Raw genomic sequence first — 50828 nt, 5'->3', positions numbered from 1 at the left:
ACTTCAAACAATTTCAGTGTTCTTGGCTCAATTCCGCGTGCCCCATCCAATACCATGATAGCACTATCAACAGCTGTGAGAGTGCGATACGTATCATCCGCAAAGTCCTCATGTCCTGGAGTATCTAGGAGATTAAAAATATGATTTTCATATTCAAACGTCATCACCGAAGTCACAACGGAAATACCACGATCACGCTCAATATTCATCCAATCAGAACGGGTTTGAATACGATCTTTTTTGGCTTTTACTTCTCCTGCAAGTTGAATAGCACCACCAAACAATAAAAGCTTTTCTGTTAATGTTGTTTTCCCCGCATCTGGGTGAGCAATAATTGCAAATGTACGGCGTCGCTTTACTTCCTGCACTCTTCGTTCCATTATTCCTCCACAGGACGTGCAAGTGTTTCAGCAATCAGTGCACGCATTTCATTAATCCCATAAAGCGCTATAAATGATCCCCATCGTGGACCTCGCTCTTGTCCAAGAAGGACTTCATACAACATTTGAAAAAAAACATTAGAAACACCAGGCCCACCTTCAGGGCTTTTTTTGCTATGATCTTGATAGCGTTCCGTTAACCTTGCAACATCAAGAAGCATATTTTGTAATATGTTGCCATCAACAGTTTCAGGTAAATGAGCTAATTTTTCATCAATTTGTGCTAATGTTGCTCGTTCGCTATCATCTGGTATACGAAATTTCTTGTTTGGTTTAACAAAAACATCAAAATATTTAATGGCAAACTTCACCAATTGATCAAGTTCTGGATAAGTTTGTGCATTTGCTTCTTTAGCGTAACGAGAAATAAAACCCCAAAGAACTTCTGCATTCTCTGCATTTGAAGCACTTACCAAATTTAAAAGCATCGCAAAGGATACAGGCAAATCAACCTGCGGTGGACAACCATTATGAATATGCCATACAGGATTACTGAGCCGTTCTTGCCATTTTTGACGACCATAAGCAGAAAGATGAGCATAATATTCATCTACAGCTTTAGGAATAACATCAAAATAAAGCCTTTTTGCTGTTTTAGGTTTTGAAAACATATAAAGCCCTAAACTCTCTGTTGGGGCATAAGTAAGCCATTCATCAATGGTTAAGCCATTTCCCTTGGATTTGGAAATTTTCTGCCCTTTCTCATCTAAAAAGAGCTCATAGTTGAATCCTTCTGGGGGGGTTCCACCTAATACTTTACAAATTTTAGAAGAAAGATTTGTGGAATCGATAAGGTCTTTTCCGGCCATTTCATAATCAATGCTAAGTGCTGTCCAACGCATTGCCCAATCTACCTTCCACTGACACTTAACTTTGCCCCCCGTAACCTCTGTTTCTATGGTTTCTCCTGTTTCAGGTTCAATATAAGTGACAGTCCCTTTTTCAACATTACGCGCAATCATCGGTACCTGTAATACTTTTCCAGAAAAGGGAGAAATCGGTAGAAAGAGTGAATAGGTCGCTTGCCGTTCTTCACCTAATGTTGGTAAAATAATTGCCATAACCTTGTCATAACAGGCAAGGATTTTCAAAAGTGTTTCATCAAAACGACCGGAATTGTAATAATCCGTAGCACTTGCAAATTCATAATCAAAACCAAAACGATCAAGGAAAGCCCGTAACCGCGCATTATTTGCCGCTCCAAAAGAAGGATAATCATCTCCAAAAGGGTCGGGTACACGGCTCAACGGTTGACCAAGATAATGTTCCATCCTCTCGCGATCAGGCACATTCTCAGGAACCTTGCGCAAACCATCCATATCATCAGAAAAACAAAGTAATTTTGTTTTTACTTTATTCTCCGTGAGAATATGAAATGCATGACGCACCATGGTTGTACGTGCAACTTCCCCAAAAGTTCCAATATGCGGTAAACCAGAAGGGCCATAACCTGTTTCAAATATCACACTGTCTGGATAACCCGTTTTTTCATACCGTTTGATAATCTTACGTGCTTCTTCAAATGGCCAAGTTCTCGATTGAGAAGCTGCATCTTTTAATTCAGGCGTAAGGTTGAGGGTATCACACTGATCACGCATCATTATTTATCCTAAAAATTACACTCTTTCAAAATAGGGTGTATGGTTCTTGAATTTATTCGTCAATAATAGCAAGCAAAAAGATGAAAATTTCTTTATACTCTTAAGTCACTATACAAAAACCGCCCTCGTTATAAATATATTTTGTTCTGATAAAAATCAAAAACATTCAATATTATAAAGCAAAATTGACCTGTTTTGATTATCGAAGCCTTCATTGCTATTATTATCATGGGTTTTGCTTATTATATTTATTAGCGCAGAAGATAAGCTTCTAGTATTGAACGAAAGAACGGTAAAAACCAACAGAAAAATGCTTAAACTAGGCATTTCATACAAAAGCACTAATCCATATTACACTTGTCACCGTAATTTTCTATTTCTTTTCTTTATCACCTTGATGACGCATTGCTAATGTACGCAAACGTAGAGCATTTAATTTAATAAAACCAGTTGCATCTCTTTGATCATAAACACCTTGATCATCCTCGAAAGTTACTAACTCACTGGAATAAAGTGATTTTTTACTTTGGCGCCCTTCAATAATTACATTCCCCTTATAAAGCTTTAACGTGACTTCACCTTCAACATGTTCTTGAGATAAATCAATAGCTGCCTGCAACATCTTACGTTCCGGCGAAAACCAAAATCCATAATAAATGAGTTCTGCATAACGTGGCATCAATTCATCTTTTAAATGAGCTGCGCCACGATCTAACGTTAAAGATTCTATAGCTCTGTGAGCCGTCAAAAGAATGGTTCCACCTGGTGTTTCATAAATACCCCGTGATTTCATACCCACAAAGCGATTTTCTACCAAATCTAACCGACCAATACCATTATCGCGCCCATAATGATTTAACTCTGCAAGTAAAGTTGCAGGTGATAAATTTTTTCCATTGATTGAAACAGCATCGCCTTTTTTAAAGCCAAGAGTAATTCTGGTTGCTTGATCTGGAGCATCTTCCGGCGAAAGAGTACGCATATGGACATATTCAGGAGCAGGAAGTGCTGGATCTTCTAAAATCTTTCCTTCTGATGAAGAATGCAATAAATTTGCATCCACTGAAAAAGGCGCTTCACCTTGCTTATCCTTTTCTACAGGAATTTGATGAATACGAGCAAATTCAAAGAGATCTGTCCGACTCTTAAAATCCCAATCACGCCATGGAGCAATAATCTTTATATCAGGATTAAGCGCATAAGCGGAAAGCTCAAAGCGTACCTGATCATTGCCTTTTCCTGTTGCTCCATGAGCAATGGCATCTGCCCCTGTTTCCTCAGCAATTTCAATAAGGCGTTTTGAAATAAGTGGACGTGCAATTGATGTTCCTAAAAGATAAGTCCCCTCATAAACGGTATTGGCTCGAAACATCGGAAACACAAAATCACGCACAAATTCTTCGCGCAAATCTTCAATGTAGATCTCTTTAACACCTAGCATTTCAGCTTTACGACGAGCAAGTTCTAGCTCTTCCCCCTGCCCCAAATCTGCTGTAAAAGTTACAACTTCAACACCTAGCGCACTTTGCAACCATTTAAGAATAATTGACGTATCCAATCCACCTGAATAAGCCAAAACAACTTTTCTAATATTTTGCCACTTTTTCATTTTAACGTTCTATATGAGCTACTTTTTTATTTCTACCCAAAAATCAAAACGATGCAAGAAATATAAAAATAAATTCTTTTTAAGCAACATTAAAAAGACGCAAAAAGCGTAAATAAAGGTGCCTCAAAGTATAAATAGTGAACACTGCTTAAAAATAAAAGGAGATTTACGTGTCATTTCTACCGGAGTGGTCTATTGTTGTACAATTTGCTTTAGCATCGTTGATTTTAGCACTTATTCCAGGACCAGATATGATGCTTTCTGTAGGACGAACCATTACACAAAGCAAAAAAGCTGGAATTATGTGCGCCTTGGGTAGTGCAACAGGGTTTGCCATTCAGGTTACCGCTGTAGCACTTGGCTTATCAGCGCTTATTTTTGCTGCACCACATACTTTTGTTCTTCTGAAAATTGTTGGCGCCTTTTATCTTTTATGGTTTTCCTTTCAAGCTTTACGGAGAAACCCCACTTTTTCCTTTGAACAGACATCTTCTAAATCTCAAAGCGCTAAACGTAACTATCTTGCTGGTATTGGAATTAATCTTCTCAATCCTAAAGTTATACTCTTTAACGCGACATTCTTACCACAATTTATCAATGCGAATGATCCTATGGCAACACAAAAATTGCTCTTTTTAGGACTCTCTTATATTCCTATTTCTTTCCCCATTACAATTGCAATCGTTTTTACAGCGCATAAACTTACCAAAACTCTCAAAAAGAACCCTCTTTATATTCGCTTTCTCGACTGGCTTATTGCTGGTACTTTTACCAGCTTTGCCCTCCATCTCCTTGTGGTTACAAAACATTGATTTATACGTGTAATGTATCGCTTTTAATTTAAATAAAAAAAACAAATATTATAAGATTTTTTCATTTCAAACCTGTTTGTTTTGGATAAAACAATACCTTTCCTTTGTACATCACAAGAGAAGCTGGAGTTTTCGTATGGATAAAAACTATCTAAGAAAAGAATAAAAACACCTCTTATAAACCATCTCAAGTACTAAAAGCTGTTACAACATTGGGAGCTGAAAAATAGAATGGTGGTACCAATTTACACCTTTATTAAACATAAAGGTGTAGGAGTACAATACATTTACAGAAGCTTTTTGTTATACTCCTCACAAGCATTATCGTGATATGAAGAGTGTACTAAGAGATACTTAAAAAACATATCAATGGATAACTCAATGGTATTTATATTTTAGATCCTCTGTTTTGCTTGTGATGCGTGATCTTATTTAAGAAAATAATAAACAAAAGCATGAGGCAGTGCACAATCTCCACTTTTTAAAAGATATTACCGTAGATGCTTTTAAAAGACATAAAACCGAATTAACGAGTATGATAATAAGGTAGAAATTAGTTATAATCCTTAAGACCTCATATTCCCTCTAAATTAGGTTTCCTTCTTATTTCAGAGATTATGTAAACAGACTATAGACAATCTCTTACCCCATTTAGCATATAAACGCTGAAACTGTTCGTCTAGCACTTATCCATCTTAATCTCTGTCTCACATATGCCATCGCATGAAGTTTGGATATTAAATTACAAACAAAAAAGTATAGGCCTCGATATCGCTGAAAATTGCGTTACCTAATGACCAATGGCATTTTCAAGTCGTAAACGTTCAGATTTACGTAAGCGCTCTGAAGCTGATTTAAGCTGTCCACATGCAGCTAAAATATCGCGTCCACGCGGTATCCGAATAGGAGAAGCATAGCCCGCTTGATTAACGACATCAGCAAAACGCTCGATTTGCTCCCAATCAGAACATTGATAATTACTCCCTGGCCACGGATTAAAAGGGATTAAATTAATCTTAGCAGGAATCCCTTTCAATAACTGAATCAATCGCTTAGCATCATCTAAACTATCATTGATATCTTTCAGCATAACATATTCAAATGTGATTCGTTTTGCATTGGAAAGACCAGGATAATTACGGCAAGCCTCCATTAGTAAAGCAAGCGGATATTTTTTATTAATGGGAACAAGCATATCCCTTAGTGTATCGTGTACTGCGTGGAGTGAAATTGCTAACATAACACCAATTTCTTCTCCAGTTCGGATAATTCCAGGAACAACTCCACTAGTTGAAAGCGTAATTCGACGTTTTGATAAAGAAAGTCCATCGCCATCAGAGGCAATCAATAAAGCTTTTTTAACAGCTTCAAAATTATAAAGAGGTTCTCCCATTCCCATCATAACAATATTGGTAATTTTTCGTCCTTCAATGGGAACAATTGCTCCATCAGGGGTATTCTTATCAGGAAAATCACCCAAACAATCACGTGCAACCAATAATTGTGCCAAAATTTCTTCTGCGGTCAGATTACGAACAAGCGTCTGCGTTCCCGTATGGCAAAAAGAGCAGGTTAACGTACACCCTACTTGCGATGAAAGACATAAAGTACCACGTCCTTCTTCAGGGATATAAACCGTTTCAATTTCAACAGGCCTTCCAGCTCCACGTGCAGGAAAACGTAAGAGCCATTTACGCGTACCATCTTTTGATATTTGTTCTCCAACAATTTCTGGGCGCGCAATGGAGAAATGACACTTAAGTGTTTCTTGCATTGCTTTAGAAATATTCAGCATCTCATCAAAATTTGAAACACCACGCACATAAAGCCAATGCCAAAGCTGACGCACACGCATACGCGTTTGATGCTCTGGTACACCAACTGTCTTTAAAGCTTGCATCATTTCATCTTGCGACAAACCAATTAAAGAGAGCTTAGAACTCTCCTTCACGACCACATTATCTGTTTTTCGTGCAAAACATGAACCAACTGGTCTAAGGTCATAAGAAATGGCCATTGCTTTCCAATTCACATCACTATTTTAGAGTTATCGAAACCTTAATGGCACTTTTGAGCTGCATTTAATGCAGCAGTGACCCCTTTTAAGGAATAAGTATAAGTGGTATGCGTTCCTCGTTTTGATATCGCTTGCACTGTCATATTGCTTCCAGCACGCATAGCAGAAACAAGCTGCTTTTCTAGCTCTGATGACGCCAGCCAAGCTGAGGAATCTTTCGTGAAAAAATCAAAGTCCTTACCTCCAATGGTCACTGTCACTCTCGACCCTTCTTGAAGGGTATAACCAGCCATAAACTGCGGTTCAAACGAAATAGGTGAATGAGAACGCTTGGTAACCAAGAAAAAGTTATCACCATGATTAACTGTCGTTGGAAGAGCCTTCAAAGGTACCGATAACACATAGCAAATCGTATTTTTGGGCGATTTATAAGAATAGGCTCCCCACGCTTCAAATTGATTTAAACGGCTTGGCGTTTGTGCATATGCCACTCCCGCTGTAACAAGAACCATTACAGATGCAGCAATAACAGTCTTTTCAAACATCTTCATTTAGCTCACTTCTTTAGTCTCTAACAAGATTTTCTTCATTGGAAAAATTCAACAAAAACTCCCCGACATTCATGTGTTATTGTCCTAATTCCTTCAATAAGCGAAATATTTTCAAACTAATCAAAATAGATTTCTACGTTTCATTATGACCTTTTAATCGTTACCAAAAAATAAACTTCTTATTCAATAACCACATTAAAAAATAACATCTTCATTTTACGCTACTTATTTCGTTTTTGTATAAAAAACGATTTCTTTAAGCTATAGAACTTCAAAACGAGATGAAAATATACCATCACACTATTAAGAAATAAACCATACTCTTTATATCACAAGCAATCTGATGCAAAATTTTGAAAATACACCCCGGACTCCCCGCAAAAAAGCTTAATCGCCTTACGAATATCACTTCTCGACTTTATGCATTCAATACATTTATGTTCGCAAAATACTCCACCTTTTACTCATTATAGTGCATTCATATTTCGTATTCAATATCGTCCCGATAACACTTTTTCTCAACCTTCAAAAGACCTTGTAAAAATAATAAAATATTATCAAGGTATTAATAATAAAACATAAAGAATTTAGATTCTATCTCAATAATCACATACAACTTTGTTTCTTTTGATCTTATTTCCCTATATATTTCATCTCCAATTATTAATTTCTAAAATGATTTTAGTAACTTATAATAGCTTAATCGTATTATTTTAATGTATTAGACGATATTTTTCTTTCTGTTATAAAAAACTTCTTAAGAATTCTTTGGGAAAGTCTCCTTATCTTATTTCTAAGTAATTTATAAAAAGAAATATAAAACTTTTTTCTATAGCAGTTCTAACATTACCATTTTTTAAACAATATTTTAATCAATTAAAGACACTTAAATAAATCTTCCTATGCATAAAAACTCTTTCACCCAACCTAAAGGTATAATTTTCATTCTTACCGTACAAAATTGTTCTTTAGCATGAGCTCTATACAACAGCAGACATCTAAATCATATCTATAAAATAGTTGATCTCTCCACTTGTGAAGAAGAAAGCTGGCATCATAACACTATTTTCCAGCTCCCAATGTTTTACTGCAACCCTCAATACTTGAGACGATTCATAAGAAGCATTTTTACCCCTTTCTTGTACAGTTTTTATCCACACGCTAATTCCGTTTACAACGTGCAAGGAAATGGTTTTGATTGATTCAACATAAACAAGTTTGGAATGAGAGAATTTTACAATATTCGGATCTCTCATCCAACATGCGAAATAGTGAATTATATTTAAAATTAATATCTTGCTATACTGAAGATACAATATATCTCTTATTTCTTCTTGAGCATTAAAATATTATCCCTAAACACTCAAACTCAACTTACAAAAAAATTCAATGCACAAATAAACTTTTCTGTTGATTTCTTTCCCGCTTTCAAAGGACGAAGATTCTTAATCCAATCTGGACTGAAAAAGTTTGGATTCTTGTCGAGCGATCTCCTCTTTTCTTCCCACTCATGTGATTCACTTAACTAAAGGCTCTACAGACAAGTCCTGTTTTAAAATATTTACCACGCACTCTAAAAGCACTTAATATATTAAGAAAACTTACAGAATTTATCTCACCATATCTCAAATGATAGTGTTTTTACAGTATAACAGGATAAAAGAATCCACGAACATAATAATTAGATGCTTTAATATACGAGAACAAGAAAGGAAAAGCCCTTCGTTTTTGTTGGTTGCTCTTTAAAAAGAAGGTTCAATTAGAAGTAATTTTCTTAAATCTCATGACATAACCTTTTGTTATTAGTCTTAAGATGCAAATTATATTATTTCCTACGCTCTGTAGTGCATACCTCGCAATTTATACGCTCATAATAACTTTTAAGCTGCATTTGATTCTGAAGTTTGAATCAATAAAGCATAAAGCGCATTGGCATTATGCGTACTGCGCAACTTTTGTACAACATCAGTGTGACGCAAAACACGTGCGATCTGTGATAAAGCTTTTAAGTGATCTGCACCAGCATTTTCAGGTGCTAAAAGGAGAAAAACGAGATCTATAGGTTCGTCGTCAAGAGCTTCAAAATCAACAGGACTTTCAAGACGTGCAAATATACCAATGATCCGATTAATATCAGGTAATTTTCCATGAGGAATCGCAATACCTCCACCCAAACCCGTTGAACCAAGCTTCTCGCGTTGTAAAACAACATCAAAAATCACATGCTCACTAAGACCTGTTAGCTTGGAAGCTTTTTCGGCTAAAATTTGCAGAACCTGTTTTTTCGAATTAGCCTTAAGAGCCGGAATGATCGCTTCCGGTGCTATTAACTCACTCAAATTCATACTTTAATTTTCCTCTTACACGCTAAAATGCTCATCAATAAACCTATAAACGCTATAGATACTTAATGTTCTTTCACTTTTCGCAACATCGCATGTGTTTTTACTTTTCAATTTATAATGGGTGATGGCTCAATACATCTCATATCACTTCTAAAACAATAATAAATAGTATTCGGATCATCATTAACGGCATGAGAAACCAAACAAATGAAGTTGTTCATAAAGTTAATTTCCTTACGACTCTAGAAAAGGCCATTATTCATAAACTTATTAAACTTGTCATAAGAGTTGATGTATAATCCGCCATCAGAGTTTTTCTTTCTTTAAACAATGAGCCCTTAAATTAAGATGAAAAGCATACTGAGCAAAATAGACCTTTACTTTGAAAATTACTGTATAGCTTGAACATCGACTTATAACAAGAATATAAAGATTTTTAGAAATTTAATGATTATTTTAAAAGATTTATAGATTTAGCCTGATATCTGTAGCCAAGCTCCTATTTTCAAATAGGCGATATAAACCAATAAAATACGACAACTCCTATTGAATAACCGCAATATATAAACCGGTGCTCCCATCAAAATACCTAAAACAGCATCATCGATATATTATTTGATTCGACAGAGAAAAATATGATAAATATCTCTTACCTTTCAATAACACACGCATTTATTGAGAGCTTCGTTTATCACTCATTATCACGTTAATCTAGTGATATCTTTTCTATGATATAATTATGAGTAAGCTAAACTTATAAAACAACAAACTAACCTCTAATGATGAAGCCTTTTTCACCACTCAATAACAACATTAAGGTTATAGTCATAAAAGAAGTTTTGGCATAAATAAGGAAATTTTCAGTAATAATGTTTGGTTAAACTTAAATGGAAACTCGTGAAAGCTGTAAAATCAAAGAGAAAACTGATTTCCCAAATAAATTCTGCGTACATCAACGTTGTTGATAATATCGTTAGGACAACCGTGAACTAACACCCGCCCTGTATGAATAATATAAGCGCGATCGACAAGCCCTAATGTCTCACGCACATTATGATCCGTTATTAAAACACCAATGCCACGCCTCGTTAAATGACGAATAAGTTGTTGAATATCGAAAATAGCGATAGGATCAATTCCTGCAAATGGTTCATCAAGTAACATAAAATGGGGACGAGAAGCTAAAGCGCGCGCAATTTCAAGTCTCCGACGTTCACCTCCAGATAACGAAAGTGCAGACATTTTACGTAAATGATCAATTTTAAATTCATGTAAAAGGCTATCTAACTCTTCACGTTGTTTAAGGCGATCTTTTTCAACGACCTCTAAAACAGCTTTAATGTTATTTTCTACTGAAAGACCACGAAAAATAGACGCTTCCTGTGGAAGATATCCAATACCTAAACGCGCACGTCGATACATCGGAAGATGCGTAATATCAAATCCATCAATTTTAATGGATCCTCCATCAGATTTTATAAGCCCTGTCACCATATAAAAACAAGTTGTTTTACCTGCCCCATTGGGCCCTAAAATGCCAACGGCTTCTCCCGTACGAATGCCAAAAGAAACACCATTAACAGTTCGTCTTCCTCGATAAACTTTAATCAAATTACTGGCAATCAAGGTCCCTTTTAAGGGATTTTTTGAAGCTTCACTTTCAAGATTATACCTATCGGTCTGTTTTTTTCTTTTGATTCCAAACATGAAATCTTAATGGCCATTCTTTTGATTTTGTTTTAAAATAATAGAAACACGACCTTTTTTCTTAGGCGTCTCACAACCTTCTAAAAAAGCCTTTCCGCTTTCCATATTTGCCGTTAGTTTGCACCCCGTTGCCACATTGTCACCATCAGTTAACACAACATGATTCCCTGTCAAACTCATCATTTTTGACTTTCCATCAAAAACACCTTTATCACCCGTAGCAACTTGCGTAGCAATTTTTATATAAACTTTTCCTAAAGCTTCCATTTTTTGTATACTCGACGAACCAAATAAAGAAACAGATGATGCCTTTGTATCTTCCTTGTTTTTATCAATTTCTTTATATGCTTTATCGTAGTAAACAACTAATTCTGCCGTTTTTAAAAGACGTTCACCTTGTACCACTGAAACATCACCCTTAAAAAGCGCTATCCCTTCTTTATCACGTATTTCCAAAGAATCTGCATGAAGTTCTACCGGTTCTTTATCGCTTGATAGACTTATTCCAAAATGAGCCACTTCAGCATATCCTAAAACTGCTCCTTCTCCTAACATTCCCATGCTAAAAGCTAACATCACACCTATCCATCTTTTGTACGATTTCATTATTTCAATTCTTCTGTTTGTATATACACATACTTCTCTTTATAAATATCCTTTAAAGATTTGTATTGATATTGCGTTATTGCTTTTGAAGCACTAAATGCACACCACCATGGAAATATATGTTTTTTCCTTTTTCTCGAATTTGTAAGGCGTTTGCGGCAAGATTCAAACCGGCTTGCTGAATATTAACACGTTGATCTGTTTTTAACTGTCCCTCGGATAAGTTAATACTAGCTGACATAAATCGTACCATCATCCCATCATTCGTCGTAATCGTGAATGGCTTATCCAACTGTAAAAAACCATTAATGTTATCGTAAACCCCCCCTTGTGCGACGAGAAAAACCTGTCGTTGTTGGCCCATAAATGCTCTAGCTGTAATGTTTTGCAACCCAATCATTCCAGCGTGTGTATGGTCTTGAAATGCCTTTTCTGCTTTAAGCCAATAAGGTTCATGAGCACGCGTATACCCTTCTAATTTTGGATTGAGCATCGTCAAATTCATCACGCCACTTTCTCCATTATTCAAAGGCATAGAATCAGAAGTAACGGGAACCAAGAAAAACGTAAACCAGCAAAAAACCAGCGCTGAAATCAACGCTAAGAGAGGTAAAAAAATTTTTAATATGCTAATGCGACGCGAATGACGGGATGCTTTTTTTAAAACATCTCCAAAAGATGATTGCGTTGAAAAGGCTTCATAATGATTGTGTACGGACATACTCTCCTGATCTCTTAAATCCTCCGCATTTTTAATCTGTATACCCTTTATAGAAGGTATTTTCAAATTTTGTTTCTTGCAATTTGTTTTTTCTTGATTTTATTTTGCTTTTATCCGTTTATATATTGTAATATGCATGGAGTGCACAATTACAAAATTTTTTTGTGTGAAAGTGAGGCTATTGTGGTAAAATCAGAGCTTGTACAAATTATCGCTCGTCATAACCCGCATCTTTTTCAACGGGATGTGGAGAATATTGTAAACGCTATTTTTGAGGAAATTGCAACAGCACTTGCAAATGGCAATCGCGTTGAACTTCGTGGATTTGGAGCTTTTTCTGTAAAAAGCCGTTCAGCCCGTAATGGACGTAATCCACGAACAGGTGAAGCCGTTTCTGTTGAAGAAAAGTGGATTCCTTTTTTTAAAACTGGCAAGGATTTACGCGACCGTCTTAATCAGTGAGAAACTTATGATAATTAAACGTATTCTTCTAACAAGTATCGGTGTGATTCTCGCAGCGGTTTTGATTGTTTTTATCGTGGCTAATCGTCAAATGGTTCCGTTAACCCTTGATCCTTTTCGAGCAAATCCTGAAAGTTTTACTTATCATGCTCCCCTCTTTATATGGCTCTTTATTTTCTTTAGTTTTGGTATTTTATTAGGAAATCTGATCAGTTGGTTTTCCTATCACAAATACAAAAAAGCTCTCAAAAAAAGTAAAGCCGAGATTGAAAAATTGAAAACATCTATCACAAATCTGGTGTAATGGTATTTAAATGAAATCTTTTCTCTTTAGTATTTTATATTCAGTACAGAGTTAAAAGTGCTCTTTTTCTTTTTTTATACATGTTTTAATTGACTTTAGCTTTTTTGCACTTTTACGAAACATTTAAGAGCTTTATAATATATTTTTATACCTCATATACCGTGATACAAAACATGCCCGCACAATGCTTTCAATTCTCCCATAACAATAGATATCCGCAGGAAAAGCTGCCCCTTATTTTAGAAACGGGTATAAGCGAAAACTATGCTCTCATTGATTCTGGTCATGGACAAAAATTAGAACGTTATGGAGCTTACCGCATTATTCGACCAGAAGGTCAAGCACTATGGAAACCCGCTTTACCACAAAAACAATGGGCTGATGTTGATGCTATTTTCACAGGAAACCTTGATGAAGAAGGGGTTGGGCGTTGGCATTTTCCTAAAAAGCCACTTGATGAAACATGGGCTCTTGCTTGGAATGGATTGTCTTTTCTAGGCCGTTTTACTTCCTTTCGTCATGTAGGGGTTTTTCCTGAACAAGATGCCCATTGGCGCTCTATGGAAGAACAAATTGTTAAAGCCGAACGCCCTATAAAATTGTTGAATCTTTTTGGCTATACAGGTATTGCCTCTTTGATTGGAGCACGAGCGGGTGCGAATGTTACCCATGTTGATGCTTCTAAAAAAGCCATTGCGTGGGCAAAAGCTAATCAAGAAAGAGCAGGATTACCAGATCATTCTATTCGCTGGATTTGCGATGATGCTATGAAATTTGTCGAGCGTGAACTGCGTCGTAAAAAAAGCTATGATATGATTCTTCTTGATCCCCCTGCTTATGGGCGTGGACCCCATGGTGAAATTTGGCAACTGTTTGATCATTTACCCGCCATGATCACAAATTGTCGTAAACTTCTCTCTGATAAACCGCTCTCTGTTGTCCTTACAGCTTATTCTATTCGTGCTTCCTTCTTTGCACTTCATGCTTTAATGCGTGATGCATTTGTAAATCTTGGTGGTACGGTCGAATCAGGAGAACTCATTTTGCGTGAAGAAGTTGCAGGACGTGCTCTTTCTACTTCTCTTTTTAGCCGTTGGATTGCTTGAATATGTGTAGACCCAAAACTGGTAGAGTGAAAGAAATTACCTCTCTTAGCAACCCCATCATAAAAAATCTTAAAGCACTTAGCCAAAAGAAAAACCGTAATAGAGAAGGTCTTTTCATGGCAGAAGGATTGAAATTGGTCATTGATGCTCTCAATCTTGGCTGGACAATACAGACGCTTATTTTTTCTAAAAGTGAAATCGGTAATGCTACTATCGAAAATACTGCCGCACGTGCTGTAGCCAACGGTGGTTTTGTTATTAAAGCCTCACAAAAGGTTATGGAATCACTTACCCGACGCGATAATCCACAAACAGTTATTGGTATTTTCAAGCAAAAATGGCACTCTTTTGAAATGATAAAAGGGCAGATTAAAGATGTTTACATCGCGCTTGATCGTGTACGTGATCCTGGAAACCTTGGTACCATTATTCGAACCGCTGATGCTGTAGGTGCTAAAGGTGTTATTTTAATTGGCGAGACAACAGACCCTTTCTCGCCTGAAACAGTCCGTGCAACCATGGGATCTATTTTCTCTGTACCACTTTATCGTTTTGATGAAAACGGCTTTTTAAACTGGTCTTCTCACTTTAAAGGCATGATCGTTGGCACGCATCTCAAAGGATCTCTGGATTATCGGACACTTGATTTCAAAAATGGTCCTGTTATCCTTTTAATGGGGAATGAAAAACAGGGATTATCAGATCTTCTTACGAATCGGTGTGATAAACTTACGCGTATTCCACAAAGCGGACGAGCAGACTCGCTTAATCTAGCTGTAGCAACAGCTGTTATGCTTTATGAAATCCGTCGCCCCTATTTAATACTGGAACCATGTGAGGAAAAACATGATTCGTAAATCACTCCCTTTTCTTCTCTTGGGCTTGGCTTTTACAGTAGTACTTGATCAAGCTGTCAAATACTGGGTTATGCACAATATGCCTTTAGGAACAGAAATTTCGCTTATTCCTTTTCTTTCCCTTTATCATGTGCGCAATTCTGGCATTGCATTTTCGTTTTTTTCTTCCTTTTCTCAGTGGGGAATCATCGCCATCACGATCATTGTGATTATCTTTCTTCTATGGTTATGGAAAAATACTGAATATAATAAGTCTTTAATGCGCTTTGGCCTTATTCTTATTATTGGGGGAGCCATCGGCAATCTCATTGATCGTATTCGCTTTCATCATGTCACTGATTATATACTTTTTCATATTGATGATATTTTTTATTTTGCTATTTTCAACCTTGCAGATAGTTTTATCACTCTCGGTGTTATTGCCATCCTTATTGAAGAATTGCGTACTTGGATGAAAGCAAGGCGTCATTCCAATAGTACATCTTCTCATTGATATGTTCAGTGCCTTAGAAAACAGAGATTATTGACCGTCACAAGTCTGATTACGCATTGATTTCTCTTAATCAATTCTTGTTGCTCGTCATTTCACGTGTTTCTCTTCATGGGACTATAAGATCTTACTTTCTTTTCAACTTTACATTTCTACACTTAGTTAGTGCAAAAGAAATGAACTCAAATAGAATCAATATTTTTTATCCATGTGTCCTACATCACAATTTTTGAGGAGACATTTCACAGCATTTGAAGTTCTGTTTATTTGATTTGAACAATTGATTTTCGTACGTTTTTTAGTTTTTACAGATATCGATTTTACAGAGCCTTTCTTAAGTGCTTCGTTTAAAAACTCTCCTTTTTTATTTTATATATTGTTTAATAAAAAACATTTTTTCAACTATTTTCAATGGTGTCTTGTTAAAGCAACATATTGATTATAAATATAAATTACCGTTTTTCATATTGAATAAAAGCCCTTACTATCCTAAATCTCTTTTATTTGGAATCTGTTCATGTTGAATCCATTAAAACAATGTCTCTTGCAAGACACAAGTCAATAATCTTGATTGATTTAATATGAACAGATTTTCAACCAGAGAATCTTGCGATATTCGGAGTATCATTTAGCATTCAAAAAGACAATTTATCATTATACATCAATATATTATATAAAAATCCAATTCAATAGCTCTTATAACCGTGCAAAACAGATGCAATATTGGAGGTTGAAAATAGTGTGATGATACTTGCCGCTCTTCTCATAAACGCAAAAATAGTGAATATTTTATAAGGGATTGTATTACATAGTTTCTGTGAAAATAGAAAAGCTTTTAAGTATAGTCTTTTTATCTTGCAAAAATATGGCAAAAAATGGAAATATTTTTTATTAAAATGAACTATTTCCTTACCAATTTGTAAGGTTCCTTCTTCATATAAATCTCTTGTAATTTTTAAATAAATCTCCATAATAAGAGCATATATGCTGGAATTCTGTCAGTGATTCTTAAGGGTTTTTGTATTTGCCCAATTAAGGCTTATACCAAGCTTATCTGTGTAATGACAGAGACACCTTTAAAGCCCTATACCTGACAGAACATATGCTAAAGGATTTTATATTATGGCTAATTTTAAAGATTTACGTTCGGCACCTGCTTCTCATGCCGATGCATCAATTGATCAGGGATTACGCGACTATATGTTGGGTGTCTACAATGCAATGGCCATTGGTTTGCTTATTACAGCTGCTGCCGCTTATGCAATTGTATCATTAGCAACGACAACAGATATGAGCCAAGCAGCAGCTCAAATCAATAGCAGTGTTTATCTAACACCATTTGGAGTAACATTTTATACATCGCCATTCTCTTATATTGTTATGTTTGCACCACTCATAGCAGTCTTATTTCTCAGTTTTAAAATTAATACATTGAGCACAAATGCTGCTCGTAGTCTCTTTTTTGGTTATGCTGCTCTGGTTGGTCTTTCACTGTCTTCAATCGTTTTGCGCTATACGACAGAAAGTGTTGTGCAAACCTTTGTCATTTCCGCCGCAACTTTTGGAGCTCTTTCACTTTATGGATACACAACAAAGCGTGATCTCACAGCAATCGGTTCATTCTTATTCATTGGATTGATCGGCTTGTTGCTTTCCATGATTGTGAACATTTTTCTTGGATCAAGCGCTTTGCAGTTTGCTATCTCTGTGATTGGTGTTTTTATCTTTGCTGGTTTAACAGCCTACGATACCCAGAGCATTAAGTTGATGTATTATGAAGGAGATGAAAGCGATACCAGAGGACGTAAAGTTATTATGGGCGCGCTGAATCTTTATCTTGATTTCATCAATATGTTTGTCTTCTTGCTACAGTTTCTTGGCTCAAACCGTGATTGATTGCAAAAATCATTACTTAATTAAAGAACCTTGTTTCTAAAAGAAACAAGGTTCTTTTGTTTTTAGTGTAAATCTTTACCCTCTGCTTCTTAGAAACTATTCTTTTCGCAAAATGACAAAAATCCCTTATAAGCAAAAATTCCCTTGGTTTACCGGTTTTATCCAACAAAAACTCCATAGCTCCTTTTTAAATACAATTCACAGCCGCTCTCATCATCAATCAAACATCGTCAATCAAAATAGTAATTATGATCTGACCGTTGCTTCCTATAATGTGCATAAATGTGTAGGTGTTGATAAAGTTTTTAATCCTACAAGAATTGTCCGTGTTATTACTGAATTACAAGTTGATATCCTTGCTCTTCAAGAAGCAGATAAACGTTTTGGGGAACGCATCGGTTTGATTAATCTTCAGCTATTAAAAGCTGAAACCGGTTTGATTCCTGTACCTCTTAATACTATGTCACCTCATGGCCATGGTTGGCATGGGAATGCTCTTTTTTTGCGAAAGGGATATGTACGTGATACTTTACAAGTCACTCTTCCTAGTATTGAACCACGTGGGGCTGTAATTGTAGAGTTGGAAATGGCAGCAGGCCCTATTCGTATTATTGCGGCTCATTTTGGCTTATTACGTTACTCTCGTAAACAACAAACAAAAATGCTCCTTGAAATTTTCCAAAAACGCCCCCTTATGCCTACACTCCTCATAGGAGATTTTAATGAATGGCGAATGGGAAAAGGCTCATCTTTAAATCATTTTTCTCCCTATTTTGATAGCACTTTTGAAGTTGTACCAAGCTTTCCCTCTCGTTTTCCTTTGTTAGCCCTTGATAGAGTTTTTTCTTTTCCCCACCAATTGGTAACAAGTATTGAAAATCATTATTCACCACTTGCACGCATTGCTTCAGATCATTTGCCTATCAAAGCCTATCTTAATCTTTCCAACGCAATCAATATTCTTAAAAATAAATAAAAAAATTAATGTGCCTCATCCCAATTTTGAGCCGTCATAACTTTTACTTCAAGCGGTACAGATAAAGATAGAACCGGTATTGTAGCATTTTCCATAACATTTTTAACAACAGTCATGGTTTTTTTACTTTCTTCTTCTGGTACTTCAAAAATCAGTTCATCATGAACTTGCAGCAACATTTTTGCTGATAGTTTTTCTGCTTTTAAAGCATCTTCCATATGTATCATAGCGCGGCGAATAATATCGGCCGCAGAACCTTGAATTGGAGCATTGATAGCTGCCCGCTCATTAAGAGAACGAATTTTTACATTCTTTGCTTTTATTTCTGGATAATGGATACGACGTCCAAAAATTGTTTCTACATAACCATTTTCACGTGCAAAGATTTTGGTCTTCTCCATATAATCTTTAATTCCTGGAAATCTTTCAAAATACAGTTGAATATAACGACCCGCTTCTTGGCGTGAAATTCCCAATTGATTGGCTAATCCAAAAGCTGAAATACCATAAATAATACCAAAATTAATCGCTTTTGCACGCCGTCGTATATCTGAATGCATTCCTTCTATCGCAACACCAAACATTTGTGATGCCGTTATAGCGTGAATATCATGCCCTTTAGCAAAAGCTTCTTTTAATGCTTTTATATCCGCAATATGTGCAAGAATGCGCAACTCAATCTGACTATAATCAGCAGAAAGTAACACATATCCTTTGGGAGCAATAAAAGCTGTTCGAATTTTACGTCCTTCAGCAGTTCGCACTGGAATATTTTGCAAATTTGGCTCTGATGATGATAACCGACCAGTTGATGTTATTGCCAAAGAATAATTCGTGTGAACTCGCCCTGTTTTTGAAAAAATATAAGAAGGCAAGGCATCTGTATAGGTAGATTTTAGCTTTGAAAGTTGACGCCACTCAATAATTTTACGCGGTAAAATATGACCTTCAGCAGCCAACTCTTCTAAGGTCTGTGCAGAAGTTGACCATTGTCCACCCTTTGTTTTAGCGCCTCCAGGCAATCCCATTTTGCCAAAAAGGATATCCCCTAATTGCTTTGGCGAAGCAAGATTAAACTTTTCATCAGCTTGTTTGTAAATTTCCTCTTCTAGAATCAAAGCAGCTTGTGCCAACTCTCCTGAAAGACGCAATAAAATCTGCCGATCAATAAGAATCCCCCGTTCTTCCATTCTTGCAAGAACTTCTACAAGAGGTCTATCAAGACGCTCATAAATTTTTGTCATTCCACGAGCAACAAGTTGCGGTTTCAATACTTGCCAAAGACGTAGCTTTATATCAGCATCTTCCGCCGCATAAAGGGTTGCTTGTTTTAAATCTACTTGTGCAAAAGAAGTAATTTTTTTCCCGTTATGCGTTAAATCTTTATAGGCAATTGGTTTATGCTCAAGCCAACGTTCAGACAAATCATCCATATTATGGGTTAACATTCCAGCATCAAAAGCATATGATAAAAGCATGGTGTCGTCAAAAGAGCTTATCATAATGTCGTATTGCTTCATCACCAACCAATCATATTTTATATTATGACCAATTTTTAACACCGCTGAATCTTCTAATATCGGTTTTAAAAGTGCTAAAGCTTTTCGAGCCCCAATCTGTGAAGCAATGCGCCCGCCCCTCAAAAGGTCCTCTTCTCCTTCATCAAAATGTTCAAGAGGTATATAAGCTGCTTTTTCCGGCTGTAATGCGAGTGAAAAACCAACAAGCTTTGCTTGCATCGGATCAAGAGATGTTGTTTTAGTATCAAAAGCGAAAAAACCCTGCTCTTGTGCTTGTGATAACCAGTCTTTTAAAATTTCCTCATCAAGAATTGTTGTATAAGCATCTCTTGTAATTTTTTGAGTCAGCGCTTGATCTTTACGTTCTTGTGCAAAAACTTGTGGAGAATTTTCAGAAAAATTATGAAGGGATGCGCGCTCAGTATTCTTGATATCAGAATCATGCCTGATATCAGAATCATTCCTGGGGCTTAGTTTTTCCCATTCAACATTTATATCAAGTGCGTCAATAACAGCTGCATCGCATGTTGTTGCCTCTGCCACGCGACGCGTTAATGTTGAAAACTCCATCGCTTTCAAAAAAGCAATTAAACGTGGACCATCTTGTGGCTCCAAAATAAAATCATCTAAATCATTATCTATAGGAACATCTGTTTTAAGCCTGACAAGTTCACGAGATATTTTAACTTGTTCTCTATAAGCTTGAATGTTTTCACGTCGTTTTGTTTGTTTAATTTCTGTTACGTTTTGCAATAGAAGATCAAGAGAACCAAATTCATTTAACAACTGAGCTGCAGTTTTTGGACCAATGCCTGGAATACCCGGTACATTATCCGTTGAATCTCCAATTAATGCTTGTAAATCAATCATTTTTTCAGGCGCAACACCCCATTTTTCTATAACTTCTGAAATACCTATATGCTTATCTTTCATTCCATCATACAAAGATACATGCGTATTTACGAGTTGCATAAGATCCTTATCGGAAGAAATAATGGTTGTTTTTGCCCCAACCTTTGTTGCCAACTTTGCATAGGTAGCAATTAAATCATCCGCTTCAAAGCCTTCCTTTTCAATACAAGGCAAATTAAAAGCCTTCGTTGCTTGGCGTATTAGCGCGAATTGAGGAATTAGATCTTCAGGAGGTTCAACGCGATTCGCTTTATATTCAGGATAAATTTGTTTCCGAAAAGTATCAGATGAATAATCAAAAATAACAGCAAAATGTGTTGGAACAACACCCGTAGCTGTATTACGAGCATCACAAAGTAATTTCCATAACATATTGCAAAAACCAGCTACTGCTCCTACAGGAAGTCCATCCTTTTTACGTTTTAAAGGCGGCAAAGCATAATAAGCACGAAAAATATAGCCTGATCCGTCAACCAAAAAAAGATGATCTGTTGCTTTCATGACAATTTTTTCTCCATTTCAGCTAAAAAAGCAAATTAACCTTATATATTTTTTCACTTTGCCTCTAAAAAGCCATTTTTTCTCTTCATAAGACGTGAAGTCGTTGCACTTTATATTAAGTACCTAGAGCTTTTCTTTGCTGTTACAGGATTAATAGCTTTCATTTTGCTCCTCCTATGATAGCTGAGGTACGATGTAGCGACAGGGTCGTTGTGGTGTTCCCCTCCCCACAACGACCGTTTTTTTTTGACATCGATATTCTTTAATTTCAATCGTGACTCTTTTAGATAAAAGATGATGTTATTCATGAATTTTGAAGTTATTCCACAGAGCTTTTTCACCCATTTTGTAGATAAAATCAGCGTGTAACTTTTTTTCTTGCATACTCAATCTTGAAGGTAAAGCCTGCGGGCGAATTTTAACGGCATAAGATGTATCTTTATCGTTCTGGATATGTTCATCAATACCCCTTCTGTTATCAAAACCCAATACACCTTGCTTTCCACCGATGAGCTCAATATAAACATCGGCTAGAATCTCTGCATCAAGCAAAGCACCATGAAGAACACGATGGCTGTTATCAATTCCAAAACGTTTGCATAAAATATCAAGAGAATTAGGACCCATAGGAAATTTACGCCGCGCCATAGCCAATGTATCAAGAATATTATCAACACTGATAAGCGGTTTGTTGACGCGTTTTAATTCTGCATTAATAAAACCAATATCAAAACTCGCATTATGCGCAATCATTGTCGCGTCTTTGATAAATTCCAAAAATTCATCAACAATATCACTAAAACTTTTCTCGTTTTTCAAGCGTTCATTGGTTAATCCGTGAATTGCTACAACTTCATCAGGAATAATAACGCCTTCAGGGTTTAAATAAACATGAAATTGGCGTCCTGTGAGATAACGATCAACCATTTCTACACAACCAATTTCGATTATGCGATCTTTCTCTTTATCTAAACCTGTTGTTTCTGTATCAAAAATAATTTCACGCATAATTTTAATTCTTTAGCAATTTTTTTATCACATCAAAAACCTGTTGACGTGTATTCTCTAAATCTTTCCCTGTATCAATAATAAAATCAGCGCGTTCTCGTTTTTTTTCATCTGGCATTTGTTGAGCGTTGATAAAGGCAAATTTTTTCTCATTCATACCTTGGCGAATCATTACACGTTCTTTTTGTATTTCTGGTGGAGCAGAAACAACAATAACGCTATCCACACGACTTTCACCATTTTTTTCAAACAGAAGTGGAATATCAAGAATAACTAATTTTTTCCCTTGTTCACGCGCTATATCAATAAATTCCCTTTCTTTTTCTTGCACCAAAGGATGAATTATTTTTTCTAATGTTTGTAATTTTTCTTTATCATCAATCAAAATTTCAGAAAGTTTCAAACGGTTAACTTCTCCGTTTTCAACCACACCAGGAAAAATACGCTCTATGAATGACAAAGCTGGCTCACTTTTATAAAGCTGTTGTACTGCTTCATCAGCACTAAAAACAGAAATACCCGCTTGCTTGAAAAAATCAGCAACTGTTGATTTTCCCATAGCAATTGATCCCGTTAATCCTATGATCTTCATTCTCTTTTTTCACTCATATCCTCTAAAATAGCTGTCCGTAACGCTTTTGTTACCTGTGGTCTTATTCCGAACCACTGTTCAAACCCTATAACAGCCTGATGTAGAAGCATCCCAAGTCCATCAACCGTCTTGAGATCACAAGCCTTTGCCTGTTGTAAAAAAGGAGTTATCAATGGTGTATAAATAATATCTGTTACTAATGCCGTTTTTTTTGCTTTATGAAAATCGCAAAAAAAAGAATCACTTTTTTCTTCTGGACTTTTTATGCCAATAGAGGTTGTATTAACAATCAAATCAGCTTGATGAAGTATTTCATGGATTTTATGCCAATCGTAAACTTTAATGATTTTTCCAAAATGCTGAGCTAAATTATCAGCACGTTGTTTTGTACGGTTAATTAAATAAATCTGTTCAAATCCGCGTCTTTTTAAGGCATATATGATAGCGCGTGCGGCACCACCTGCTCCAAAAACAAGAGCTGTTTCCCCTCCCCAATCAGATACAAAATCATCAAGATTAGCGCTAAAACCATAGGCATCACTATTCGTGGCACAAAGCTTATCTCCTTCATACCAAAGTGTATTAACAGCACCAATCATTGTTGCTCTCTCATCTTTATAATCTGCTAAACGAAAAGCTTCTTGTTTATAAGGCAAAGTAACATTTCCTCCACAAAAGCCTATTTTTTGTAAAGACGCAATAAAATGACTGAACTCTTCAGATGTTACTTCTTGTGCAAGATATTCTCCTTGTAAACCATATTGTTTAAGCCAAAAATTGTGAATTCTTGGCGATTTTGAATGATGAATAGGAGAACCAACAACAAAAGCACGCGGATAATTTGTCTTTTTTATTATTAAGTTAACCATCAATAATTCCTAAGTGGCGCAGTTTTATGAGTAGAGGCAGCAAAGGTAAACCAACAATGGTAAAAAAATCTCCTTCAATTTTTTCAAAGAGATGAATTCCTTCTCCTTCAATTTGATATACTCCCACGCTGTTTAAAACATCTTTTCCTACGCGTGCTAAATAACGTTCAATAAATTCTGATGAGAGTAAACGAACAGACATATGTGCACTAAAAGCTTCAACCCAAATTTTTTGACCATTTTTAAATAAAGCTACCGCACTATGAAGAGAATGGGTTTTTCCTGATAATTCACATAAACGTTGATGTGCTTCTTTAATATTTGTTGCTTTGTGAAAAACTTGACCTTCAAAATCAAGAACTTGATCACAACCAATAACGAAAGCATCAGGAAAACGATCTGAAACATTTTTTGCTTTTGCGCTCGCAAGAAAACAGCTGAGTTCTTTAGGTGTTTTTTCTTTTGCTTTTTTTTCTACTTCTCTTTCATCAAAAGAAGCTCCTTCAATGGAAAAATTTAAGCCTGCTTTTTTTAATAATTTTGCACGATAAAAACTAAGAGATGCTAATATTAAAGTATCTGCGTTCATGAGAATTTTCTCTCATTTCCTTCACGAAATCGTGATAACAGTTCAAATATTGCAGCAGCAGTTTCTTCAATAGAACGTCTTGTGACATCAATAATAGGCCAACCAAAACGTTCGCAAATGCGTTTTGCATGGATTAATTCTTCAGCTATGTTGATACGATTAGTATAATTATCAAGAGCAAAACCTTCTCCTAAATCTCTATTTTGACGAATATGTGAGATTCTTTCAGCTGAAGCAATTAAACCAATAATTAAAGAATTTTTTACCTCTAAAAGAGATTCTGGCAAATCAATTCCTGGAATAAGAGGAACATTAGCCGTTTTGATTCCGCGATTTGCTAAATAGATGCTTGTTGGTGTTTTAGAGGTTCTTGAAATTCCCACAAGGATCACATCTGCTTCGGATAAGCTACTGGAAGACTGTCCATCATCATGCTCTATTGTAAAATCCAGTGCCTCAATACGGCGAAAATAATCTGCATTAAGATCATGTTGTGCGCTCGCACGTAAATGTGTTGGCATTCCAAGGTAAGACTGAAAAGCATTTAAAACAGGATGCAATATATCAATACAGGGAACTTCTATTTTTTTGCATTTTTTTTGAAGGAGTAGTTTAAGTTCTTCATCAATCATTGTGTAAAGAACAATACCTGGCTCTTGTTGTATTTCATCAAGAGCTTTCTGTAACTGTATTCTATTACGAATCATAGGATAGATATGCTCTGTTGCCTGAATCATTGCATATTGCGATGCTACAGCTCTTCCAACAGAAATTAATGTTTCTCCTGTTGCATCAGAAAGCATGTGTAAATGAAAGAATTTTTTTTCTTTTGTCACAAAAATTTTAACTCCTTGTTAAGACATGTGTATATATACTCACCGTTTTTTATAAAACTAAAATTTATGAAAAATTCTCCTTTTTTATGCACAAATTAAATGCTTGTGATAATTTAATCCCTCTTATAAAAAAAGAGGGGATAATATCTTTAAGATAGTGATATTTTTATTCTTTTTTCAGTTCCTTTTGTGGATAAAATTGAGGATAAATAATAATCCACACTAAACACAGTTATAAATAAGAATAATCCTTTCTTTAATATAAATTTATTAATATAAATTTCTGTAAAAAATACTTTTGAATAGCATTTCATTAATGCTATAATCCTAACTCACATTTTTGTTATTAAAATAATTAAATACTATTTGGATTTTATATTTTTTCAAGTTTTTCATATAATTACTTAATATTACAGGAACAAATTTCATATAAATGGTACTTGCAGATTAAAAAAATTGAGTGTAGGATATTTTTTCTTAATAATATTTCACTCATAAATTTCCATAAATTATTTAGAACAATCTTCTCCTTAATTACAAAGAGCATATTTCATGCAAAAAATGAAACTACAAGAACTTAAAAGCAAAAATCCCGTTGAGCTTGTTTCTTTTGCTGAAACATTAGAAGTTGAAAATGCCTCCCTTATGCGCAAACAAGAATTAATGTTTGCTATCTTGAAAAAACTTGCTCTACAAGACGTTGAAATTATAGGAGAAGGTGTTGTTGAAGTTTTACAAGACGGATTTGGATTTTTGAGATCTGCTGATGCTAATTATCTTCCTGGTCCTGATGATATTTATCTTTCACCTGCACAAATACAGTCGTTTTCTTTAAAAACAGGCGATACAATTGAAGGTCCCATACGCAGTCCAAAAGAGGGAGAACGTTATTTTGCTCTCCTTAAAATTAATACAATTAATTTCGAAAAACCTGAAAAGATTCGTTATAAAATCCACTTTGATAATCTTACTCCTCTTTATTCAAATGAACGTTTCCAAATGGAAATACAAGATCCTACAGAGAAAGATATGTCATCACGCGTGATTGATTTGATATCTCCATTGGGAAAAGGACAAAGAGGGTTAATTGTAGCTCCTCCTCGGACGGGAAAAACAGTTTTACTTCAAAATATTGCTCATTCTATTACCACTAATCATCCTGAATGTTATCTCATTGTTCTTTTAATTGATGAACGACCAGAAGAAGTTACTGATATGCAGCGTTCAGTAAAAGGAGAAGTGGTTTCTTCTACTTTTGATGAACCTGCAATACGTCACGTACAAGTGGCAGAAATGGTCATTGAAAAAGCCAAACGTCTCGTTGAATATGGGCGTGATGTTGTTATTCTTCTCGATTCTATTACACGTCTTGGGCGTGCATATAATACAGTTGTTCCTTCTTCAGGTAAAGTTTTAACAGGTGGTGTGGATGCAAATGCCCTCCAGCGTCCAAAGCGTTTTTTTGGTGCAGCACGTAATATTGAAGAAGGCGGATCTTTAACCATTATTGCAACGGCTTTGATTGATACAGGAAGTCGTATGGATGAGGTTATTTTTGAAGAATTTAAAGGAACAGGTAATTCGGAAATTGTTCTTGATCGAAAAGTTGCTGATAAACGTATTTTCCCTGCTATGGATATTTTAAAGTCAGGAACGCGTAAGGAAGAACTTCTGGTAGAACGACAAGATTTACACAAAATTTTTGTTCTTCGTCGTATTTTAGCATCTATGAATGTAACAGATGCAATTGAATTTTTGATTGATAAATTAAAGCAAACAAAAAATAATAGTGAATTTTTTGATTCAATGAATACGTAGAGTCATTAAAGTTTTTATTAGGATAAAACCTGTGGATACAATCTTTGCTGTTTCGAGTGGATTGTTACCTTCAGGGGTTGCAGTCATTCGGCTTTCTGGTCCTCATGTTGTGGATATAGTTAAAACGCTTTGTGGTCGTTTACCTAAAGCACGTTTTATGCATTATGGAAATCTTACTGCTCGTGATGGTAGTTTTTTAGATTCTGGTTTAACTGTTTTTTTTCCTGCTCCTCATAGTTTTACGGGGGAAGATTGTGCAGAATTCCATTTACATGGAGGAAAAGCAGTCGTTAATCGTTTTCTCGATGAATTGTCGACATTTTCTGGATGCCGTATTGCAGAAGCAGGTGAATTTTCACGTCGTGCTTTTATGGAAGGAAAATTAGATCTTGTTCAAGCAGAAGGTCTTGCTGATTTAATAGAAGCAGAAACGGAAAGCCAACGGCGTTTAGCTGTTATGGGTACAAGTGGACATTTAACGACGCTTTATCGTGATTGGCGTCATAAGCTTATGAAGGCGCGTGCTTTTATTGAGGCAGAACTTGATTTTGTTGATGAAGCAGATATTCCCAACGCAATATCTGATAAAGTTTGGAAAGATGTTCAGGATCTTTGTACTTCTATTCGGGAATATATTACTGAAGGAGAACGTGCGAGTATTTTACGTGATGGATTAAAAATTGTTATTGCTGGTGCTCCAAATTCTGGAAAATCAAGCATTATGAATCGTCTTTCAGGAAGATCTGTTGCTATTGTAACGGAAGAAGCAGGAACAACCCGTGATGCTTTAGAAATGAGAATTATTCTTGGTGGTTTACCTGTTTTTTTAACCGATACTGCTGGTTTTAGAAAAACAGAAAATAAAATAGAACAGATGGGAATAGAAATTGCTAAACAGCATGTTAGGGAAGCTGATTTGGTTATTTTGGTTTATGATATAGGAAATCCTAAGCAAGTTGATTTACCAGAAACATCGGCTGAAATATGGTGTGTTGGCAATAAGCTTGATCTTTATGAAAAAAATGATCAGCGTTGGTCTATACAATTTTCCGCATTAACTGGTTTAAATTTTGATTATTTTATAAAAGAACTTGAATTATTTTGTCATCATCGTGCTTCTGAAATTGGAAATATTGTTCCAGCACGTAAAAGGCAACTTCAATTATTAAAGGAGGCTGTTAAAGAGATTGAATTTTCTCTTAATTATCATTCTCTTGATCTCAGTTTACGTGCAGAACATCTCCGTTGTGCAAGTGATTTTCTTGGGAAAATTACAGGAGATATTGATGTTGAAGATTTGCTTGATATTATTTTTTCAGAATTTTGTGTTGGTAAATAATGATTCACGTGAAACATTGATTATTTCATAGACAGATTATAAAGATTATGTAATTTATATCCTGTTTCACGTGAAACCTTAGAATATTTTCTACGGAATGAATTAAATGCAATCATATGATGTTGTTATTGTTGGTGGTGGTCATGCTGGCTGTGAAGCGGCTTCAGCTTCAGCACGTGTAGGAGCCAAAACAGCGCTTGTTACACATAAAATATCAGCACTGGGAACAATGTCGTGTAATCCTGCTATTGGTGGACTTGGAAAAGGGCATCTAGTTCGTGAAATAGATGCGTTAGATGGTCTTATGGGAAGAGCAGCGGATGCTGCTGGAATTCAGTTTAGACTACTTAATAGACGTAAAGGACCGGCAGTAAGAGGACCACGGACACAGGCAGATAGACAACTTTATAAAAAAGCAATTCAAAAATTATTAAAAGAACAAGAAAATCTTACTCTTATTGAGGATGAAGTTATTGATCTGGTTGTTAAAGATAATTGTGTATCAGGTGTTATTTTAAAAAAACAAGGAACAATTTTTTCTGGTGCTGTTGTTTTAACAACAGGTACGTTTTTAAATGGCTTTATTCATATTGGTAATAAAACATGGGCTGCTGGTCGTATGGGAGATCAGTCAAGTGTAAAACTTGCTGAACATTTGAAAAAATATCATATAAAACTTGGACGATTAAAAACAGGAACCCCTGCTCGTTTGAGTAAAAAAACAATTGCTTGGGAAGCTCTCCAAAAACAACAAGCAGATGAAAATCCCATACCCTTTTCTCTTTTAACAGAGAAAATTGAACAACCACAAATTGAATGTGCAATAACACGTACAAATGAGAAAACACATCAAATTATTCGCGAGAATATTTATCGCTCTGCTTTATATTCTGGAAATATTGAAGGGTTAGGACCACGTTATTGTCCTTCTGTTGAAGATAAAATTATTAAATTTGGAGAACGTGATGGACATCAGATCTTTCTGGAACCAGAAGGATTAAATGATGATACTGTTTATCCAAATGGTCTTTCTACTTCTCTTCCTGAAGATGTACAAATTTCTCTATTGAAAACCATTGAAGGATTGGAAAATGCTATAGTTTTGCAACCTGGTTATGCTATTGAATATGATTTTGTTAATCCACAACAATTAACGAGAAACTTAGAATTACGTTCTTTACCGGGTTTGTTCTTAGCAGGCCAAATTAATGGTACAACAGGATATGAAGAAGCAGCAGCACAAGGACTTTTAGCTGGATTAAATGCTGCACGTAAAGTAGGTAAATTAGATGAAATACTTATAAGTCGTTCTACTGCTTATATTGGTGTTATGATTGATGATTTGGTTTCACGTGGTGTTTGTGAACCTTATAGGATGTTTACATCACGTGCTGAATTTCGTTTATCTTTACGATCTGATAATGCTGATACGCGTTTAACACCTTTGGCACAAAAATGGGGTATTGTGAGTAAAATACGTTGGGAATGTTATCAGAAAAAACAACAACGGCTTGATCAAGCACGATCAATATGTCAAAATCTTTTTTTAACACCCAATGAAGCTTCTGCTCATGGATTACATGTTAATCATGATGGAATTCGGCGTTCGGCTTATGATTTTCTTGCTTATCCTCATATGACCTTAGAGCGTCTTTCAGATTTTTGGCCACAATTAAAAACAATTGATTCTAAAACAGCAGAATCTTTAGAAATTGAAGCACAATATGCGGTTTATTTAGATAAACAAGCACAAGATATTGCCTCTCTTCAGAGAGATGAGCGTTTAGAAATTCCTTCTTCTCTCGATGTTCAGGCAATTTCAGGTCTTTCAAATGAACTTAAATCAAAAATTCAAGAAGTGTCGCCGCGTTCAATTGCTGATGCACAAAAAATTGATGGCATGACACCCGCCGCGTTATCGCTTATTATTACACATATTCAACGTCAACGACGTGAAAAGGCTAAAACAGCTTAATGAATTTTTCTACAGAAAAAAAATATCAACAATTATTAAATATTGTTCCTTCTGTTTCACGTGAAACGATGGAAAATTTAATTCAGTTTGAGTCTTTAATACTTCAGTGGAATGCACATATTAATTTGATATCTGCTACAACTATACCAGATCTATGGACACGACATATTCTAGATTCAGCACAAATTTTTCCTTTGTATGCTCATTCTTTACATTGGTGTGATTTAGGATCAGGAGGAGGTTTTCCTGCAATTGTGATTGCTATCTTTTTGAAAGAAAAAAAAGCAGGACATATTAATCTTGTTGAAAGTAATGGGAAAAAAGTTGCTTTTTTGCGAACAGTTATTGCTCAACTTAATCTTCCAGCAACGGTTTATCACGCTAGAATTGAAGATATATATCAAAAAATTCCCATATCTGATATTATAACAGCACGGGGATTAGCGCCGCTTGATACTCTTTTACAACTCATTTTTCCTTTATTAACAGAAAAAACAATAGCTCTTTTGCAAAAAGGTCGGGATTACGCTACAGAAATAAAAAATGCCTCTGCCAATTGGCACTTTGATCTGTTAAAACATAAAAGTAAAGTTGATGAAAATTCTGTTATTTTGGAAATTTCTCATATTCGATCATATAGAGGGTAGAGCAAAATGAGCGAAACACGAATTATCGCTATTGCAAACCAAAAGGGTGGAGTCGGAAAAACAACCACAGCAATTAATCTTGCTACAGCTTTAGCGGCTATTGGTGAAAATGTCCTTATTATGGATGTTGATCCACAAGGTAATGCTAGTACAGGTTTAGGGATTGATCGTAATAGCCGTCCTTTATCTTCTTATGATGTTTTGGTTTCGGGCGTTTCAATTACACAGGCGGCTTTAAAAACAGCCGTACCCAATCTTTATATAGTTCCCTCTACACTTGATCTCTTAGGTGTGGAAATGGAAATTTCTTCATCAAAAGATCGCATACAACGCTTACGTAAAGCTCTCTATGATGATCCGGAAATGGAAAAAAAATTCAATTATATTTTAATTGATTGTCCTCCCTCCCTTAATCTTTTAACACTTAATGCTATGGGGGCTGCGGATTCTGTTTTAGTGCCTATGCAGTGTGAATTTTTAGCACTTGAAGGTTTAAGTCAATTACTTGAAACAGTAAAACAAGTGCGATCCGTACTTAATCCATCTTTAGAGATCCAAGGTATTGTTCTAACAATGTATGATGGACGTAATAACCTTTCAAATCAAGTTGTTGAAGATGTACGTTCTTTTATGGGAGATAAAGTTTATCGTACTGTTATTCCACGAAATGTAAGAGTATCAGAAGCGCCTTCTTTTGGCAAACCTGTATTGCTTTATGATCTTAAATGTGCTGGGAGCCAAGCTTATTTGCGTCTAGCATCAGAAATGATTCAACGTGAAAAACAAGCACGTGCTGCTGCTTAAAAATGTAAAATTTTTTGTAAGAAAACTCAAAGAGCAAAATTATGAACGATGATCTATCAAAAAAAAGACTAGGACGTGGATTAGCGGCATTGATTGGAGATATCAATTTAAACAACAATATTGCACGTTCATCAAGCTTTGATAAATTAAATGAATCCGGTAGTCTTTCTGAGCGATTTATTTCTATTGAATCTATTTCATGTAATCCTCACAATCCTCGGCGTCATTTTACTGAAACAGAGCTTGATAATTTGACACAATCAATTCGTCAACACGGTGTGGTTCAACCGGTTATTGTGAGGCCTTTAAGAGATCATCCTCATCGGTTTGAATTGATTGCGGGTGAACGGCGCTGGCGTGCAGCACAACGTGCAAATTTAAGTCAATTACCCGTTATTATTCGTGATGTGGACGATAAAACGGCTTTGGAATTGGCAATTATTGAAAATGTTCAACGTGCAGATCTTAATCCTATCGAAGAAGCAAAGGGATATGAGATGCTTCTAAATGAACATGATTATACGCAAGTAGATTTAGCGCAAGTTATAGGAAAAAGTCGTAGTCATGTTGCAAATACGCTTCGTTTGTTAAAACTTCCAGAAAAAGTACAACAATTCTTAACTGATGGACAACTTTCTGCAGGTCATGCACGTTGTCTTATAACCGTTGATGATCCACAAAATTTAGCTGAGAAAATTATTCGTGAAGGGCTTTCAGTACGTCAAACAGAAATACTTGCATATGAGCAAGCTAATCCTAAAACTAAAAAGCGTACCAATACGGAGAAAGATGCTGAAACAAAATCTTTAGAAAAATTACTTGCAGATGTGATAGGAATGAAAGTTATTATTCGACATGGTAAAAAAGGTGGAGATTTAAAAATACATTACTCTTCATTAGAACAATTAGATGAAATTTGTCGGCGTTTACAAAGTTAATCAATTGTTCTAAAAAGATTTTTTTAACAGTTATCTTTTAAAATTTTTATTATTCTATACATATGCTCTTTAGCAAATTCTATATTTCTTGCAGGTAAAGAGTTTTTTTCATAAGTAGAATTTTCTTCATCAGTAAGTACATACAATGTCGCTTGAAGTGCTAGGTGAGCAACAACAAAATCTTTCGGTGTTATATTATTTTCTTTTAAAATATTTACAAGTTTTGGATTATTAAAAATATAGGAAGCGTATTTTTCAATATTATCATCATAAGTACTGAGATCACTTTTTGTATTTGTTTGTTCTGGTTCTGAAGATAAATTTCTACATTCTGCTTTGATTTTTTCCAGCTTTAAAAGAATATCTTCTGTTAAGGGATAATTTGCAATGAAAGGCGGTATAAAAGAAGGATCATCTATTTCTTGTTTTTTTTCTTGAGCGTATGATACAAAAGGAAAAATGAAGAAAAAACACAATAGAAGTTTAAACATGACGAAAAATTATCCTTTCTTTTTTGAATTTCAATAAATATTTTTCCGTCTGTTATTCTTTATTTTTAGAAAAACATTTGTAAATATAATCGAAATAAAAACAATTATTAGGAATGGTAAAAACACGGTGTTTTTTTAATGCACGTACTTTTTTATTAGATTAATGGGATAATATTTTTTAATGTCTCATAGCTGATTAGTTGCTCAAAATGAGTTTTTCACAGCTATTTAAAAGAATTGTTGCTTTGTAAAAATGTTTTTTAACAAATTCAAGATTGTTTAGAAATATAGTATTTTTCTCAGTAGAATATTCCTTTTCAGGTACAAATATGAGAAGCGCTGATATTTCTTTAAGTGCTAAGGTTCCCGCAGCAAAATCTTTCGGTGTTATATTATTTTCTTTTAAAATATTCACAAGTTTTGGTTTACTAGAAATATAGGTAGTGTAGTTTTCAATACTAGAGTGGATACTAGAATCATAAGTTATAAGATTATTTTTTGTTTCTGGAAGTAAGTTTTTACATTCTTTTTCAATTTTTTCCAGCTTTAAAAGAAAATCTTCTGTTAAGGGATAATTTGCAATGAGAGGTGCTATAAGAGAAGAATTATCTGTTTCCTTTTCCTCTGCCATTGTTTGTTGAATATGTATCACGAAAAGAAAAAGCAGGAACAAACGTAATACGAACTTACGCATGGTTAAAAATTGTCCTTTCTTCTTCGAACTTCAGCAAAAACTTCTTCATCTGTTTTTTCTTCCATTACAAGGTTCTTTCGCAATACACTATCATCCCAGCGGAGAAAGGGATTGGTGGCTTTTTCTTGCCCTAAGGTTACTGGTAAAGTCATAGCGTTTTTTGCACGTAGCAAAAAAACTTCCTCTATTCTTTGGTGGAGTTTTTTATTATGTGGGTCAATTGTTAGTGCGAAAAGAGCGTTATTTTTTGTATATTCGTGTCCACAATAGAGAAGTGTTTCATCAGGAAGTTTACGAAGTTTTTTTAAAGAATTCAGCATTTGTGCTGGTTTTCCTTCGAAAAGACGTCCACAGCCCAATGAAAAAAGTGTATCTCCAGCAAAGAGTAAATTCTTTTCAGGAAAATAGTAAGATAATGCGCCTAGAGTATGACCAGGTGTTGAAAGAGCTAAAAGAAGGAGTGAGCCAAAAGAAAAACTTTCATCAGGTTGAAGTGTTTTATCAAGATGATTGATCTTTTCTTTTTCTGCTTCTGGTCCGATAACCGTAGCGTTGTAAACTTGTTTTAATTCTGATAGGGCTTCTACATGGTCGTGATGATGATGAGTTACAAAAATAGTGTTAAGTGTCCAATTGTGGCGCTTTAAGGCATTGTGAATCGCTTTGCCTTCAGGAGCATCTATTGCAGCTGTCATACCACTTTTTTCATCATGAAGGAGTACACCGAAATTGTCTTCTCGACAAATAAACTGTTCAATCAACATATTTTTTCTCCCGAACAGTGTTTGGCGATGAATCTATAAAATAATCGGTAGTGATGATTTTTTTAAGAATCAGATTTGTCCTCTTCTGTAAAAAGTCCTTTTGAATGTTTTATAATTATAGGCATTTGGGTAAGCATGAAAAGGACTGTTATAGGCATGACGCCAAATACTTTGAAACTTGTCCAGAAATTATCGCTAAAATTACGCCAAATTATTTCATTCAAAATGGCAAGAAAAATGAAAAAAAACGCCCAACGATAGGTAAGTTTTTGCCAACCTAAATCATCAAGTTTTAAGGTAGAATCAAGAGCATAACGTAAAAGTGGTTTTTTAAAAAACATCCCTCCAAAAAGTATAAAAGCAAATAAGCTATTAATGATTGTTGGTTTCATTTTTATGAAAGTTTCATTATGAAGCCAGAGAGTTAGAAAGCCAAAAACTAAAACAAATATTCCTGAAATAAGAGGCATAATAGGAATTTGTCTTGCAAGGATCCATGATAAGCTTAGGGAAATAATAATAGCCACCATAAAAATAGCTGTTGCAGGGAAAATAGGCTTACTAAAATTTTGAAAAAATCCAATGTTTTTTATCAGCCATTCTCCCTTATAATTGGCAAAAAAGAAGGCAACCAATGGACCCATTTCCAAAAGAAACTTAAGTGTTGGTGAGAGAGAAATTTTTTTATTGTTATTCATCTTTTTTTCAGAATTATTGTGTAAATTAAGATTAGATAAAGGCTGTTTCATGCGTGTTTTCCTGCAATAGTTTCGGCAAAGTCAGAAGCAGAAAAGGGTTGAAGGTCTTCAATATCTTCTCCTATACCGATAAAATAAACGGGTAATTTATATTTTGCTGCGATAGCGACAAGAATTCCTCCTCGTGCAGTCCCATCTAGCTTTGTCATAACTAAACCATTAACACCAGCAATATCACTGAAAATGTCCACTTGGTTGAGTGCATTTTGTCCGGTTGTTGCATCAAGAGTTTGAAGGATTGTGTGGGGTGCTTGGGGGGTGTGTTTTTTTAAAACACGAATAATTTTTGCCAACTCATCCATTAATTCAGATTTATTTTGTAAACGCCCTGCTGTATCAATAATTAATACATCACTGTTTGTTTTTTTTGCTTTTTCATAAGCATCAAATGCTAAGCTGGCGGCATCTGCACCCAATTTTGTCGAAATAACAGGAGAATTGGTACGTTCACCCCAAATGTGTAGTTGCTCAATAGCAGCGGCTCGGAAAGTATCACCTGCTGCCAGCATAACTTTTAATCCCCCTTCTGTTAATTTGGCTGAAAGTTTTCCAATAGTTGTCGTTTTTCCAGTGCCATTTACACCTACCAGCAAAATAACATGAGGTTTATGGCTGAGATCAAGTTCTAATGGTATTGCAACAGGTTCCAGAACTTTTTTGACCTCATCAGCTACAATAGTATGAATATCATCTGGGGAGAGGTTTTTTCCGTAACGACTGGAAGCTAAAGTATTTGTGATGCGTGTTGCCGTCTCTACACCTATGTCAGCTTGGATAAGAATATCTTCGAGCTCTTGCAGTGTATCTTCATCAAGTTTTCTTTTAACAAAGAGATCGCCAATTGATCCGCTTAGGCGTTGTGAAGAAAGGGATAGGCCTTTTTTAAGGCGCCCAAACCACGCTGTCTTTTTTTGTTCAACAGAAGGTTCAGATAAAATTTCTTCATTCTTTTTTTCACGGATGTTGTCTGTGACAATAATTTTACCAGAAAAGGGAATTTTATCAGAATGGGATTCTAGAAATGGAGATTTTTCATCATATTTTGTAAGTATTGACTCTGGATTTTTTGTTTGTTCTTCTTTTTCTGTGTTTATAGAGATTTGATTATTTTTTGTCTTTTCATTTTTGTCTTTATTTTCTTCTATTATATCGCTTTTATCAGGAATAGAAATCTGTTGTTCAATTTCTTGCTCTTGAGATTTGTTAAAAGAGAATATTTTTTTTATAAAAGATTTAGTCATAAGAATTCTCCTGCTCAAGCAGCGTTTAATTTTGGAGGGACAGCAATCAATTTATCGCCATCATGATCAACGATAAGGGCTTGAACAATTGTTCCTGCTTTTGCACCTTTAACTTGTACAAGAGTATAATCTTCTGTTCGTCCGATTTCATCTTTTTCAACGAGAATTGTTTGTAGACTGTTTTGTAAATGAGCAAGATGCTTTTGGTAAGCCATATCACCTGCTTTACGCAATTTTTCAGCACGCAGCTTAACTATTTTACGGTTGATTTGTGGCATACGTGCGGCAGGTGTTCCTTCTCTTGGACTAAAGGGGAAGACATGGAGATGGGTTAAATTACAATCTTTGATTAAGGCAAGACTATTTTGAAACATCTCTTCTGTTTCTGTAGGAAAACCAGCAATTAAGTCGGCACCATAAACCATTGTAGAACGTTTGGCACGCAATTCTTGGCAAAATTGAATGGCATGTTCGCGCAGATGACGCCGTTTCATCCGTTTTAAAATCATATTATCACCTGCTTGCAAAGATAAATGCAAATGGGGCATGATTCTTGTTTCATAAGCTAAAAGATTTATGAGTTCTTCGTCTGCTTCAATAGAGTCAATAGATGAGAGGCGTAATCGGGCTAAGTCAGGGACATGATGCAAAATAGCTGAAGTTAATTTTCCTAGAGTAGCTTTTCCAGGAAGATCGTGGCCATAACTTGTAAGGTCAACACCTGTAAGGACCACTTCTTGGATACCCCCACCTATCAGCTTTTTAATTTGTTCTATGACAGCACCCATGGGAACTGAACGAGATGGTCCTCGTCCATAAGGAATAATGCAAAATGTACAGCGGTGATCGCATCCGTTTTGTACCTGTACAAAAGCGCGGGTGCGCTCTTGCATTGCACTGACCATATGTGGAGCAATTTTTTGTACTTCCATAATGTCATTGATATGCACCTTTTCAGAATGATTAATACCAAAATCAGGAAGTTGACGATAAGAATGAGCGTGAAGTTTATCTTCGTTTCCTAAAACAAGATCTACTTCTGTCATTGAGGCAAAATTTTGTGCTTCTGTTTGGGCTGCACACCCTGTTACAATGATACGCGCATGAGGATTTTCACGTCTTGCTTTGCGGATAGCTTGTTTTGCTTGTCGTACGGCTTCGGCAGTGACAGCACAGGTATTAAAGATAATAGCACCATCTTTAAGTTGATCTAGCCCTGAAGAAGTACTTTCTTTGCGAATGATTTCCGATTCGTAGCTATTAAGTCGACAACCAAAAGTTACAATTTCTATTGCCATCAGGAGTGATCCTTTTTGTAACACCCTGTTAAAGGGCTTAAAAAACCACTAAAGTGATATTTAATTGGTCCTGTCATGATAATATGATCGTCTTCTCGGTAAAAAATATTAAGTTTTCCCTTTGGTAAATTTACATCAACATGGCGCTCTGTAAGTCCACGACGATAAGCAGCCACTGCACTTGCACAAGCAGCACTCCCACATGCTTGTGTTAATCCTGCCCCTCGCTCCCATGTACGTAAATTTAGACTTTTCTTTGACGTTATGCAAGCAATGGAAATATTGCACCGTTCGGGAAACAGGGGATCATGTTCAAGTTTTGGCCCATATTTTTCTAATGGAATATGTTGAATATCATTTTCAACAAAAAAGATAGCATGGAGATTGCCAATGGATATGAGACAAGCGTCTTTTAGGGGACCAGCGATAATTTCTACGTGATTGGTATCAACTATTTCACGTGAAACAGGCATCTCTTTTGCATTGAAATTTGGGCATCCCATATCAACAGAAATGAGATTATCGGTTTGGTATTTTCCTTCAATAATTCCAGCGGGAGTTTCTAAATGAAATTTTTCACCAAAATTGTGATCTTTAAGCCATGCGATGACACAGCGGGTACCATTGCCACAAGCTTTAGCCATTGATCCGTCGGCATTCCATATTTCTATGCGGAAGTCGGTTTTTTTCTGGGTTGGTGTGTGGATAGCCATGATTTGATCAAAATGCATTTCAGGATCTGCCGACAAAGCAAGGATTGCTTGTGGTGTAAGAGCGTATGTGCTTTCACGCATATCAACAACAATAATTTGATTTCCAAGACCGTCCATTTTGCTAAATGGCGTTTTCATGAAACTTCTCTATTTCTAATGATTACTTATAAAAAGATATATGACTGAAAATATTATAAATTTCTAGTGTTTAATAAATATAAAATTGGGCACATAAATTATTTCTTTTAAAATAAGTGATTTTAACCTGTTTTTTTTAATTTGTTAATTTATCTTTGTAACTATAACAAATATTCGCTTAATTTTTTTGTGAACTTATTTATTGTCGTGGGAGAGAGTACAGACATGGCGTTTTCAAAAGTTTCGTTTTTCGTTGCACTATCAACTGTAATGTTTTTAGGGGGATGTTCAACAACACGGTTTGATGGTAATGACGATGGTAACGCATTAGAAGTTTTTTATCCATCTCAACAAATGACAATATTAGAAGCGTCTGATCTGTCGTCTACTTCTTCGTCGATATCTGAAGATGCAAACGCTCCGATGTATGAAAAAGGAGATTCTCAGAGCGATGGACGAATGGCTAGTCTCGAATTGCCAAGTAATGCTACTGATTTATTTCCTGCAAGTGTTGCTGGGGTGTGGAATCTTTCTATGGGAGGAAAAGTTTGCCGGATTGCAACTCCACAAACAAAGTTTGGACAAGGGTACCGTGCTGGTCCTTTACACTGTCCAGGAATTGCTTCCCAAGTGAGATCGTGGGCTGTTAAAGGAAAAAGATTATATTTTTATAATAACTCTGGACGTGTTATCCTCGTTCTTTATTCTTCAAATGTTGATCGTTTTGAGGGACGTACACTTGATGATCATCCCGTTATTTTAAGTCGTTAAATTATTTTTGATCGTTTATGACAAACTAAACTAGACGGACAGATTCTTGAAAAGTATTTGTATTTTTCATTGAGATCGGTTTGAAAAAGGTTTTTTGGATGATTCTCGTTTCAACATGTTATAAGGAGCTTGTTGCTAAAGGAGAGGTTTGTTTTGATCCCGCTCAATTAGCTATAACAGAATATTTTGATCATTTATTAAAAAAAATTGCGGAACAAAATATCTCTCATCCTTTGCCTTGGATATTTTGCTCTTTCTTTAACAGAATATTTAAAAGGAAAAAACAAAATATTTCTTGTGTTGTAAAACAAGGAGATGAAACAGGTTTTTTTCAGGGACTGTATATTTATGGTGAAGTAGGACGGGGCAAAACCATGCTGATGGATTTGTTCTTTTCTTGTTTGCCTAAAGGTCATAAAAAGCGTGCCCATTTTAATGATTTTATGGCTGATGTGCATGAGCGTATTAATTTTTATCGTCAAGCATCTGGGTGTGCAAAATTTAAACAAGATAATCCTATTTTAGCTGTTGCTGAGGATCTTGCACGAGAAGCAAAAGTACTTTGTTTTGATGAGTTTAGTGTAACGGATATTGCTGATGCTATGGTATTGGGGCGGCTTATTTCTGCTCTGTTTGATAAAGGAATTTTCTTTATTGCGACTTCAAATGTGGCGCCAGATAACCTTTATTGTAACGGTTTAAATCGTGAGCTCTTTTTGCCTTTTATTCAAGTTTTGAAAGCATATGTTCGTGTTGTTAATCTTGATGCAAAAACAGATTATCGCCTTGAAAAATCAAATCTACAACAGATGTATGTATCGCCGTTGGGGGTTCAAGCAAATGAATATATGGATCAAGCATGGACACTTGTATTGCAAGGACATAAGGAGATGTCTGATGAGCTTTCTATAAAAGGGCGCTTTATTCCTATTCCGCGCTTTGGTGCAGGATGTGCTCGTTTTGATTATGGGGATTTATGTGCAAAGCCTTTGGCCGCGGCTGAATATTTGTTATTAGGAAAGCATTATCATACGATTTTTATTGATAATGTACCGGTCATGGATGATACATGTCGTAATGAAACAAAACGGTTTATTTTGCTTATTGATATTCTTTATGAGCGCCACATACGGTTGTTTATGTCGGCAGCCGCAGGGATAGGGGATTTGTATAAAGGGCATGCGCAGATTACGGAAACATTTGAATTTCAAAGAACACAATCACGTCTTTTCGAAATGCAAAGCTACGATTATTTAAAACTTTGGGAAGAACATTTTCTTTTGAAGAAGAAGCATTGATTATACTTTTACCTTTACGTAAACTGTCAAAACAATAACTTTTTGAAATTAAAGAAATATAATAATTCTGTTGTATTTTTTTTAAATTCACTTTATCGATACATCGTGATAATTTTCTAATAGTTGTTTCAGCGGAGGGTTGTTGTTTCTGTAAGGAGATAAATTTGTAAATTTCATTTCTTTACTCCTTTTTATGATATTGTTTGAATATGGTTGAAGTCAAAAATATTCAGTATACGGACGTTGATTGGGTGTGCGCTGAATTATCTAAAAGTTAGGAAAAAATAAAATGGCACGGAAAAAAATAGCTCTCATTGGTTCAGGTATGATTGGTGGTACTTTAGCACATATTATTGGGCTTAAAGAGCTTGCTGATGTGGTCTTATTTGATATTACAGAAGGTGTGCCACAAGGTAAGGCTCTAGATATAGCCGAATCTTCTCCTGTTGATGGTTTTGATATCAGTCTAAAAGGTGCTAATGCTTATGAAGCAATTGAAGGTGCTGATGTTGTTATTGTAACAGCAGGCGTTGCGCGAAAACCTGGTATGAGTCGTGATGAACTTTTGGGCATTAATTTAAAGGTTATGGAACAAGTTGGAGCTGGAATTAAAAAATACGCTTCTTCAGCGTTTGTTATTTGTATTACCAATCCCCTTGATGCGATGGTGTGGGCATTGCAGAAATTTTCAGGTCTCCCTACACATAAAGTGGTTGGTATGGCAGGTGTTCTTGATTCAGCGCGTTTTCGTCATTTCTTATCTGAGGAATTTAAGGTCTCTATTAAAGATGTGACAGCGTTTGTTTTAGGGGGCCACGGTGATACAATGGTTCCTCTCGTGCGTTATTCAACGGTTGGTGGTATTTCTTTGCCTGATCTTATAAAGATGGGCTGGACAACACAGGGAAGAATTGATCAAATTATCCAGCGTACCCGTGATGGCGGTGCAGAAATTGTTGGTTTGTTAAAAACAGGTTCTGCTTATTATGCACCAGCAGCTTCTGCTGTTTCTATGGCTGAGGCCTACCTAAAGGATACTAAGCGTGTTGTGCCTGTTGCAGCTTATCTTTCAGGAGAATATGGGGTTAATGATACTTACGTTGGTGTTCCTGTTGTACTTGGTGCAGGTGGTGTTGAACGAGTCATTGAAATTGATCTTGATAAAGAAGAAAGAGGTGCTTTTGATCATTCAGTAAATGCGGTTAAAAAGCTTTGTGAAGCTTGTATTGCTCTTGTACCTAGTCTCAAGTAAATTGAACAAGATTTAATTCATTAAAATAAGTATTTAGAATGTTAAAACTTTAGGATTAATAAGATCCATAAAAGAAAAGGACAAATGCATGAATATCCATGAGTATCAGGCCAAACGTCTGCTTCATGAATATGGAGCACCAATTGCAAATGGTGTCGCTGTTTATTCTGTAGAGCAAGCTGAAAAATGGGCGGAAAAATTGCCCGGACCTCTCTATGTGGTTAAAAGTCAGATACACGCTGGTGGTCGTGGTAAGGGTAAGTTTAAAGAACTTGGTCCTGATGCAAAGGGTGGTGTTCGGCTTGCACAATCTGTTGAAGAAGTTGTTGCAAATGTTCAAGAAATGCTTGGAAAAACTTTGGTAACCAAACAAACTGGTCCAGAGGGTAAGCAGGTCAACCGCCTTTATATTGAAGATGGTGCCGATATTGAACGGGAGCTTTATCTTTCACTTTTGGTTGATCGTAGCGTTGGTCGAATTGCTTTTGTTGTTTCAACAGAAGGTGGAATGGATATTGAAACGGTTGCTGAAGAGACACCAGAAAAAATATTCACGCTTCCCATTGATGCTGTAGAGGGTGTTACTTCTGCTGATTGTGCAAGACTTTGTGATGCGTTGAAACTACAAAGTAGTGCGCGAGAAGATGGTGAAAAGCTTTTTCCGATTCTCTATAAGGCATTTTGTGAAAAAGATATGAGCCTTTTAGAAATCAATCCGCTTATTGTGATGAAAGATGGTCACTTGCGTGTTCTTGATGCGAAAGTTTCTTTTGATAATAATGCTCTGTTTCGTCATCCAGATATTTTAGAATTGCGCGATCTTTCAGAAGAAGATCCAAAGGAAATAGAAGCATCAAAGCATGATCTTGCTTATGTTGCTCTTGAGGGTACGATTGGTTGCATGGTTAATGGTGCTGGGCTTGCTATGGCAACAATGGATATCATTAAGCTTTATGGAGCAGAGCCAGCGAATTTTTTGGATGTTGGTGGTGGAGCATCAAAAGAAAAGGTGACAGCTGCTTTTAAAATTATTACGGCCGATCCAAATGTTAAGGGCATTTTGGTTAACATTTTTGGTGGTATTATGCGTTGTGATGTCATTGCTGAAGGTGTGGTTGCTGCTGTTCGTGAGGTTGGTTTAAAGGTTCCCTTGGTTGTTCGTCTTGAAGGTACTAATGTTGAGCAAGGTAAAGCAATTATCAATGAGAGTGGTTTGAATGTTATTCCTGCTGATGATTTAGATGATGCTGCCCAAAAAATTGTTGCAGCCGTGAAGGGAGCTTAAGCTATGTCAATTCTTGTGAATAAAGAGACAAAAGTTCTAGTTCAAGGGCTTACAGGAAAAACAGGAACGTTTCATACAGAACAGGCGCTTGCTTATCATGGTACGCAAATGGTTGGTGGCGTTAATCCTAAAAAGGGTGGAGAAACATGGGAAGGTTCAGAAGGCGAAACTCTTCCTATTTTCGCTAATGTTGCAGAAGCAAAAGAAAAAACAGGTGCAGATGCTTCCGTTATTTATGTTCCTCCTGCAGGGGCTGCTGCAGCTATTATAGAGGCTATAGAAGCTGAAGTTCGTTTAATTATCTGTATTACGGAAGGTATTCCCGTTATGGATATGGTTAAAGTGAAGGCGCGATTAGAAAACTCAAAGTCTCGTCTTATTGGTCCTAATTGTCCCGGTATTCTTACACCAAATGAATGTAAAATTGGTATTATGCCTGGTTCTATTTTTAGAAAAGGTTCTGTTGGGGTTGTCTCGAGGTCGGGAACTTTAACTTATGAAGCCGTTTTTCAAACGAGTCAGGAAGGTCTCGGACAAACAACTGCTATAGGGATTGGTGGCGATCCTGTTAAGGGCACTGAATTTATTGATGTGTTGGAAATGTTTTTAGCGGATGATGAAACCGAGTCTATTGTTATGATTGGTGAGATTGGTGGTTCTGCTGAAGAAGAAGCAGCACAGTTTTTGCAAGATGAAGCAAGAAAAGGTCGTAAAAAGCCAGTTGTTGGCTTTATTGCTGGCCGTACGGCTCCTCCAGGACGGACAATGGGACATGCTGGTGCTGTTATTTCTGGTGGTAAAGGTGGAGCAGAAGATAAAATTGCGGCAATGGAATCAGCAGGGATTCGTGTATCTTCTTCGCCATCACAGATAGGTAAGACTTTGATGTCAGTTTTGAAAGGCTAAAAGAAAGTTTCACCTGAATAAGAAAAGGTTCTTAGATTCAGGTGAAAAAGCTTGAGTATAAAAAGGTAAAACTTTTTTGAATGTTCGAATCACTGCTTGTTTGTAAGCATTTAAAGGTCAAAAAGAGATATAAGGAGACGGAATAAATGTTCCGGAGAAGTATATGGCAAGGCAGGACGAAATAAATAGCCTTTTTGCACAGACATCATTTCTTTATGGTGGGAATGCGGATTATATAGATCAACTTTATGCTCAATATGAAAAAGATCCTACCAGTGTTGATTCACAGTGGCGTGCTTTTTTTGAAGGACTTCATGATAATAAAGAAGATGTTCTTAAAAATGCTGAAGGAGCAACATGGCAGCGTGATCATTGGCCATTAAAAGCAGAGGGTGAATTGATTTCTGCTCTTGATGGTGATTGGTCTTCTCTTGAAAAATATTTTGGCGATAAATTAAAGGAAAAAGCAATAACAGGTGCTGCACAAAAGGGAAAAACTTCCAGTGAACAAGATATTATTCGTGCAACACGTGATTCCGTTCATGCAATTATGATGATTCGTGCGTTTCGAGAACGGGGACATCTTCATGCGCAACTTGACCCTCTTCAATTGGCCGAAAAACAAGAAGATTATAAGGAACTTTCTCCAGAAGCTTATGGTTTTACTCCAGCTGATTACGAGCGTCCCATTTTTATTGATAATGTTTTAGGGTTGGAATATGCAACTATTCCGCAAATGCTTGAGATTCTCAATCGTACCTATTGTTCAACAATCGGTGTGGAATATATGCATGTTTCTGATTCGGTTCAGAAAGTATGGCTTCAAGAACGCATTGAAGGGCGAGATAAAAAAAATTCTTTCACACAACAAGACAAGAAAGCTATTCTGAATAAGCTTATTCAGGCAGAGGGATTCGAACAGTTTTTAGACACTAAATATAAAGGTACAAAGCGTTTTGGACTCGATGGTGGTGAGGCGCTGATTCCCGCTCTTGAACAGATTATCAAATGTGGTAGTGCTTTGGGGGTTAGGGAAGTTATTTTAGGAATGGCACATCGTGGTCGTTTAAATGTTCTTTCACAAGTTCTTGCCAAACCGCATAGGGCTATTTTTCATGAATTCAAAGGGGGATCTTACAAGCCTGATGATGTGGAGGGATCCGGTGATGTCAAATATCATTTGGGAACTACCGCTGATCTGGACTTTGATGGTAAAAAAGTTCATTTATCGCTGTTAGCCAATCCATCTCATCTTGAGATTGTTGATCCGGTTGTCATGGGAAAAGCACGTGCTAAACAAGATCAACTTATGGGACCTGCGCATACTGATTTACTCCCATTAAGTGAGCGTTCAAAAGTGATGCCATTGCTTATTCATGGTGATGCCGCTTTTGCAGGACAAGGCGTTATCCAAGAAACTTTTGGTCTTTCAGGTCTTAAAGGTTATCGTGTTGCAGGCTCACTTCATGTTATTATCAATAACCAGATTGGTTTTACAACATCTCCACGTTTTTCACGTTCTTCGCCTTATCCATCAGATGTCGCAAAAATGATTGATGCACCAATTTTCCATGTGAATGGTGATGATCCTGAGGCGGTTGTTTTTGTTGCCAAAATAGCAACAGAGTTTCGCCAAATTTTCCATAAACCAGTGGTTATTGATATGTTTTGTTATCGCCGTTATGGGCATAATGAAGGTGATGAACCTTCCTTTACGCAGCCGCTTATGTATAAAGCAATTCGTAATCATAAAACAACACTTCAACTTTATAGTGACCAATTGGTAGCAGAAGGAATGATTTCTTCAGAAGAGATTGAGCAACAAAAAAAATTATGGCGCGATAAGCTTGAAGGTGAACTTGAAGCGAGTGCTTCTTATAAGCCTAATAAGGCTGATTGGCTTGATGGAAGCTGGACGGGACTCAAAGCTTTTAGTAGTTCTGATGAGCAGCATTCTAGAGCAACCGGTGTTGAAGTAAAAACTTTAAAGGAAATTGGTCAGAAAATTGTTGAAATTCCGGCGAATTTTCACGTTCACAAAACCATTCAACGTTTTTTAAATAATCGTGCTAAAATTTTTGAAACCGGTGAGGGTGTTGACTGGGCAACCGCTGAAGCTTTAGCTTTTGGTTCACTTTGTTTGGAAGGTGCACCGGTTCGTCTTTCCGGTGAAGATGTTGAACGGGGAACTTTTTCACAACGTCATTCAGTTCTTTATGACCAAGAAAATGAGGCGCGTTATATTCCTTTGAATCATTTACAAAAGGGGCAAGCGCTTTATGACGTTGTTAATTCTATGCTTTCTGAAGAAGCTGTTCTTGGTTTTGAATATGGATATTCTCTTGCTGAACCACGAGGATTAACACTTTGGGAAGCACAATTTGGTGATTTCTCTAATGGTGCACAGGTCATTTTTGATCAATTTATTTCATCCGCAGAGCGTAAGTGGCTTCGTATGTCTGGTCTTGTGTGTTTATTGCCTCATGGTTTTGAAGGGCAAGGGCCGGAGCATTCTTCTGCACGTTTAGAACGGTTTCTTCAACTTTGTGCGGAAGATAATATGCAGGTTGCTAATTGTACAACCCCTGCAAATTATTTTCATATTTTGCGTCGACAAATTAAGCGTGATTTCCGGAAGCCATTGATTTTGATGACACCGAAATCACTTTTACGTCATAAGAGAGCTGTTTCTTTTCTCAATGAAATGGGGCCAGAAACAAGTTTTTGTCGTGTGTTGCTTGATGATGCAGAATGTCTCAGAGATTCTGTCATTAAGTTGCAAAAAGATAATAAGATTCGCCGTGTCGTTCTTTGTACTGGTAAGGTTTATTACGACCTTTATGAAGAACGTGAAAAAAGGGGTATTGATGATGTTTACCTCCTTCGTGTTGAACAGCTTTATCCTTTCCCTGCAAAAGTTTTGGTGAATGTATTATCGCGCTTTTTGCAGGCGGAAGTTTTTTGGTGCCAAGAGGAACCAAAAAACATGGGGGCTTGGTCATTTATTGAGCCTTATTTGGAATGGGTTTTGACGCATATTAATGCGCAATATTCACGTGCTCGTTATGCAGGACGTCCTGCGAGTGCGTCACCGGCCTCTGGGTTAATGGTGAAACACCTTGAACAACTGGCTGCGTTTCTTAAAGACGCGTTAGGTTCTTAATTTATTACTACTCTGATGTATGGAAAAATATTATGACTACTGAAATTCGTGTTCCTACTTTGGGCGAATCGGTTACCGAAGCAACGGTTGGCAAATGGTTTAAAAAACTTGGCGAAGCTGTCGCTATGGATGAGCCTTTGGTTGAATTAGAAACTGATAAGGTAACCGTTGAAGTTCCTTCTCCTGTTGCTGGGAAATTATCTGAAATCATTGCAAAAGAAGGCGATACGGTTGAAGTAAATGCTCTTTTAGGAGTGGTGAAAGCTGGAGAAGCTGGTATCTCCCAATCACTTTCACCTTCTGCTACACTTGTTCCAGCGGCTTCATCTGAATCGGAGAAGCCTGCTTTGAGCAGTGCAATGCCTCCTTCTCCTTCAGCAGCAAAATTGATGGCTGAAAATAATGTTGCAAAAAGCGATATTTCAGGTTCTGGAAAACGTGGACAAATTCTTAAAGAAGATGTTCTTGGTGGATTAAAACAAAGTACAAATGCTCCTACACCCTCTTCTTCTGCGACGAGTTCTTCGGCACCTCCTGTCCAAGAAACACGTGAAGAGCGGGTTCGTATGACGAAATTGCGTCAAACAATTGCTCGCCGTCTTAAAGATGCACAAAATGTAGCAGCAATGTTAACCACATTTAATGAGGTTGATATGTCAGCGGTGATGGATTTGCGCAAGCGTTATAAGGATCTTTTTGAAAAGAAACATGGTGTTAAGCTTGGTTTTATGGGTTTTTTTACCAAGGCTGTTTGTCATGCATTAAAAGAACTTCCTGCTGTTAATGCAGAGATTGATGGGACAGATATTGTTTACAAAAACTATGTCAATGTTGGAATTGCTGTTGGAACGGATAAAGGGCTTGTTGTTCCAGTGGTGCGAGATGCAGATCAAATGTCATTGGCAGAGATTGAAAAAGAGATTGGTCGTTTGGGGCGTCTTGCGCGTGATGGAAAATTAGCCGTTTCTGATATGCAGGGCGGAACTTTTACCATTACCAATGGTGGTGTGTATGGATCGTTGATGTCAACACCGATTTTGAATGCACCACAATCTGGTATTTTGGGAATGCATGCGATTAAAGAGCGAGCAATGGTTGTTGAGGGTCAAGTTGTGATCCGCCCCATGATGTATTTAGCGCTTTCTTATGATCACCGTATTGTGGATGGGCAAGAAGCTGTGACTTTCCTTGTGCGTGTTAAGGAAAGCTTAGAAGATCCGGAACGCCTTGTTCTTGATTTGTAAAATACAGTTTTCAGGATGAAAGGAGAAACGGATGTCTTATGATGTGGCTGTGATCGGAGCGGGTCCAGGTGGTTATGTAGCAGCAATAAAAGCGGCGCAACTGGGACTTAAAGTAGCAATTATTGAAAAGCGTACAACATTAGGAGGAACATGTCTCAACGTTGGTTGTATTCCTTCTAAAGCGTTGCTGCATGCTTCAGAAGTGTTTTCTGAAACCCAGCATGGTTTTGAAACGCTTGGTATTTCTATTGGTAAATCTAAGCTTAATCTTGAACAAATGATGGTTCATAAGAAAGCTGTGGTGACAGCCAATACGAGTGGTGTTTCTTTTTTGATGAAAAAAAATAAAGTTGATACTTTTTTTGGGACAGCCAAAATTTTGAGTGCGGGTCATGTGGAAGTTGTTGCCAGAGATGGTAATAAACAAACAATTGAGACAAAAAATATTATTATTGCTACCGGTTCAGAGAGTTCAGGCATTCCAGGGGTGAATGTTGAAATTGATGAAAAGACTATTGTTTCTTCTACGGGAGCTCTTTCACTTGAAAAAGTACCAACGCATATGATTGTAGTAGGTGCTGGTGTCATTGGTTCAGAACTTGGATCAGTTTGGAGCCGTTTAGGTGCTAAAGTGACCATTATTGAGTATCTTAATAAAGTTTTGGGCTCAATGGATGGTGAAGTTTCACGGCAATTTCAGAAATTAATGGAAAAACAGGGGATTGAATATAAAACGGGTGCAAAGGTAACAGCTGTTACACAATCTGGCTCAACTGCTCAGGTGAGCTTTGAATCTGTCAAAGGTGGTGAATCTGAAACTTTAGAGGCTGATGTTGTGCTTATTGCTACTGGACGTTCTCCTTATACAGAGGGGCTTGGATTACAAGAGGCTGGTGTTCAGTTAGATGAACGCGGATTTATTGCAATTGATGCTCATTGGCAGACGAATGTTCCAGGAATTTATGCGATTGGTGATGTCGTAAAAGGACCAATGCTAGCACATAAAGCAGAGGAAGAAGGCGTTGCTGTGGCAGAAATTTTGGCAGGTCAAAAAGGGCATGTTAATTTTGATGTTATTCCTAGTGTTGTTTATACACAGCCGGAAATTGCGAGTGTAGGAAGGACAGAAGAAGAGCTAAAAACTGCTGGTATTGAATATAATGTTGGCAAATTTCCTTTTATGGCCAATGGTCGTGCACGTGCAATGCAAAAGAGTGATGGGTTCGTTAAAATCCTTTCTGATAAAAAAACAGATCGGGTATTAGGGGGGCATATTCTTGGATTTGGTGCTGGTGAAATGATCCATGAAATTGCAGTTTTAATGGAATTTGGAGGTTCATCAGAAGATCTGGGACGTTGTTGCCATGCACATCCTACCTTATCAGAAGCCGTGCGTGAGGCAGCTTTGGCAACATTTGCTAAACCACTTCATATTTAAAAAGCTTTTAAAAAGTAAATTTTAAAAGGCACATGAGGCAGAAAATATTTGTGAAGCATGCAACAACATTTTAAAACTTTAAAAAAGAATATAACCAATTGTATTGAAATGTTCCATTTGTTGTATGCTTTTCGATAATTACTGTTTTAGATATCTGTTGTGCAGTTTTGATTGATTATTCTGTTGTGCACTATCGTTTAGAGCGGTGGTGTTTAGTCTATGTAAAGTTTTATATATGGGGTAGTTTTTATACTGTTATAAAATATTTAAGATAGGATTCTGAGCCTATCTGGGTGCTTTGTGTTAAGAAGACATCTCTCAAAATGCTCAAATCTACTTCGCGAGGGTGTTCGTGAATGGTATAGCTGTAAAAGTTCCTCTTGAAATATATGAAATTCATTCAAACTGTTATAAGACCTATTGTGCACCATCATCTTTATGTTTAGTAAAAGTACACGCTGGCATTATAATACACTTTTTCAGTTCTTAATATTGCTAAAGCTCTTTATTATTTGAGAATTTTCAT

General features: G+C 36.3%; 44 protein-coding genes. 22 read left to right on the top strand and 22 right to left on the bottom strand.

Annotation, left to right across the window (positions count from 1 at the left end; translation table 11 throughout):
- From ACFIL8_RS01445 to ACFIL8_RS01435, 3 genes are all read right to left on the bottom strand, one after another.
- The coding region (locus ACFIL8_RS01445) for a GTP-binding protein (RefSeq protein ID WP_375688779.1) at positions 1-380 on the bottom strand (380 nt) is incomplete at its 3' end.
- The gene (locus ACFIL8_RS01440) at positions 380-2041 is read right to left on the bottom strand and encodes a lysine--tRNA ligase (RefSeq protein ID WP_375620882.1); all 1662 of its coding nucleotides are present in this window, start codon (positions 2039-2041) and stop codon (positions 380-382) included. The genes ACFIL8_RS01440 and ACFIL8_RS01445, both read right to left, overlap by 1 nt.
- A 373-nt stretch (positions 2042-2414) precedes the next feature.
- On the bottom strand, positions 2415-3650 hold the full coding sequence (locus tag ACFIL8_RS01435; protein ID WP_375612782.1) for an argininosuccinate synthase: 1236 nt from the start codon (positions 3648-3650) through the stop codon (positions 2415-2417).
- 170 nt (positions 3651-3820) lie between these two features.
- Between ACFIL8_RS01435 and ACFIL8_RS01430 the strand changes: the two genes are divergently transcribed.
- Positions 3821-4462 carry a LysE family translocator gene (locus tag ACFIL8_RS01430; protein ID WP_375612781.1) on the top strand — a complete coding sequence of 214 codons (642 nt, stop codon included), beginning with the start codon at positions 3821-3823 and terminating at the stop codon, positions 4460-4462.
- Between the two features lie 790 nt (positions 4463-5252).
- On the opposite strand, the gene rlmN is transcribed toward ACFIL8_RS01430, so the two are convergent.
- From rlmN to lptC, 6 genes are all read right to left on the bottom strand, one after another.
- A complete protein-coding gene (gene rlmN, locus ACFIL8_RS01425; RefSeq protein WP_375638148.1) occupies positions 5253-6479 on the bottom strand; it encodes a 23S rRNA (adenine(2503)-C(2))-methyltransferase RlmN in 1227 nt (408 codons plus the stop codon).
- 41 nt (positions 6480-6520) lie between these two features.
- A complete protein-coding gene (locus ACFIL8_RS01420; RefSeq protein ID WP_375611465.1) occupies positions 6521-7024 on the bottom strand; it encodes an invasion associated locus B family protein in 504 nt (167 codons plus the stop codon).
- Between the two features lie 1886 nt (positions 7025-8910).
- Positions 8911-9375, bottom strand: coding sequence for a PTS IIA-like nitrogen regulatory protein PtsN (ptsN, locus tag ACFIL8_RS01415; RefSeq protein WP_375611353.1), 465 nt, complete (start codon positions 9373-9375; stop codon positions 8911-8913).
- Between the two features lie 912 nt (positions 9376-10287).
- Positions 10288-11082: an LPS export ABC transporter ATP-binding protein gene (gene lptB, locus ACFIL8_RS01410; protein WP_012754448.1), complete on the bottom strand. Its 795-nt coding sequence runs from the start codon at positions 11080-11082 to the stop codon at positions 10288-10290.
- A gap of 6 nt (positions 11083-11088) precedes the next feature.
- Entirely contained in the window at positions 11089-11688 is a 600-nt protein-coding gene (locus tag ACFIL8_RS01405) for an LptA/OstA family protein (protein WP_375612778.1), read from the bottom strand.
- A 76-nt stretch (positions 11689-11764) separates the two neighbouring features.
- A complete protein-coding gene (gene lptC, locus ACFIL8_RS01400; protein WP_375678852.1) occupies positions 11765-12409 on the bottom strand; it encodes an LPS export ABC transporter periplasmic protein LptC in 645 nt (214 codons plus the stop codon).
- Between the two features lie 183 nt (positions 12410-12592).
- Between lptC and ihfB the strand changes: the two genes are divergently transcribed.
- From ihfB to ACFIL8_RS01365, 7 genes are all read left to right on the top strand, one after another.
- On the top strand, positions 12593-12871 hold the full coding sequence (ihfB, locus tag ACFIL8_RS01395; protein WP_273790186.1) for an integration host factor subunit beta: 279 nt from the start codon (positions 12593-12595) through the stop codon (positions 12869-12871).
- Positions 12872-12878: 7 nt separating this feature from the next.
- Positions 12879-13175: a lipopolysaccharide assembly protein LapA domain-containing protein gene (locus ACFIL8_RS01390; protein ID WP_375681783.1), complete on the top strand. Its 297-nt coding sequence runs from the start codon at positions 12879-12881 to the stop codon at positions 13173-13175.
- A gap of 173 nt (positions 13176-13348) precedes the next feature.
- Positions 13349-14281, top strand: a complete 933-nt coding sequence (locus ACFIL8_RS01385; RefSeq protein WP_375620886.1) for a class I SAM-dependent methyltransferase — start codon at positions 13349-13351, stop codon at positions 14279-14281.
- Positions 14282-14283: 2 nt separating this feature from the next.
- A complete protein-coding gene (locus tag ACFIL8_RS01380) occupies positions 14284-15138 on the top strand; it encodes a TrmH family RNA methyltransferase (protein WP_375668167.1) in 855 nt (284 codons plus the stop codon).
- Positions 15128-15631 carry a signal peptidase II gene (lspA, locus tag ACFIL8_RS01375; protein WP_375611348.1) on the top strand — a complete coding sequence of 168 codons (504 nt, stop codon included), beginning with the start codon at positions 15128-15130 and terminating at the stop codon, positions 15629-15631. Before ACFIL8_RS01380 ends, lspA begins: the two co-directional genes overlap by 11 nt.
- Positions 15632-16750: 1119 nt before the next feature.
- Entirely contained in the window at positions 16751-17524 is a 774-nt protein-coding gene (locus ACFIL8_RS01370; RefSeq protein ID WP_375611347.1) for a Bax inhibitor-1/YccA family protein, read from the top strand.
- Between the two features lie 112 nt (positions 17525-17636).
- Complete coding sequence (locus ACFIL8_RS01365; RefSeq protein WP_375612773.1) at positions 17637-18500, top strand: endonuclease/exonuclease/phosphatase family protein; 864 nt, start codon at positions 17637-17639, stop codon at positions 18498-18500.
- Positions 18501-18505: 5 nt separating this feature from the next.
- Here the strand turns inward: ACFIL8_RS01365 and polA are convergent, their stop codons facing one another.
- From polA to ACFIL8_RS01335, 6 genes are all read right to left on the bottom strand, one after another.
- The gene (polA, locus tag ACFIL8_RS01360) at positions 18506-21433 is read right to left on the bottom strand and encodes a DNA polymerase I (RefSeq protein WP_375668168.1); all 2928 of its coding nucleotides are present in this window, start codon (positions 21431-21433) and stop codon (positions 18506-18508) included.
- Positions 21434-21733: 300 nt separating this feature from the next.
- Positions 21734-22441 carry a DNA polymerase III subunit epsilon gene (dnaQ, locus tag ACFIL8_RS01355; protein ID WP_375629128.1) on the bottom strand — a complete coding sequence of 236 codons (708 nt, stop codon included), beginning with the start codon at positions 22439-22441 and terminating at the stop codon, positions 21734-21736.
- Positions 22442-22445: 4 nt separating this feature from the next.
- Positions 22446-23033: a dephospho-CoA kinase gene (gene coaE / locus ACFIL8_RS01350; RefSeq protein WP_375612770.1), complete on the bottom strand. Its 588-nt coding sequence runs from the start codon at positions 23031-23033 to the stop codon at positions 22446-22448.
- The gene (locus ACFIL8_RS01345; protein WP_375612769.1) at positions 23030-23902 is read right to left on the bottom strand and encodes a shikimate dehydrogenase; all 873 of its coding nucleotides are present in this window, start codon (positions 23900-23902) and stop codon (positions 23030-23032) included. The genes coaE and ACFIL8_RS01345 overlap by 4 nt, the downstream gene beginning before the upstream one ends.
- Positions 23895-24491 carry a Maf family nucleotide pyrophosphatase gene (locus ACFIL8_RS01340; RefSeq protein ID WP_375611343.1) on the bottom strand — a complete coding sequence of 199 codons (597 nt, stop codon included), beginning with the start codon at positions 24489-24491 and terminating at the stop codon, positions 23895-23897. Before ACFIL8_RS01340 ends, ACFIL8_RS01345 begins: the two co-directional genes overlap by 8 nt.
- The gene (locus ACFIL8_RS01335; protein ID WP_375612767.1) at positions 24488-25327 is read right to left on the bottom strand and encodes a pyruvate, water dikinase regulatory protein; all 840 of its coding nucleotides are present in this window, start codon (positions 25325-25327) and stop codon (positions 24488-24490) included. The genes ACFIL8_RS01340 and ACFIL8_RS01335 overlap by 4 nt, the downstream gene beginning before the upstream one ends.
- Before the next feature lie 552 nt (positions 25328-25879).
- On the opposite strand from ACFIL8_RS01335, the gene rho reads away from it, so the two are divergent.
- The 6 genes from rho (at position 25880) to ACFIL8_RS01305 (ending at position 32848) form a co-directional block, all read left to right on the top strand.
- Entirely contained in the window at positions 25880-27145 is a 1266-nt protein-coding gene (gene rho / locus ACFIL8_RS01330; protein WP_015857121.1) for a transcription termination factor Rho, read from the top strand.
- A gap of 31 nt (positions 27146-27176) precedes the next feature.
- A complete protein-coding gene (mnmE, locus tag ACFIL8_RS01325) occupies positions 27177-28484 on the top strand; it encodes a tRNA uridine-5-carboxymethylaminomethyl(34) synthesis GTPase MnmE (protein ID WP_375688776.1) in 1308 nt (435 codons plus the stop codon).
- 106 nt (positions 28485-28590) lie between these two features.
- Entirely contained in the window at positions 28591-30459 is a 1869-nt protein-coding gene (gene mnmG / locus ACFIL8_RS01320) for a tRNA uridine-5-carboxymethylaminomethyl(34) synthesis enzyme MnmG (protein WP_375688774.1), read from the top strand.
- A complete protein-coding gene (rsmG, locus tag ACFIL8_RS01315) occupies positions 30459-31106 on the top strand; it encodes a 16S rRNA (guanine(527)-N(7))-methyltransferase RsmG (RefSeq protein WP_375611339.1) in 648 nt (215 codons plus the stop codon). The genes mnmG and rsmG overlap by 1 nt, the downstream gene beginning before the upstream one ends.
- Positions 31107-31112: 6 nt before the next feature.
- On the top strand, positions 31113-31910 hold the full coding sequence (locus tag ACFIL8_RS01310; protein WP_273790170.1) for a ParA family protein: 798 nt from the start codon (positions 31113-31115) through the stop codon (positions 31908-31910).
- A gap of 41 nt (positions 31911-31951) precedes the next feature.
- Positions 31952-32848, top strand: a complete 897-nt coding sequence (locus ACFIL8_RS01305) for a ParB/RepB/Spo0J family partition protein (RefSeq protein ID WP_375612765.1) — start codon at positions 31952-31954, stop codon at positions 32846-32848.
- A gap of 23 nt (positions 32849-32871) precedes the next feature.
- Here ACFIL8_RS01305 and ACFIL8_RS01300 read toward each other — a convergent pair whose 3' ends face one another.
- From ACFIL8_RS01300 to dapF, 7 genes are all read right to left on the bottom strand, one after another.
- Positions 32872-33339 carry a hypothetical protein gene (locus tag ACFIL8_RS01300; RefSeq protein WP_375611337.1) on the bottom strand — a complete coding sequence of 156 codons (468 nt, stop codon included), beginning with the start codon at positions 33337-33339 and terminating at the stop codon, positions 32872-32874.
- 196 nt (positions 33340-33535) lie between these two features.
- Positions 33536-34033 carry a hypothetical protein gene (locus tag ACFIL8_RS01295; protein ID WP_375612763.1) on the bottom strand — a complete coding sequence of 166 codons (498 nt, stop codon included), beginning with the start codon at positions 34031-34033 and terminating at the stop codon, positions 33536-33538.
- 2 nt (positions 34034-34035) lie between these two features.
- Positions 34036-34797 carry a hydroxyacylglutathione hydrolase gene (gloB, locus tag ACFIL8_RS01290; RefSeq protein WP_375628534.1) on the bottom strand — a complete coding sequence of 254 codons (762 nt, stop codon included), beginning with the start codon at positions 34795-34797 and terminating at the stop codon, positions 34036-34038.
- A 62-nt stretch (positions 34798-34859) separates the two neighbouring features.
- A complete protein-coding gene (locus ACFIL8_RS01285; RefSeq protein WP_375620900.1) occupies positions 34860-35546 on the bottom strand; it encodes a septation protein A in 687 nt (228 codons plus the stop codon).
- The gene (ftsY, locus tag ACFIL8_RS01280) at positions 35543-36796 is read right to left on the bottom strand and encodes a signal recognition particle-docking protein FtsY (protein WP_375638139.1); all 1254 of its coding nucleotides are present in this window, start codon (positions 36794-36796) and stop codon (positions 35543-35545) included. The genes ACFIL8_RS01285 and ftsY overlap by 4 nt, the downstream gene beginning before the upstream one ends.
- 14 nt (positions 36797-36810) lie before the next feature.
- Positions 36811-38094: a tRNA (N(6)-L-threonylcarbamoyladenosine(37)-C(2))-methylthiotransferase MtaB gene (gene mtaB / locus ACFIL8_RS01275; RefSeq protein ID WP_375612759.1), complete on the bottom strand. Its 1284-nt coding sequence runs from the start codon at positions 38092-38094 to the stop codon at positions 36811-36813.
- Complete coding sequence (dapF, locus tag ACFIL8_RS01270) at positions 38094-38945, bottom strand: diaminopimelate epimerase (RefSeq protein ID WP_375628539.1); 852 nt, start codon at positions 38943-38945, stop codon at positions 38094-38096. Before dapF ends, mtaB begins: the two co-directional genes overlap by 1 nt.
- Positions 38946-39170: 225 nt before the next feature.
- On the opposite strand from dapF, the gene ACFIL8_RS01265 reads away from it, so the two are divergent.
- The 8 genes from ACFIL8_RS01265 (at position 39171) to lpdA (ending at position 50302) form a co-directional block, all read left to right on the top strand.
- Positions 39171-39716, top strand: coding sequence for an AprI/Inh family metalloprotease inhibitor (locus ACFIL8_RS01265; protein WP_375620904.1), 546 nt, complete (start codon positions 39171-39173; stop codon positions 39714-39716).
- Positions 39717-39814: 98 nt separating this feature from the next.
- The gene (gene zapE / locus ACFIL8_RS01260) at positions 39815-41014 is read left to right on the top strand and encodes a cell division protein ZapE (protein ID WP_375668172.1); all 1200 of its coding nucleotides are present in this window, start codon (positions 39815-39817) and stop codon (positions 41012-41014) included.
- Positions 41015-41303: 289 nt separating this feature from the next.
- Positions 41304-42266 carry a malate dehydrogenase gene (gene mdh / locus ACFIL8_RS01255; RefSeq protein WP_375628541.1) on the top strand — a complete coding sequence of 321 codons (963 nt, stop codon included), beginning with the start codon at positions 41304-41306 and terminating at the stop codon, positions 42264-42266.
- An 88-nt stretch (positions 42267-42354) separates the two neighbouring features.
- A complete protein-coding gene (sucC, locus tag ACFIL8_RS01250) occupies positions 42355-43551 on the top strand; it encodes an ADP-forming succinate--CoA ligase subunit beta (RefSeq protein WP_375612755.1) in 1197 nt (398 codons plus the stop codon).
- Between the two features lie 3 nt (positions 43552-43554).
- A complete protein-coding gene (gene sucD, locus ACFIL8_RS01245) occupies positions 43555-44457 on the top strand; it encodes a succinate--CoA ligase subunit alpha (protein WP_375628543.1) in 903 nt (300 codons plus the stop codon).
- A 163-nt stretch (positions 44458-44620) separates the two neighbouring features.
- Positions 44621-47620, top strand: a complete 3000-nt coding sequence (locus ACFIL8_RS01240; RefSeq protein WP_375688772.1) for a 2-oxoglutarate dehydrogenase E1 component — start codon at positions 44621-44623, stop codon at positions 47618-47620.
- A 32-nt stretch (positions 47621-47652) separates the two neighbouring features.
- A complete protein-coding gene (gene odhB / locus ACFIL8_RS01235; RefSeq protein WP_375612752.1) occupies positions 47653-48864 on the top strand; it encodes a 2-oxoglutarate dehydrogenase complex dihydrolipoyllysine-residue succinyltransferase in 1212 nt (403 codons plus the stop codon).
- A 31-nt stretch (positions 48865-48895) separates the two neighbouring features.
- A complete protein-coding gene (gene lpdA / locus ACFIL8_RS01230; RefSeq protein ID WP_375611323.1) occupies positions 48896-50302 on the top strand; it encodes a dihydrolipoyl dehydrogenase in 1407 nt (468 codons plus the stop codon).
- The last annotated feature ends 526 nt before the right edge of the window (positions 50303-50828 follow it).

The organism is Bartonella sp. AP57NXGY, from assembly GCF_042195805.1.
Lineage (GTDB): Bacteria > Pseudomonadota > Alphaproteobacteria > Rhizobiales > Rhizobiaceae > Bartonella.
This window is presented reverse-complemented; position numbering and strand designations above follow the sequence as displayed.

What these genes read in the sequence shown, in the direction of transcription:
- ACFIL8_RS01440 (WP_375620882.1), bottom strand. Translation starts at nt 2,041, where the DNA reads ATGATGCGTGATCAGTGTGATACCCTCAACCTTACGCCTGAATTAAAA.
- ACFIL8_RS01435 (WP_375612782.1), bottom strand. Translation starts at nt 3,650, where the DNA reads ATGAAAAAGTGGCAAAATATTAGAAAAGTTGTTTTGGCTTATTCAGGT.
- rlmN (WP_375638148.1), bottom strand. Translation starts at nt 6,479, where the DNA reads ATGGCCATTTCTTATGACCTTAGACCAGTTGGTTCATGTTTTGCACGA.
- ACFIL8_RS01420 (WP_375611465.1), bottom strand. Translation starts at nt 7,024, where the DNA reads ATGTTTGAAAAGACTGTTATTGCTGCATCTGTAATGGTTCTTGTTACA.
- ptsN (WP_375611353.1), bottom strand. Translation starts at nt 9,375, where the DNA reads ATGAATTTGAGTGAGTTAATAGCACCGGAAGCGATCATTCCGGCTCTT.
- lptB (WP_012754448.1), bottom strand. Translation starts at nt 11,082, where the DNA reads ATGTTTGGAATCAAAAGAAAAAAACAGACCGATAGGTATAATCTTGAA.
- ACFIL8_RS01405 (WP_375612778.1), bottom strand. Translation starts at nt 11,688, where the DNA reads ATGAAATCGTACAAAAGATGGATAGGTGTGATGTTAGCTTTTAGCATG.
- lptC (WP_375678852.1), bottom strand. Translation starts at nt 12,409, where the DNA reads ATGTCCGTACACAATCATTATGAAGCCTTTTCAACGCAATCATCTTTT.
- ACFIL8_RS01390 (WP_375681783.1), top strand. Translation starts at nt 12,879, where the DNA reads ATGATAATTAAACGTATTCTTCTAACAAGTATCGGTGTGATTCTCGCA.
- ACFIL8_RS01385 (WP_375620886.1), top strand. Translation starts at nt 13,349, where the DNA reads ATGCCCGCACAATGCTTTCAATTCTCCCATAACAATAGATATCCGCAG.
- ACFIL8_RS01380 (WP_375668167.1), top strand. Translation starts at nt 14,284, where the DNA reads ATGTGTAGACCCAAAACTGGTAGAGTGAAAGAAATTACCTCTCTTAGC.
- lspA (WP_375611348.1), top strand. Translation starts at nt 15,128, where the DNA reads ATGATTCGTAAATCACTCCCTTTTCTTCTCTTGGGCTTGGCTTTTACA.
- ACFIL8_RS01370 (WP_375611347.1), top strand. Translation starts at nt 16,751, where the DNA reads ATGGCTAATTTTAAAGATTTACGTTCGGCACCTGCTTCTCATGCCGAT.
- ACFIL8_RS01365 (WP_375612773.1), top strand. Translation starts at nt 17,637, where the DNA reads ATGACAAAAATCCCTTATAAGCAAAAATTCCCTTGGTTTACCGGTTTT.
- polA (WP_375668168.1), bottom strand. Translation starts at nt 21,433, where the DNA reads ATGAAAGCAACAGATCATCTTTTTTTGGTTGACGGATCAGGCTATATT.
- dnaQ (WP_375629128.1), bottom strand. Translation starts at nt 22,441, where the DNA reads ATGCGTGAAATTATTTTTGATACAGAAACAACAGGTTTAGATAAAGAG.
- coaE (WP_375612770.1), bottom strand. Translation starts at nt 23,033, where the DNA reads ATGAAGATCATAGGATTAACGGGATCAATTGCTATGGGAAAATCAACA.
- ACFIL8_RS01345 (WP_375612769.1), bottom strand. Translation starts at nt 23,902, where the DNA reads ATGGTTAACTTAATAATAAAAAAGACAAATTATCCGCGTGCTTTTGTT.
- ACFIL8_RS01340 (WP_375611343.1), bottom strand. Translation starts at nt 24,491, where the DNA reads ATGAACGCAGATACTTTAATATTAGCATCTCTTAGTTTTTATCGTGCA.
- rho (WP_015857121.1), top strand. Translation starts at nt 25,880, where the DNA reads ATGCAAAAAATGAAACTACAAGAACTTAAAAGCAAAAATCCCGTTGAG.
- mnmG (WP_375688774.1), top strand. Translation starts at nt 28,591, where the DNA reads ATGCAATCATATGATGTTGTTATTGTTGGTGGTGGTCATGCTGGCTGT.
- rsmG (WP_375611339.1), top strand. Translation starts at nt 30,459, where the DNA reads ATGAATTTTTCTACAGAAAAAAAATATCAACAATTATTAAATATTGTT.
- ACFIL8_RS01310 (WP_273790170.1), top strand. Translation starts at nt 31,113, where the DNA reads ATGAGCGAAACACGAATTATCGCTATTGCAAACCAAAAGGGTGGAGTC.
- ACFIL8_RS01305 (WP_375612765.1), top strand. Translation starts at nt 31,952, where the DNA reads ATGAACGATGATCTATCAAAAAAAAGACTAGGACGTGGATTAGCGGCA.
- ACFIL8_RS01300 (WP_375611337.1), bottom strand. Translation starts at nt 33,339, where the DNA reads ATGTTTAAACTTCTATTGTGTTTTTTCTTCATTTTTCCTTTTGTATCA.
- ACFIL8_RS01295 (WP_375612763.1), bottom strand. Translation starts at nt 34,033, where the DNA reads ATGCGTAAGTTCGTATTACGTTTGTTCCTGCTTTTTCTTTTCGTGATA.
- gloB (WP_375628534.1), bottom strand. Translation starts at nt 34,797, where the DNA reads ATGTTGATTGAACAGTTTATTTGTCGAGAAGACAATTTCGGTGTACTC.
- ACFIL8_RS01285 (WP_375620900.1), bottom strand. Translation starts at nt 35,546, where the DNA reads ATGAAACAGCCTTTATCTAATCTTAATTTACACAATAATTCTGAAAAA.
- ftsY (WP_375638139.1), bottom strand. Translation starts at nt 36,796, where the DNA reads ATGACTAAATCTTTTATAAAAAAAATATTCTCTTTTAACAAATCTCAA.
- mtaB (WP_375612759.1), bottom strand. Translation starts at nt 38,094, where the DNA reads ATGGCAATAGAAATTGTAACTTTTGGTTGTCGACTTAATAGCTACGAA.
- dapF (WP_375628539.1), bottom strand. Translation starts at nt 38,945, where the DNA reads ATGAAAACGCCATTTAGCAAAATGGACGGTCTTGGAAATCAAATTATT.
- ACFIL8_RS01265 (WP_375620904.1), top strand. Translation starts at nt 39,171, where the DNA reads ATGGCGTTTTCAAAAGTTTCGTTTTTCGTTGCACTATCAACTGTAATG.
- zapE (WP_375668172.1), top strand. Translation starts at nt 39,815, where the DNA reads ATGATTCTCGTTTCAACATGTTATAAGGAGCTTGTTGCTAAAGGAGAG.
- mdh (WP_375628541.1), top strand. Translation starts at nt 41,304, where the DNA reads ATGGCACGGAAAAAAATAGCTCTCATTGGTTCAGGTATGATTGGTGGT.
- sucC (WP_375612755.1), top strand. Translation starts at nt 42,355, where the DNA reads ATGAATATCCATGAGTATCAGGCCAAACGTCTGCTTCATGAATATGGA.
- sucD (WP_375628543.1), top strand. Translation starts at nt 43,555, where the DNA reads ATGTCAATTCTTGTGAATAAAGAGACAAAAGTTCTAGTTCAAGGGCTT.
- ACFIL8_RS01240 (WP_375688772.1), top strand. Translation starts at nt 44,621, where the DNA reads ATGGCAAGGCAGGACGAAATAAATAGCCTTTTTGCACAGACATCATTT.
- odhB (WP_375612752.1), top strand. Translation starts at nt 47,653, where the DNA reads ATGACTACTGAAATTCGTGTTCCTACTTTGGGCGAATCGGTTACCGAA.
- lpdA (WP_375611323.1), top strand. Translation starts at nt 48,896, where the DNA reads ATGTCTTATGATGTGGCTGTGATCGGAGCGGGTCCAGGTGGTTATGTA.